We start from the raw sequence: 57,671 nt of genomic DNA on the forward strand, positions 1-57,671 counted from the left end.
TACCCACCCGAGCCACCACCGAAAAAGCCACCCGAACCCTCCCCTGAGCCCCTTCCCCCCGCTCCCCGCCTTCCCCGCCCCACACCCGCCCCCGCCGCCCTGCCCCCGCCCACCGTGCCGCGCCGGCACTCCGCACGTCTTCCCCTCCTCCGTCGATCATGGAGCTGTGGCCGACGTTCCGCCCACATTCACCCCTTTCGCCCTCGCCCCGAGTCCATGATCGACGGGGCAGTCAGGGCGAGGCGGGGCGAGCGGCGCGCGGCAGGTGTGGGGGGCGCGTTGATCAAGAGGTTTGCATCGGGGACGGGCGGGATTTGGACGCAAACCTCTTGATCAACGCGGCGGGGAGGGGCGGGCGGCGGGGAGGCGGGGGCGGCGGGGAGGGCGGGGAGGGCGGCGGCTGGGGTGGGGTGGGGTGGGGTGGGGTGGTTAGGGGGTGGGGCGGGATTGGGCGAGGGTGGCGAAGGCGGTCAGGGAGTCGGGGTTGGCCAGGGCGCCCTTGGCGGCGGCCTGGTCGACCGGGGTACCGGTGAGGATCTTCTTGACCGGTACCTCCAGCTTCTTCGCCGACAGGGTCCGGGGCACCGCGCGCACCTGGTGGATCTCGTCGGGGACGTGCCGGGGTGAGAGGGCGGTGCGCAGCTCGCGGCAGATCGTCGCGCGCAGATCGTCGTCGAGGGTGAGGCCGTCGGCGAGGACCACGAAGAGCAGCAGCTCACCGGCGCCGCCCTCGTCGTCCTCCAGGTGTACGACCACCGAGTCGACGACCTCGTCCAGCCCCTCCACCACGGAGTAGAACTCGGCGGTGCCCAGGCGTACGCCGCCCCGGTTCAGGGTGGCGTCGGATCGACCGGTGATCACGCAACCACCGCGCGCGTTGATGGTGATCCAGTCGCCGTGCCGCCAGACTCCGGGGTAGACGTCGAAGTACGCCTCCCGGTAGCGGGTCCCGTCGGGGTCGTTCCAGAAGCCCACCGGCATGCTCGGCATCGGCGCGGTGATGACCAGTTCGCCCAGTTCGCCGATGACCGGGGTGCCGTCGGCCGAGCGGGCCTCCACCCTGGCGCCGAGCGCCCGGCAGGTGATCTCACCGGCGTGCACCGGCAGCAGCGGCACGCCGCCGACGAAGCCGGTGCACACGTCGGTGCCACCGGACAGCGACTGGAGTTGCAGGTCGGTGCCGACCGTCTCGTACACCCAGGTGAAGCCCTCGGCGGGCAGCGGCGCACCGGTCGAACCCAGCCCGCGCAGCGCGGACAGGTCGGCGATCTCACGCGGGGCCAGGCCCGCCTTGCGACAGGCCAGCAGGTACGGCGCCGAGGTGCCGAAGTAGGTGGTGCCGGTCTCCTCGGCGAGCCGCCACAGCCCGCCCAGGTCCGGGTGGCCCGGGTTGCCGTCGAACAGCACGATCGTCGTGCCCACCGCCGGGCCGGAGACCAGGAAGTTCCACATCATCCAGCCGGTGGTGGTGAACCAGAAGAACCGGTCGGCGGGACCGAGGTCGTGGTGCAGGGCGAGCATCTTGAGGTGTTCCAGCAGGATGCCGCCGTGCCCGTGCACGATCGGCTTGGGCAACCCGGTGGTGCCCGAGGAGTAGAGCACGTACAGCGGATGGTCGAACGGGACCGGGGTGAACGTCGCCGGTTCGTCGGTCTCCGCCGCCAGCTCGGCCCAGGAGAGCGCGCCGGCCGGGGCCGGGGCCGCCGGGTCGAGGTAGGCGATGCTCACCGTGTGCCGCAGCGACGGCAGCGCGGCGCGGATCGCGGCCACCTCGGTACGCCGGTCCACCGGCTTGTCGCCGTAGCGGTAGCCGTCCACCGCGACCAGTACGGTCGGCTCGATCTGCTGCCAGCGGTCGGTGACACTGCGGGTGCCGAACTCCGGCGCGCACGAGGAGAAGATCGCCCCGAGGCTGGCCGTCGCCAGCAGCAGCACGTACGTCTCGGGGATGTTCGGTGCGTACGCGGCCACCCGGTCGCCGGTGCCCACGCCGAGCCGGCGCAGCCCGGCGGCCACCCGGCGGACCTGGTCGCGCAGTTCGGCGGCGGTCAGGGTGACCGGGGCACGGGTCTGCGAGTGCGCGATCACCACCGGGTCGTCGTCGGCGCGGCCGGGCATGCGCAGCACGTTCTCGGCGTAGTTGAGCGTGGCGTCGGGGAACCACCGGGCCCCCGGCATGTCGCGGGCGCCCAGGGTGGCGGTCGGCGGGGTGTGCGCGACGACCTCGAAGTGGTCCCAGATCGAGCGCCAGAAGGCGTCCAGGTCGGTGACCGACCACCGCCACAGCGCGTCGTAGTCGGCGAAATCGAGCCCCCGGTTCTCGGCGAGCCACCGCAGGTACGTCCCGATGCGTGAGCGCTGGAGCACGTCCGCCGGCGGCGTCCACAGCACGTCCGTCACTGGTCCACTCCTCCCCTGGCCCGGCACGACGCTGTGCGGTGGGCCGTGGCGTCATCCTGCCCTACCGTCGCGCATCCGCTGCCGTCACCGGTGCGCCCGGATGTAAGGAAGGGCACCTTGTTAACGCCTGCGGTAGTACCGGGGTCCCCTGCTAACGCAGCAGGCCACGACAACCGCTCAGCCGGACTCGCTCCGCGCGTGCTGGATGGCGCGGCGGCGGGCGAGCCGGTGCGCCCGGCGGATCTCCGCCTCACGCCAGCGACGGCTGTCCTCCGCCGTCTCCGGCAGCACCGGCCGCACCGCCCGTGGCGCGCCGCCCACCTCCACGCCGACGAAGACGAGGTACGCGGTGGCCACCCGCACCGGCTCCGCCTCGGCCGAGTCCCAGCGCTCGGCCATCACCCGTACGCCGACCTCCATCGACGTCGACCCGGTCCAGTTGATCTGGGCGTACGCGTGGATCAGGTCACCGACCCGGACCGGCTCGGAGAAGACGATCTCGTCGATCGCGGCGGTGACCGCCGTACCCCCGCTGTGCCGGGCCGCGGCGGCACCGGCGACGTCGTCCACGAACTTCATCAGCACCCCGCCGTGCACGGTGCCGTAGAGGTTCACGTCCACCGCCGTCATGATTCGGCTGAGGGTCACGCGGGAGTACGACGTCGGCTTGCCCGGTGGCGCGGCGGAGGGGTGCTCGGTCATGGCGGAAACGGTACGGTGCGCGGATGCGACATCTGTGGAGCTTCCTCGCCGGGCTGGTGGTGGCACCGGTCACCTGGGTGCTGGTCACCCTGGGGCAGGACGGGTCGGCCGGCACAGTCGACCGGTGGGTGGAGATCGGCACCTCGAACACGGCCAACCTGATCGAACCGGCCGTCTATCTCGCCGTCGGCGGCATCGTGTTGGGCCTGCTCGGCACACTGCGCATCTCACCGCTCGGCCCGCTGGTGGCCGGGCTGCTGCTGATCACCCCGTACGTCGGGCTGTTCGTCGCGCCCTTCCGGGTCCGCGAGCGCATCCCGGCCGACTGGGAGTTCCTCGGCGACCCGCTGCCGCTGCGGCTGCCGGTGCAGAACGGCACCCTGTTCCTGATCGGCCTGCTGCTGCTGATGGCGACGTTCAGCGGGCAGCGGTGGCGGCGCTGGCCGAGGCCCGCACCGGTGGTGCCGCCGCCGGCCGAGGCGACGACCCAGGACCTGCCGGTGACCGAGTGGCCGCCGCCGCAGTCGGCGGAACGGGACACCGAGCCGCTGAGCCTCGGCTACCCGGACCCGGACGACACGCCGACCGAGCCGCTGCCCCGGCGTACCAGTGGGACGTCGCCCTGGTCGGCACCGCCTGGCGGCCTGCCGCGACAGGACGACGCGCGCAACTGATCGAACGGAGAGAAGGGCTCCGCCCGGTGGCCGTGTGCCACCGGGCAGAGCCCTCCGTCGTCAGTCCTTGAGCAGCTGGCGGGCCATCACGATGCGCTGCACCTGGTTGGTGCCCTCGTAGATCTGCGTGATCTTGGCGTCCCGCATCATCCGCTCGACCGGGTAGTCCCGGGTGTAGCCGTAGCCGCCGAGCAACTGCACCGCGTCGGTGGTGATCTCCATCGCGGCGTCCGAGGCGAAGCACTTCGCCGCCGCACCGAAGTACGTCAGGTCGGCGTCACCCCGCTCCGACTTGCCGGCCGCCGCGTACGTGAGCTGCCGCGCCGCCTCCAGCTTCATGCCCATGTCGGCGAGCATGAACTGCACACCCTGGAACTCGGCGATCGCCTTGCCGAACTGCTTACGCTCGGCCACGTACCCCTTGGCGTAGTCCAGCGCACCCTGCGCGATGCCGAGCGCCTGCGCGGCGATGGTGACCCGGGTGTGGTCCAGGGTCTTCATCGCGGTGCCGAACCCGGTCCCCTCGGCGCCGATGATCCGGTCGGCCGGGATCCGGACGTTGTCCAGGTAGACCTCGCGGGTCGGCGAGCCCTTGATGCCCAACTTCTTCTCCGGAGCACCGAAACTGACCCCCGGATCGGACTTCTCGACCACGAAGGCGGAGATGCCCCGCGACCGCGCGGTCGGGTCGGTGACGGCGAAAACCGTGTAGAACTCGGACACCCCGGCATTGGTGATCCACCGCTTCACGCCGTTGAGCACCCAGGTGTCGCCGTCCCGCACCGCCCGGGTGGTCATCGACGCCGCGTCGCTGCCGGCCTCCGGCTCGGAGAGGCAGTACGAGAACATCGCCTCACCGGCGGCGACCGGGGTCAGGTAGCGGCGCTTGAGGTCGTCGGAGCCGGCCAGCAGCAGCGGCATGGTGCCGAGCTTGTTCACCGCCGGGATCAGCGACGACGAGGCGCAGGCCCGGGCGACCTCCTCGATCACGATCGCGGTGGCCAGCGCGTCGGCGCCCGCACCGCCGTACTCCTCGGGGATGTGCGGGGCGTGGAAGTCGGCAGCCCGTAACGCGTCGTACGAAGCCTTGGGGAACTCACCGGTCTCGTCGGCCTCGGCAGCCTGCGGCGCCACCTTCGCCGCACAGACCTCACGGACGGCTTCCCGGATCGCCTGGTGCTCCTCGGGCAACCGATACACATCGAACGAGTGCTCTGCGGGCATGCCGGCCCCTCCCCTTCACCGCTACTATGCGCAGTCTGTAGCGTCACCTGGACGGCCATCGCGCAGACTGAAGGATAGCCACCACCGTTCGAGCCATGTTACCGGCGCGTAGGCTGAGCCGGGACGGAGCATCGACGCCGGTCGGCGATGATGGAGTGCAGACAGCAGAATCACCCCCCTCCGGTGCCCCGCCGAGGCGCCGCAGCGGCCCGCGACGCGACCACGCGCCGCCAGTGCGAGCGGAGAGACAGGCGTGACCATCCCGTACCCGAACACCCAGCCGATGCCCGCCATCGCCTCGGTGACACCCCCCTCGGGTGCATCCCGACCTCGGGTGACCTTCCTGGGCACTGGCTACCTCGGCGCGACCTACGCCATCTGTTACGCCGAGCTCGGCTACGAGGTGCTGGGATTCGACGTCGACGCCGACAAGATCGCCAAGCTCAACGCGGGCGAGGTGCCGATCCACGAGCCCGGCCTGGACGAGCTGCTCCGGCGTAACCTGGCCGCCGGTCGGCTGCGGTTCAGCACCGACATCGCCGAGACCGCCGACTTCGGCGACGTGCACTTCATCTGCGTCGGCACCCCGCAGCGCGCCGACGGCATGGGCGCCGACCTGTCGTACGTCGAGGCGTCGGTCACCGGTCTGGCCCAGCACCTGACCCGCAAGGCCCTGATCGTCGGCAAGTCCACCGTCCCGGTCGGCACCGCCGAGTGGGTGGAACAGCTCGTGGGCAAGCACGCCTCCACGGACCTGGGTGTCGAGGTGGCCTGGAGCCCGGAGTTCCTCCAGGAGGGCTTCGCCGTCGACGACGTGCTCCGGCCGAACCGGATCGTGGTCGGCGTCAAGAGCGACTGGGCCAACGGCATGCTCTACGCCGCGCACAAGGGCGTCTTCGACCTGGCCGCCACGGAGGACCGCGAGGTACCCCTGGTGGTCACCGACTTCGCCACCGCCGAGCTGGTCAAGGTCGCCGCCAACGCCTTCCTGGCGACCAAGATCTCCTTCATCAACGCGATGGCCGAGGTGTGCGAGGCTGCCGGCGGCGACGTCACCCAGCTCGCCAAGGCCATCGGGTACGACCCTCGCATCGGCAACCGTTTCCTCCAGTCCGGGCTGGGCTTCGGCGGCGCCTGCCTGCCGAAGGACATCCGCGCCTTCCAGGCCCGGGCGCAGGAACTCGGCGCCGGTGAGGCGCTGCGCTTCCTGCACGAGGTCGACCTGATCAACCTGCGTCGCCGGACCCGCGTGCTCCACCTCGCCGCCGACCTGCTCGGTCGCCGGTCCGGCCCGGCCGGCCCGGACCTCTCCGGCACCCGCATCGCCGTCCTCGGGGCGACCTTCAAACCCAACACCGACGACGTACGCGACGCACCCGCTCTCGCCGTCGCCGCGCTGCTGCACAAGGCCGGCGCCGAGGTGCACGTCTTCGACCCGCAGGGCATGGAGAACGCCCGCCGGGCGGTGCCGGAACTGCGCTACGAGCCGGACGTCAACGCGGCGGTCACCGGCGCCGACCTGGTCTGCGTCCTCACCGAGTGGGCGGACTTCCGCAACGCCGACCCGAGCGCGCTCGGCGAACTGGTCACCGGGCGGCGCGTGGTCGACGCCCGCAACTGCCTCGACTCGGCACTGTGGACGCAGGCTGGCTGGGAGTATCGGGGGATGGGGCGGCCTTGATCTTGTTCTTCGGGGGTGGGTTTTCCGGGGGAACCCACCCGCTCCGGGCGGTCAGGCTTGATCCCTGCGCGGGTGGGCTCCCCCGGAAAACCTGACTTCCCGCAGCCTGCGTGAGATGGCCCATCCCCGGCGGGGGTGGGATCTGGATTCGCGGGAACCTGACGTCCCGCAGCCTGCGTGAGGCGGCCCATCCCCGGCGGGGGTGGGATCTGGATCCGCGGGAACCTGACGTCCCGCAGCCTGCGTGGGCGGTCCATCCCGGCGGGGGTGGGAGCTGGGCCTTCGCTTTGGTCGGCGGGTCGTCGGGGGGTACGGCGAGCTGACTCGGAGGGCTCGACTGGGCGGGATCGGTTCGGGGTTGCTGATCTTGGACGGGTGTGACCCGCCGACAACGGTCGAATTCCTGGGCCGCATTGGGCATGCTGCGACAGTGGGAATCCACACTGCGGGTGGAGGGGTGTCGTGGCGACCTTTCAGTGCTCCTCGTGCGGCCAGGAGATCAAGCCGGCCGTCCGCTGCCCGCGCTGCGGCGCCCACCAGCCACAATGGGCCGAGCACCTGGCGGACATCGAGCGGTCCATCGCGGAGATGAAGGCCCGCGAGGCTGCCATCGCCAGCGAACAACGGCAACTCGCATCCAAGATGCAGGCCGCGATCTTCCAGCGGGACATCCTCGCGCACGCCGGCAACTCGGGTGACGAACGTCTCAAGCAGTCCGGCCGGGGGCGCCGCGTACTCCGTCGCCGACCGCCGCGCACCCCTTCCGGCGACGGCACCGCCGCAACGGCCTCGACTCCCACGGCCGACCGCACCACCCCGCCGCCACGGCGACAACCCGCCGACGGCGACACCGGACCGACGCGGACGTCACCGGGCGACGGTGCCACCTCGACGGCCCGCATGCCCCCCGGCGACGGCACCACCGGCGCGACGCGCGTGCCCGTCGGCGACGACGCCACCGGGCCGACACGCTTCGGCGGCGGCGATGCCGACGGGCCGACACGCTTCGGTGGCGACGACGCCGACGGGCCGTCGCGGAGACCACCCGGCGGCGGAGCCACGTCGGCCCGCAAGCAACCCGTCGACGGCAGCGCACGGGCGGCGCACGGGCCGGGCGGCGGTGACGCGCCACCACGGGTACCCCGGCAGGGTGCCGGTTTCGGGGCGGGCGACCCGCCACCGGACGCGCCGGTCTGGCTGGACGCCGACGACCCGGAGCACCCGCCGGAAGCCTCCTCACGCGAGGTGCAGAACATCCCGCTCGGGCTCGGGGCGCTGCTGCTCGGGGTGGCCGCGGTGGTCTTCGCGGTGGTCGCGACCAGTTCGATGGACGCGCTGTCCCGGCTCGGCATCCTGCTGCTCGCCACCGTGCTCATGCTGCTCGCCCCGCCGGTGCTGGTCCGGCGTGGACTCACCTCCACCGCCGAGACCATCGCCGCGGTGGGCCTGCTCCTGGTGCCGCTGGCCGGGTACGCACTCTGGACCGTCGACGCCATCGGTGCCGGCGGTGCCTCCGGCGCGGTCTTCGCCGGAGTGATCTTCGCGGTCGCCGCCGCCGTCTCCGTCGGCTACGCCGGCTGGACCCGGCTGCGCGCCCCCCGCTTCGCGACCGTCCTGGCCGCGCAACCGGTGGTGCCGCTGCTGGCGTACGACCGGATCAGTGGACCGGTCGGCTGGGCGTTGGTGCTGACCGTGGTGGCCTTGCTCGACCTCTGGCTGGCCCGCTCCCCGGTCACCGTGGAGCAGTCGAACCCCGACGAGCCGACCCCGGTCCCGCTCGGCCGGACGAAGCCGCCCCGACAGCGACAGGCCGAGGGACGGCCCGAAGGAGCGCCGGAAGAGGCCGGTGAGCTGCTGGACCTCACCGGCACCGGGCGGGCCGCCCCGCCGACGCGACCGGTACCCGGGCTGCGGGAACTGACCTGGGCCCTGCACGGCGTCGCCGTCGCGGTCGCCGTCGCGTACGCGGTGACCGCCCTGGTGCGGGCCACCACCGTGCCGGGCGCCACCGTGGCCGGCCTGGTGCTGCTGCTGGCCGCCGCCGTCTGTCTGGCCGGGACGCTGGTGCTGCGGCGTCCGCCGCTACCCGACCTCGGCGCGGGCGTCCTCACCCTGGCCGTCATCGGCGCGCTCGGCCGGATCGCCTCGGTGGCCCTGCCGGGGCGCGCCCTGCTGGTGATCGCGGCCGTCATCACGGTCACCGGCCTGGCCGTCCGGGCGGTGCCGGAATCCGCGCGTCGTGGCCCGCAGCTCGCCTCCGCGATCGCGTTGACGGTCACCGGGGTGCTCGTCGCCGGCAGCGCCCTCCGGGCCGGACTCGCCCCCCTCCAGGCCGCCCTGCCGGCCTGGGCGGCGGACCTGGACCGGTACCCGGCCGAACTGGCGGCTGCGGTGGGACCGGCTTCCTGGCAGCTCGCCACCAGTGCCTTCCTGTTGACCGTGGCCGCCGTGCTCGCCCTGCCACCGGAGATCCGTCGTGAGTTCGCGGTGACCGGTGCCGCGTTGACCGCGCTCGCCGTACCCGCCTCCTTCGGGCTGTCCTGGGCGTTGGCACCCTGGCCGATGGTGGTGACCGCGATCGGGATCGGGGCGGTCGGCCTCTCCGCGCGTACCCCTCGGGCCGCCCTGGCGCACGCGATCGCCGCCACCGGCGTCGGTCTGGCCGGTGCCGGCGCGGCCCTGGCCCGCCCGGCGTCGACCGCCGCCGTGCTGCTCGCCCTCGTGCTGGCCGGCATCCTCGTCGCCGCCGCTCCCCGGATCCGGCTCGCCCCGGCGGCGGCCGACACCGTCTCCGCCTGGGCCGCCGGAGGGGCGGCCTTCGCCCTGCCCGGAGCGGTCGCCGCCTTCGTCGCGGCGATCCTGCCCACCGACCCGATCCTCACCCCGGCAGCGCTGCGGGAGGTGACCGTGCCGGTGCTGGCGGCCAGCTTCCTCGCCGTCTGCGTCACCCTCGGCTACGCGGCCATCGTGCAGGTGTCCCAGCGCCATCTCCCGGCGCCGTTGTCGGTGGGTACCGGTCTCGGCGCGCTGGTGGTCGCCGCCGCCGGCTTCGGCGCGCCGGGCGCCACCGTGGCCGACGCCTGGGTGGGTGCGCTGCTGCTGGTCTCCGCCGTGTTGCTCTTCCTGGCCCCGTCGATCGACAGCGGCCGTCGCGCCGACGCCCGGCTGGACGGCTCCGACCTGGCCGCCGCAGCGGTCACCGCAGCGCTGGTCGCCACCCTGCTGCGGATCGGCACGGTGCTGGCACCGGGCGGACAGCTCGCGGTCGCCGCCGCACTGGTCCTGGTGGTCTCCGTGGCCGCGCGGGCCATGCCCGAGCAGTGGCGGCGCGGGCCGGTGCTCGGTCTCGCCGTCGGTGGGGTGCTGATCGGGCTGCTGGCCGGATGGATGGCGCTGCGCGGCGGCGTGGGCGTGCTGGCCACCCCCGGGCCGATCTGGAACGGCGACCTCAGCGGCTGGCCCGCCGCACCGACCGGCGGTACGACGTGGCAGGGGCCGATCGCGCTGCTGCTGCTCGCGCTTGCCGCCGGCATCCTGCTGCCGCCGCCCTGGCGCTACGACGTCGCCAACGCGGCGGTGGTGCTCGCCACCATCGGCGCAGCCGCCGCGTTCACCCTGAGCTGGTGGTCGCCGGTGGTGCTCGGTGCGATGGTCGCCGCCGTCCTCGGCATGGCGGCGGTCGCCTCCGTCGACCCCCGGGCCGGGCTGTCCCGGATCACCGCCGCCGGGGTGGTGGCGCTGCACGCCACCGGCGCCGGTCTGGTCCGGCCGTGGACGACCGCGCTGGCGCTGGCCAGCGTGGTGCTGATCGGTGCGGCGGTGGCGACGCTCGCCCGGTCGATGGCGGAACCGCTGGTCGACGACATCCACGTCGAGGGGATGCCGCCGCACCTGGCGCAGATCGGCGGCGCGGGCACCGGTGCCGCGCTGCTGGCGTTGCCCGGCGCCACCGCCGCCCTGGCCGTCGAGTTCGGGCACCCGCCCGAGGTGGTGCTGACCGCCGGCCTGGCCGCGTCCAGTCTCGGACTGGCCGCGATCGCCGCCGTCCGCCGCCAGGTCCCGCAGTACCTGCCCTGGGCGAGCGCCGGAGTGGTCGGCGGGGCGAGCGTGACCGCGCTTGCCGCCGTTCCCGTGCACCTGCCGATCGGTGTGTACGCCGCCGCCGCAGCTTTGCTCGGGGTGCTCGCCGAACTGATCCGGGGCGCCACCGAGCCACCGGTCGGCGCGGCGCAGCCGGTCCGCCGGTGGACGGTCCTGCTGGACGGCGCCCTACGCCGGCTGCCCGACGACGGCGGACAGCGTCGGTGGCGGGTCAGCCCCGCCGCCGGGGCGCTGGCCGCCGCCACCCTGCCGGTCGTCCTGGCGCTGGTCTCGATCGCCCCCGCGCTGCTGGCCGCACTCGTCGACCCGCACCGCACGCTCAACCGCATCTGGCAGGGGCCACCACCGGAGCTGCTGAACCCGCCACCGGCCGCGGTGAACCCCACCCATGTGCTCACCGCGTTGCTGCTCACCGTGACCGCAGCGCTGGCCGCCACCGGATTCAGCGGCGGCCGGCGGACCCGGGCGGTGCCGGTCGTGCTGCCCGGTGCCGCGGTGACCCTGCTGATCGCACCGATCGCGCTGGGCAGCGGTTGGCCGGCGAGCACCCTCTCGGCGTTGACCGTGTTCGCCATCTCGATGCTGGGGCTGGCGCTGACCCCACCGCCCCCGCTGGAGGAGCGGGCCCGCTCGATCCGGCTGGCCCGGGTCCTGGTCTTCGTGATCGGACTGGCCGCCGGTGGGGCGGGGCTCGCCGGCAGCCTCGCCACCCGGGAACTCACCCTCTTCACGCTCGCCGGTGGGGTCGCCGTCGGGGTGGTCGCCGCCCTGTACGGCACCACCTCCCGGGCGCGCATCCTCGGGTGGCTGTTCGCCTCGCTGAAGGCACAACTCCTGGTGCTCACCGCCGGGCTGGTGGCCGGGCTCGCCCCGGTCTGGTCGGCGTTCGGCGTACTCGCGGTCGGCGCGGCCCTACAGGTCTTCGCCGCCGCCCTGCCCCGGTTCCGTCGCCCGGAGGCACGGCGCGAGGCGGCAACGGTGGAGTGGAGCGGGTACGCCGCCGCACTCATCGCGCTGGCGCTGGCCTTCGACTCGCCCCGGCACATCGCCGCCCTGCTGGCCGCCTGGGGTGCGGTCCTCGGGCTCGCCGCCACCCGACCGGGGCGCCGACCGGTGGAACGCCGCATCCTGTTCTGGGGCGTGGTGATCTGCGAGATCACCGCCTGGTGGATCCTGATGTGGGTCGCCGACGTGGCGCTGCCCGAGGCGTACACGCTGCCGTTCGCGGCCCTGGCGCTGCTGGTCGGTGTGCTGGAGTTGCGGCAGCGGGCCGATCTGAGCAGTTGGGTGGCGTACGGGCCGGCGCTGGTCGCCGCGTTCCTGCCCACCCTGGCGATCGTGCTGGCCACCGACTCCAGCACGCTGCGGCAGGTGCTGCTGCTGCTCGGCGCGGTGGCGGTGCTGGTCTTCGGCTCCATGACCCGTCAGCAGGCACCGGTGATCGTCGGCGCGGTGGTCACCGCCATCGCCGCCGTACACGCTCTGTTCAGCCTCGGGCCGTGGCTGGTGCTGATCCCGGTCGGTCTCCTGCTGCTCGTGCTCGGCGCCAGCAACGAACGGCGTCGCCGCGCCCAGGAGCGCCTCCAGACCGCGCTGCGCGGGATGCGCTGATCCGCTCTGGTGGGAGTTGTTAGGAGGGGTCCCCTGCTATGCACCAGGCGTTAGCAGGGGACCCCTCCTTACATGCGCCTACAGCGAAGCGCGCAGGGCCGCGTCCTTCTCGGCGACGAGCTGCTCCAGATCGGCCTGGTACGCCGACATCCGATCGAGCAACGCCGGCTCACCGGTGCCCAGGATGCGGACGGCGAGCAGCGCCGCGTTGCGCGCGTTGCCGATCGACACCGTGGCCACCGGCACGCCCGCCGGCATCTGCACGATGGACAGCAGCGAGTCCAGTCCGTCGAGGTGCTTCAACGGCACCGGTACGCCGATCACCGGCAACGGCGTGACCGAGGCGATCATGCCGGGCAGGTGGGCGGCACCACCGGCGCCCGCGATGATCACCTTCATGCCCCGTCCGGCGGCGGCCCGACCGTAGTCGATCATCTTCACCGGGGTGCGGTGGGCCGAGACCACCTCGACCTCGTACGACACCTCGAACTCGGCGAGCACGTCGGCAGCCGCCTTCATGGTCGGCCAGTCCGAGTCGCTACCCATGATCACACCGACCGTGCTCACGCTGTTCTCCCTCTCGTTCCCACCTGCGGGTCCCGCACGGTCACTCCACGCCGTCGCGGAGCCAGCGGGCGGCGCGGGCGGCCCGGGCGCGTACCTCGTCCAGGTCGTCGCCGAGCACCGTGACGTGCCCGATCTTGCGACCGGGACGGACCTGCTTGCCGTACAGGTGCACCCGGGCGGTCGGTACGGCGGCGAAGAGGTGGTGCAGCCGCTCGTCGATGGACATGCCGCCCGGCTCGCCACCGAGCACGTTCGCCATCACGACCACCGGCGCGGTCAGCCCGGTGTCGCCCATCGGGTAGTCGAGCACGGCCCGCAGGTGCTGCTCGAACTGCGACGTCCGGGCGCCCTCGATGGTCCAGTGCCCGGAGTTGTGCGGGCGCATCGCCAGCTCGTTGACCACGACGCGGCTACCGCCCGGGGCCGCCGGATCGGCCACCTCGAACAGCTCCACCGCGAGCAGGCCGACCACTCCGAGCGCGGTGGCCAGGTCGATGGCGAGCTGCTGGGCCGAGACCGCCAGCTCCTCGTCGAGGTCGGGCGCGGGTGCCAGCACCTCGACGCAGATGCCGTCCCGCTGCACCGTCTCCACCACCGGATAGACCGCGACCTGCCCGAACGGCGAGCGGGCCACCTGCACCGCCAACTCCCGGCGCAACGCCACCCGCTCCTCGACGATCAGCGTCGTCCCGCCGTCGAGCAGGGTCCGCACCAGGTCGTCGGCGACGGCGGCGTCGGCCACCGGCCACACGCCCCGGCCGTCGTACCCGCCCCGGGCCGCCTTGAGCATCACCGGCCAGCCCACCTCGTCGCCGAAGGCCACCACGTCGGCCGGGACGGTGACGGGTCGCCACGCCGGATTGGGCGCGCCGAGCCCGCCGAGCCGCTCCCGCATGACCTGCTTGTCCTGGGCGTGCACGAGTGCGTCGGCGGGCGGGAACAGCTTCACCCCCTCGGCGGTGAGGGTGCGGATGTGCTCGGTGGGCACGTGCTCGTGGTCGAAGGTGACCACGTCGCAGCTCTTGGCGAACATGCGCAGGGCGGCCAGGTCGGTGTGGTCGCCGTACTGGACGTCGGCGGCGACCAGCGCCGCGCCGTCGTCCGGGGTGAGGGCGAGCACGCGCAGCGACTGGCCGAGGGCGATCGCGGCCTGGTGGGTCATCCGGGCCAACTGGCCGCCACCCACCATGCCGACAACAGGCAGACCGGTACGGGAATCCATAGCGGCGCCAGCCTATCCGGGCCGACCGGAGTGCCGGTCGGCGGACACCGGTGTCACCGCAGTTGCGCCACCAGGTCGTCGACGCCGCTCACCGGCCGTTGGCAGACGAAACCCCGGCAGACGTACGCGGCAGGCCCGCCGTCGAGCAGCGGCCGGCCGGCCAGCAGCGGCACCCCCGGCTGGTCGGGCTGCCCGGCGACGATCACCGCACCGGGTGGGGCGTGCCGGTACGCCGCCGCGACCAGCGGATCGTTCGTCGGGTCCCCGGTCACCACCGCGATCTCGGAGGGGCCGGCGAGCAGCGCCTCGCCCACGGTGGCCGCGTACCCGGTGAACCGGGCGTGCCGCCCGACGATCGGCGCGACGGTGGCCAACGCCGCCTCGGCCGCCTCCCGGTACCGGTTCTCCCCGGTCAACGCCGCGTAGCTGACCAGGGCGGCGACGATGGCGGAACGGCCGGAGGGGGTGGCGTTGTCGGTCGGGTCGGCGGGCCGGGCCACCAGCCGCTCCGCGTCGTCGGCGGTGTCGTAGAACGCACCCCCGGGTGCGGCGAAGTGCGTCAGGGCGGCGTCGAGCAGTTCGCCGGCCAGCTCCAGCCACCGCCCCTCACCGGTGACCTGGTGCATGGCGCAGAACGCCTCGGCCACACAGCCGTAGTCCTCCAGTACGCCGGCCGGCTCCCCCACGCGGCCGTCCCGTGAGGCGCGGCGCAGTCGCCCGTCCACCACGTGCACCCGGGCCAGGTGCTCGGCGGTCTGCCGCATCGCGCCGTCGGCGACGATGACGACGCCGTCGAGCAGGTTCGCCTCCCCCTCGGTGCCGATCCGGCCGGAGGTCTCGACGAGCCGGACGAACTCGGCGAGCGCGGTGACGGCCAGCCCGTTCCAGGCGGCCACCACCTTGTCGTCGCGGGCCGGCTGCGGTCGGGTGTCGCGCACGGCCAGCAGCCGGCGGATCACGTCCTGCCAGCGGGCGCGGACCTCCGGGTCGGCGTCGTCGACGTCCCGGGCCAGCCGGAGCACGCTCTTGCCGTGTTCGAAGGTGCCGGTCTCGGTGACCGCGAAGAGGTCGGCGGCCCAGCGGCCGTCCTCCTCGCCGAGCGCCTCGAGCAGTTGGGCCGGGGTCCAGGCGTACGTGAGCCCTTCGACACCCTCGGTGTCCGCGTCCAGCGCCGAGGCGAAGCCCTGGCCGGGGCGGTGCAGCTCGTCGGCGAGGAACCGGGCGACGTCCCGGGCCACCCGCAGCGCCAACGCGTCACCGGTGAGCCGCCAGAGCTGCGTGTAGACCCGCAGCAGCAGGGCGTTGTCGTAGAGCATCTTCTCGAAGTGCGGCACGGTCCAGTGCTCGTCCACCGCGTACCGGGCGAAGCCGCCGGCGAGCTGGTCGTGGAGACCGCCCCGGGCCATCGCCTCGCAGGTGTGCCGGACGATCTCCAGGCTCCGCGCCGAGCCGGTGCGCTGGTGGTGCCGCAGCAGGAAGAGCAGGTTCATGTGCGGCGGGAACTTGGGGGCGCCGCCGAAGCCACCGTGCCGCTCGTCGTACTCGTCGGCCAGTTGGTCGGCGGCGGCGTCGAGCAGGTCGGCGGTGAGCGGGGCGGTGGGCCCGCCGACGGCCTGGGCGCCGCCGATCGCCTCCACCACCGCGGCACCCTGACGCAGTACGGCGTCGCGCTGGTCCCGCCAGGCGGTGCCGATCGACTCCAGCAACCGGACGAAGTTCGCGCGGGGGAAGTACGTCCCGCAGAAGAACGGGGTGCCGTCCGGGGTGGCGAAGACCGTCATCGGCCAGCCACCCTGGCCGGTCATCGCCTGGGTGGCGGTCATGTAGACGGCGTCGACGTCGGGCCGCTCCTCGCGGTCCACCTTGATCGACACGAAACCCTCGTTCAGCAGCGTGCCGACGCCCGCGTCCTCGAACGACTCGTGCGCCATGACGTGACACCAGTGACAGGCGGAGTAACCGACCGAGATGAGCACCGGCACGTCACGTCGCTTCGCCTCGGCGAACGCCTCCTCGCACCAGGGCCACCAGTCGACCGGGTTGTCCGCGTGCTGGAGGAGGTACGGGCTGGTGGCATCCGCGAGTCGGTTCACCCGACGACCATATCCAGCCGGGCGGCCGGGTCGGGGTCAGGAGGCGCCGTCGGCGCGCAGCGGCAGGACGTTGGTGGGGCTCTGTCGGGACAGCGAGCCGAGGACCGCACCGATCTTGTCGGCGGGCATCGGCTTGAAGAAGTGGTAGCCCTGGGCGGCGGTGCAGCCCAACTCGGCCAGGGCCGACCGCTGGGCGGCGGTCTCCACGCCCTCGGCCACCACCCGTAGCCCCAGCTCGTGGGCGAGCCCGACGGTACTGCGGACGATCGCCGCCGCCTCCGGCGAATCCGCCATCCGGAGCACGAACGACCGGTCCACCTTCAACTCGTCGACCGGGATCCGGGTGAGGAAGGCCAGCGAGGAGAAGCCGGTGCCGAAGTCGTCCACGGCCAGTTGCACGCCCATCGACCGCAGCGTGGTGAGCACCTGGTCGATGATCTCCAGCTCGCTCATCACCACGGTCTCGGTGATCTCCAGCACCAGCCGGTCGGCCGGGACCTGGTGCCGGCGTAGCGCGTCGGCGATCTCCGCCGGCAGGCGGTGGTCGAGCAGGCTGCGGGCGGAGAGGTTGACCGAGATCGGGATGTCCAGGCCCTCCCGGGCCCAGCCGGCCGCCACCCCGAGCGCCTTGTCCAGCACGTACCGGGTGAAGGTGCCCAACTGCTCGCTGTTCTCCACCGGCCGGATGAAGTCGGCCGGACCGAGCCAGCCCCGGCGCGGGTGCCGCCAGCGGATCAGTGCCTCCACCCCGGTCGGTGCGCCGGTGGCCAGGTCCACGGCCGGCTGCAACACCAGCACGAGCTGATCGTCGGTCAGCAACGCCTCACGCAGCTCGGCGAGCAGGGCGAGCTGGTCGGTGCTGGCCCCGTCCCGGGAGCTGTCGTACGCCGCCACGCTGCCGCCACCGGCCTTGGCCTGGTACATCGCTATGTCGGCCCGGCGCATCAGCTCGGTCAGGTCGGCGGCGCCGGCCGACGCCACCACCACGCCCACGGACACCTCGACCGACATCCGTACCCCGGCCACCTCGGTCGGCGCGGCCAGCCGCTCGGTGATCTCCCGGGCCTGGCGCAACGCGTACGCCATCGGGGCGGTGCGGTCGCCGAGCACCGGAACCGAGGTCAGCAGCAACGCGAACTCGTCGCCGCCGAGCCGGGCGAGCAGGTCGCCGCTGCGGGTCAGGGTGCACAGCCGGTTGGCGGTCAACCGCAGGAGCTGGTCGCCGGCGGCGTGCCCGAGCGTGTCGTTGACCTCCTTGAACTGGTCGATGTCGAGCAACAGCAGTGCCACCGGGTGGTCGTGCCCGAGTTTCCGCAGCGCATGGTCGCCCTGGCCCAGCATGGCCGTGCGGTTGGCCAGCCCGGTCAGCGGATCGTGCACCGCCTCGTACGAGGAACGCGCGGTGACCACCCGCAGCTCACGGTGGGTGGCCGCGTCGTGCAGGGCGGCGGACAGCGCCTCGGCGAAGGTGACCAGCGCGTACCGTTCCCGGCCGGAGGCCGGAGCCGTCCGGGGCAGCCGGAGCCGTAGTCGACCGACCCGGTGCTCGCCGACCGACAGCTCTCGGAGCAGTTCGTCCGGACCGGGCTCGTCGTCGCCGGGGGGCGCGATCTCCCGGTCGGTTACCTGACCGCTGGGATCGCCCCGGTAGCGGCGCCAGCGGCCGTCGCCCCGGACCACCTCCACGTCCACGAGTTCCGCCTCGAACACGGTGAGCGCACCGGTCACCCCGGCGGTCGCCACGCCGCGCTCGTCGAGCTGGTTGAGCGCCGCCGTCGCCTCCGCCAACGACCGCCACGTACGCCGTTCGCGCTCGTCGCGCAGCCGTTGCCGATAGGTCTGGTGGAGCAGCCACAGCGGGGCGGGCAGCAGCACCAGCCACCGTGGATCGAACTCGATCAGGGCCACCACGAGCAGAGCGGCCACCACGTTGCCGACGAACATCAGCAGCTTGCCCCGCAACGCGGCCAGCAGCGGGCGCCCGATCGACATGTCGTGCCGCAGCGCCAGCGTCACGCCGCCCAGCCCGGCACCGGCCAGCAGGTACGTGAGGGCGCCGGCGGCGAGGACGAGGGCGAGGGCCGGGGTCGGGGCGGCCAGCAGCGGCTCGCCCAGCGAGGTGGTGACCGACACGGCGAGGGCGACGGCGGCGGTCTGCGACGCGGCGATGCGCACGACGTCCCAGGTGGACCTGCCCTCGTCCACCACGGACAGGATCGTCCAGGCCAGCAGCATGCCGATCAGGGCCGCGCCCGGCAGCCATCCGGGCGGCACCAGATAGAGGCAGACGATCAGTGCGGCCTCGGCCCAGGTGAGGGAGACCACTCCGGCGGCGGCCCGGAACCGTAGCCGGGCCAACTGCGACAGTGCGAAGAGTGCGACCGCGATGCCGAAACGGGTCAGCCCGCCGTACGGCCCGAACGGGTCGTCGGCCGGCAGCCCGACCGGCACGCTGAGCCCCACCACGGCGGCCACCACGGCGGTGAGGACGACGGCGGCCGTCAGCAGGTGCACCCTGAGCGGGGTGCGACGGCCCTCGGGCCGATCGATCGGATGACCGGCCCTGCCGGAGGTCACCGACCCACTCCCGTCGGGCGGGAACAGGGCGCACGGAGGGTGTCAACGACTGCGATGGTCATCGGCGCCCCCTCCCGCGCACGGCATGAGGACGTCTGGTCCTCCCGGCGGAAGGCTAAGCCAAACCGGATGGTCGCAACAGGGGGCGACCATCCGGTTAAGCGTGAATCATGCCCCGATCAGCCGTCGCGACGCTGCTGGCGCCGGTTGGGAGCGTCACCGGATGAATCCAGCATCACGTTCTCATCTGTCGGATCACCGACCGTTCGCTGCGTGGTGCCCGACTCGGCGGCGGGCTCCTGACCGGGGAAATGGTCGGGCAACCGGCGCAGCCGGGCGTTCATGTTGCGGATCAGCAGCACGGTGGCGGTGCCCAGGACGAGGATGAGGAACAGGCCCATCGGACCGGCGAGGCCCCCCGTGCGGGTGTCCCCGAAATTGTTCTGGGCGAGCACCTGAGCAGCGGTCAACATGGGATTCCTCCGGAGTGCGATGTCCGACCAGCGTAGCCCGCCGCCGGATCAGCGGGCATGGGCCGTCTCCCGGATGCCCGCGAACAGGTCCGACTCGGGCAGCGGGGAGTCGACCAGCGAGCGTACGAGTTGGAAGTCCTCCGTCGGCCAGGCCCGCCGTTGCAGGTCCATCGGCACCTGGAACCAGAAGCCGTCCGGGTCGACCTGGGTGGCGTGGGCGCGCAGCGCGTCGTCGCGGACCGGGAAGTACTCGGCGCACTCCACCCGGGTGGTGATCCGGGGGCCCTTGTCCGGCCGGTCCTCCCAACGGTTGATCCACTCCGCGTACGGCGACTCGGCGACGCCGGTGGCCAGGATCGCCTCGTGCAGGGCGAGGATCTTGCCCTTGGAGAACCCGATGTCGTAGTAGAGCTTGAGCGGCTGCCACGGCTCGCCCAGCTCGGGGTAGCGCTCCGGGTCACCGGCCGCCTCGAAGGCCGCCACGCTGATCCGGTGGCACATGATGTGGTCCGGGTGCGGGTAGCCGCCCTCCTCGTCGTACGTGGTGACCACGTGCGGACGGAACTGCCGCATCAGGCGTACCAGCGGACCGGCGGCCACCTCGACGTCCTGGAGGGCGAAGCAGCCCTCGGGCAACGGCGGCAACGGGTCACCCTCGGGCAGGCCCGAGTCGACGAAGCCCAGCCAGGCCTGCTCGACGCCGAGGATGGCGCGGGCCGCGTCCATCTCCGCCCGACGGATGTCGGCGATGTTGGCCCACACCTCGGGCCGGTCCAACTTGGGGTTGAGCACGCTGCCCCGCTCGCCGCCGGTGCAGGTCACGACGAGCACGTCCACCCCCTCGGCGACGTACTTGGCCGTGGTCGCGGCGCCCTTGCTCGACTCGTCGTCTGGGTGCGCGTGCACGGCCATGAGCCGGAGTTGTTCTGCCACGGTCGGCGCTCCTCGTCTCTGCCCACCGGTGGGCCACCGGCCACACCGTTGACCTGCCGGAATCCTCCCCCGTCGCGGTCCCGGCCCGTGCCGGCCTGTCATATTTGACCCCAGGAACCAGCAGTGCCTCGGTCGGAGGCAGTGCCCCATGGACAAGCAGTGCCAGTTGCAGCAATGCCCAGTCGGACAGGAACGACGGCGCTCTGCCATTCTTGCCGATGGGCCCGACAACGACGCCAGGAGATACCCGCCGGTGACCGAGACGCACGCCACATCTGCATCGACCGCGCCGGTGTTCCCGCCCGGCCGGTACGGCCGCCGTCGTACGCCCGGCCGACGTCGGCGGCTGCTGACCACGCTGCTGGTGGTCACCGTGCTGGTGGCGCTCACCGCCGTCTCGTTCCGGCTCTACCGGCAGTACGGCGACCCGGCCTACGACGCCCAGGTGATCACCTACGGCGAGATCACCGACCAGCAGGTGGTGGTCAACTTCCGGGTGAACCTGCCGGCGGGCGGCTCGGCGGTCTGCGCCCTGCGGGCCCGGGACCACGCCGGGGCGGAGGTGGCCCGCGAGGAGGTCCCGGTGACCGCCGCCGACGGGCAGCGCAGCGTCACCGTCCGGCACTCTCTCGCCACCAGTGCCCGCCCCTTCATCGGCGAGGTCGTCCGCTGCCGCCCGGCGGCCTGAGCCCACCGGAAGTGGCACCGGACCCACCCGGAACGGCGGCCCGGACCCGCTCCTGACGACGGGCCGGACCCGGTCCGACGGCAGGCCGTACGCACCCGGCCTGCGGCGGGAAGGTCACCCGGCGACCCGGGGTCGCCGGCCGCACCAGCGTGATCACCGACACTCCTTGTCGTAGGGCACTGGTAACTTGGAGGTTCACCTGTCAGCCAGCCCGCACAACCGAGGAGGACCGCCTGTGTCCAATGGCAACGAGGCGCCCGCCACCTGGCTGTCCCAGGACGCCTACGACCGCCTGAAGGCCGAGCTCGACGAGTTGATCGCCAACCGGCCGGTCATCGCCGCCGAGATCAACGCGCGGCGCGAGGAAGGTGACCTACGCGAGAACGGCGGCTACCACGCCGCCCGTGAGGAGCAGGGCAAGGCCGAGGGGCGCATCCTCTACCTGAAGGAGCTGCTCCGCACGGCCCAGGTCGGTGAGGCACCGACCGTCGACGCCGTGGCTCCCGGGATGGTCGTGACGATCTACTTCGACGACGACGCCGACGACACAGAGACCTTCCTGCTCGGGTCCCGTGAGATCTCCTCGACCACCGATCTCACCGTCTACAGCCCCGAGTCGGCCCTCGGCCAGGCGATCCTGGGCGGCAAGGCGGGTCAGGCCTGCACCTACACCGCGCCCAGCGGCGCGGACATCAAGGTGACCGTGGTCAGCTTCGAGCCCTTCTCCGGCTGAGCCACCCGCCGACCGACAGAGGTCGGCCGTTCCACCAACCCAGAGGCGTGACACCTGGCGGTGTCACGCCTCTGGCGCGATCGAGACCTGGTAGCCGCTGGCCCGCAACGCACTGATCAGTGTGTCCGAGTGCTCCACACCCCGGGTCTCCACCGACAGCGCCACCTCGACCTCACCGAGGCGTAGGTGCGGGTGGGCCCGCTGGTGCTCCACGTCCACCACGTTGGCCCGGTGTTCGGCGATCTGCCGCAGCAGCGAGGCGAGCTGCCCTGGCCGGTCGGAGCAGCGGACCGTCACCCGCAGGTATCGTCCGGCCGCCGCCAGCCCGTGCTCGATCACCCGCAGCATCAGCAGCGGATCGATGTTGCCCCCGGAGAGGACCGCCACCACCGGCGGCTCCACCTCGACCGCACCGGCCAGCAACGCGGCCACCCCCACCGCGCCGGCCGGCTCCACCACCTGCTTGCCGCGCTCCAACAGCATCAGCAGCGCCCGGGAGATGTCCTCCTCGGTGACCGTGACGATCTCGTCGACGAGCTTGCGGACGTGGGTGAAGGTGACGTCACCGGGCCGACCGACCGCGATGCCGTCGGCGATGGTGGAGAAGTCGGGCAGGCGTACCGGCTCGCCGGCCACCAGTGACGGCGGGAAGGCCGCCGCGCCCGCCGCCTGGACCCCGATCACCCGGACGTCGGGGCGCAACGCCTTGGCGGCCACCGCCATCCCGGAGACCAGGCCGCCGCCGCCCACCCCGGTGACGATCGTCCTGACCTCGGGGCACTGCTCCAGGATCTCCAGTGCCACGGTGCCCTGGCCGGCGATCACGTCCCGATGGTCGAACGGGTGGATCAGCACCGCGCCGGTGCGCTCCGCGTACGTCTGCGCGGCCACCAGGGATTCGTCCACCGTGGCACCGACCAGCTCCACCCGGGCGCCGTACCCCTTGGTGGCCACCACCTTCGGCAGCGGCGCGTTGACCGGCATGAAGACGGTGGAGTGCGCGCCGACCAGGCCGGCGGCGAGAGCCACCCCCTGCGCGTGGTTGCCGGCGCTGGCCGCCACCACCCCCCGCTCCCGCTCCGCCGCCGACAGCCGGGAGATCCGCACGTACGCGCCACGCACCTTGTACGACCCCGCGCGCTGGAAGTTCTCGCACTTGAGCCAGACCGGCCCGCCGAGCGCCGCGCTAAGCGGGCGGAAGGGTTCCAGCGGGGTGGTGCGGGTGACCTCGGCGAGCAGTTCCCGCGCCGCCCGCACGTCGTCCAGGCTGACCAGTTCCGTCATGCCCCGATCGTGCCACCCGCCCCACCGGGGTTCCCCACGGCCCGGACGGCGCAGACGCAGACCAGGGCACGTCCGGTACGGCGGCGGCCGGCGTCCACCGGCCGCGCCGGCCACATCGACCGAGCCACCCGCGTCGGTACGCACGATCACGCGCTGGCCGGTGACCCCGTTCCGACGCGCGGGTAACCGGGAGCGTGCCGAGTCCACGGTGCCGCCATCTCGAACTGTCCGGCGACGCCGAGCAGCAGCAGTTCCGACCCGGGTGGCCCGACCAGTTGCACGGCCAGCGGCAACCCGTCCGGGCGACGGCCCACCGGGACCACCAGGGCGGGCAGGCCGGCGATGTTCCACGGCGCCGCGTACGGGGCGTACCTGATGTTCACCAGCATGTTGGCCCGCCAGGACCGGGCCGACCAGCTCGTGGCCGGCGGCGGGGCGCTGGCCAGCGCCGGGGTGAGCAGCAGGTCGACCGAGTGGTCGGCGAAGAAGCCGATGGAACGCTCACGCCAGGCCGTCCGGTCGGCCTCCCGGACGTACCCGCGCCGCCACGCCCAGTCCCCGAACGTGACGTGCCGACGGCTGCGCGGTTGCAGGTCGCGCCGGTCGATCCCGGCGGCCCGCACGTCAGCGGCGGCGGCGGCGAACCAGGTCGCGATGCCCTGTAGGCCGAGGGCGGTCGGATAGACCGGGTCGGCCGGGACGGCGTCGTGCCCGGCGGCGGCGAGCAGCCGACCGGCGGCGGTGACCGCGTCGCGGTTCGGCGCGTCCGGCGAGACCCCGCGCACCGGCGAGCGCAGCGACACCCCGACCCGCAGCCGCTGCGGCGGGACCAGCTTCTCCTGGGCCCGGCCGGCGAGCACCTGGAAGCCGACCGCCGCGTCGGCGACCGTGGTGGCGAGCATGCCGTGCTCGGTCAGCCCGAACCAGTCCTCCGCGCCGAGCTGGCAGGGCACCACGCCCCGGCCGGGCTTCAGGCCGACCAGGCCGCAACAGGCCGCCGGGATGCGGATCGAGCCGAGACCGTCGTTGCCGTGCGCGATCGGCACCAGCCCGGCGGCGACCGCCGCCGCCGCGCCGCCCGACGAGCCACCCGGGGTACGCCCCAGGTCCCAGGGGTTGCGGGTGACCGCGGTGCCGTCGTCGGTCACCCCCCAGAGGCCCAGCTCGGGCATCCGGGTGACGCCGAGGATCACCGCGCCCGCGCCGCGCAGCCGGCGGACCACCTCGTGGTCGGCCTCGGCCACCGGGGTACGCGCCGCAGCCGACCCGTTCCAGGTGGGCACCCCGGCCACCGGGGTGTTCTCCTTGACCGCCACCGGCACCCCGGCCAGCGGCAGGTTGCCCAGGTCCTCCTGCTCGTCGACCTTCTCCGCCTCGGCGACCGCCTCCCCGCCGCGTACCGTGCGGAACGCGGCGAGGTCGACGTCGGCCTTCGCGACGTGGTCGAGATGGTCGGCCAGAACCTGGGTGGCGGAGACGTCGCCCCGCCGTACGCCCCGGGCGATCTGTTTGGCGGTCGCCCCGACCCAGGTCGGCATGATGTCCTGCACGGCCACCCTCCCCAGCCAGCGGTCAGCCCAGCGCCTGCTCCAGATCGGCGAGCAGGTCTTCGACCGTCTCGATGCCGACAGACAGTCGCACGAGATCGGAGGGAACTTCAAGCGGCGAGCCGGCAGCGCTGGCGTGTGTCATCCGGCCCGGGTGCTCGATCAGGGATTCCACCCCGCCGAGGGACTCCGCGAGCACGAAGAGTCGGGCCCGGTTGCAGATCTCGACGGCGTGCTCCTCACCCCCGGCCGCCCGGAACGAGATCATGCCGCCGAACCGGCGCATCTGTTTGGCGGCCACCTCGTGACCGGGGTGCGACGGCAGACCCGGGTAGAGGATCTCGCGCACCTTGGCGTGCCCGTCCAGGTAGCCGACGATCCGTTCGGCGTTGTCGCAGTGCCGGTCCATCCGTACCCCGAGGGTCTTGATGCCGCGCAGCGTCAACCAGGCGTCGAACGGGCCGTTGACCGCGCCCATGGCGTTCTGGTGGTAGCGCAGTTCCTCGCCGAGCCCGGCGTCGGCCGCCACCAGTGCCCCACCGACCACGTCGGAGTGACCGCCGACGTACTTGGTGGTGGAGTGCACCACCACGTCCGCGCCGAGAGCGATCGGCTGTTGCAGGTACGGCGAGGCGAACGTGTTGTCCACCACCAGCAGCGCCCCGGCGTCGTGGGCGACGGCGGCGAGGGTGGCGATGTCCGCGATGCCGAGCAGCGGGTTGGTCGGCGTCTCCAACCAGACCACCTTGGTGGTGCCGGGCCGGATCGCGGCCCGGACGGCGTCCGGGTCGGAGACCTTCGCCGGGGTGTACGACAGCCCCCACCGCTGGGCCACCTTGGCGAACAGCCGGTACGTGCCGCCGTACGCGTCGTCCGGGATCACCACGTGGTCGCCGGGGCCGCAGACGGTCCGCAGCAGCGTGTCCTCGGCGGCCAGACCGCTGGCGAAGGCGAGACCGACCGGCCCGCCCTCCAGCGCGGCCAGGCACTCCTGGAGCGCGTCCCGGGTGGGGTTGCCGGAACGGCTGTACTCGTATCCGAGCCGGGGCGCACCGACGGCGTCCTGGGCGTACGTGCTGGTCTGGTATATCGGTGGGATCACCGCGCCGGTGCGGGCCTCCGGGTCCTGGCCGGCGTGGATCGCGAGCGTCTCGAAGCCGTGGGTCATGACGCAGACGTTAGTCCTCCCCCGCGTCCCAGCGTGTGGGAGCCGACTCACCGAGTCGCCAGGCCCACCATGTCGTCCTGTGAGCGATAATGGGCGGGTGAACTCGACCAAGACCCTGCCATCCCGCCTGATCGGCGCGGCCGAGCGCGTCCCGCCCTCGCTGTCGCTGCTGACCGGTCCGGCTGACGGCCACGTCGCCCTGCCGGTACGGCTGGCATGGTCCGGTCTGACCGAGTTCGATGTGAGCGACGCACGGCAGCGTCTGACGCTGTACCGCACGTTGTTGGACTGCGGCCAGCGCGAGGACGTTATTCGCTATGTCAACGCCACTCTGCTGCGCGCCGACTGGCCCCGGATCCGGCGGTTGACTTCCCGACGCCTGGTTGCCCTCTGGGAGCGACAGCTCCCAGAGTTGGCCACCTGATCAATGGACGAACTGCATCGGCAGTTGTTGCGCCTTGGCTTCGAAGCCGGCAATGATCTCGGCTTGGTTCTCGCAGGTGGTTACGCCCTGTCAGCGCACGAGCTGACCAACAGACCCTCACGAGACATCGATTTCGCCACCGCGACCGACATGTCGTTGTCGGCGGTGGCCGAGCGGCTCGCAGACGCCTACGTCACTGCCGGCTTCACCGCTCGCATAATCGAGGCCACCCCGCGAATGGCTCGACTTGTGGTGTCCGCAGAAGCGACAGCGTGCGAGGTAGATCTTCTGAAGGAGGCGATCGGGCCACCCGCGCAACTCACCATCGGCCCTGTCCTCGCCTTCGAGGACGCGGTCGGACTCAAGGTACGCGCACTGCACGACCGCGCAGCCCACCGGGACTACATCGACATCAGTGCCGCCAACGGCCGACTGAACTGGCACGAACTTGAGTCTCTGGGGGCGCGGCACACCGTCGCCTTCTCCTTGGAGGAGTTGGCCGACCGGCTTGGCGGCGTCCGCGAACTCGATGACGAGACGTTCATGGCCTACGGGCTCAGCGAGGACGACGTCAGGGCGCTGTGCGGGTGGGCGATCGCCTGGGAGACGGACATCCGGTCCCGGTTGGCGAACGGCGAGACCGGCCCGATCGGCGTTACTGAGGACGAGTGGGATACCTACCTCGATCCACCTGATGCTGTTGGTGGGCCAGCAGGCAGAGTTTCGCCGCCGGCCATAACCTGAGCCGATGGCGGGATGTGTGTTCTGCGGGATCGTGGCGGGCGAGGTGCCGGCGTTCCGGGTGGTCGACACCGCCGACGGCGTGGCGTTCCTGGACACCCGCCCGGTGTTCAAGGGGCACGTCCTGGTGGTGCCCCGTACGCATCTGGTCACCCTCGCCGACCTGCCGCCGGAGTCGCTGGCCGGCTATTTCGGGCTGGTCCGGCGACTCACCGTCGCGGTGGAGACCGGGCTGGGCGCGGGCGGCACGTTCGTGGCGATGAACAACAAGGTGTCCCAGTCGGTGCCGCACCTGCACACCCACGTGGTTCCCCGGACCAAGGGCGACGGTCTGCGGGGCTTCTTCTGGCCGCGTACCCGCTACGCCGACGACGCCGAGGCGACCGCGTACGCCGAGCGCGTGCGGGACGCCGTGCCGGGCGGCGCCTGACCGCGCGCGGGGCGGGTAAGGAAGTGGGGTCCGCCGGTGTTGCACGCGGGGAAGGACGAAAGGAGTTCCACCGTGTTCCTCCGCAGCATGAAGGCCGAGATGATCTCTCCTGACCGTGCCCTGCCCGGCCGCGCGATCGCGATGCCGGTCGCCGACCGGCACGAGGTGCTCGGGACCCCCCTCAAGGGGCCGTTTCCCGAGGGCTCGCAGGTCGCCGTCTTCGGCATGGGGTGTTTCTGGGGTGCCGAGCGGTTGTTCTGGACCCTCCCGGGCGTCTACACCACCTCCGTCGGATACGCGGGTGGGTACACCCCGAATCCGACCTACGAGGAGGTCTGCTCCGGCGGGACAGGGCACGCCGAGGTGGTCCAGGTCGTGTACGACCCCGCGACGATCAGTTTCGAGGACCTGCTGAAGGTCTTCTGGGAGAACCACGACCCGACCCAGGGCATGCGCCAGGGCAACGACGTCGGTACGCAGTACCGCTCGACGATCTACACCACCACCGACGAGCAGTTCGCCACCGCCGAGGCGTCCCGGGAGGCGTTCGCGCCGATCGTGGCCCGCGCCGGCAAGGGCGAGATCACCACGGAGATCAGCCGCCTCGGCGACTACTTCCTGGCCGAGGACTATCACCAGCAGTACTTGGCACCCACCAAGAACCCCAACGGCTACTGCAACCACGGCCCGAACGGGCTGAGCTGCCCGGTCGGCGTGGCGCGTACCGCCGGCTGACCGTCTCGCGTGCCGGCTCGCCCAACCGGGCGGGCCGGCAGGTGCCCGGAGATCGCCGATGATCCAAATTGCGGCGCTCGTCACAGTCGGGCAGGTAGGGCAAGTAGGACAAACTGCTACAGGCAGGCCCCGATCGCCCGCGCTCGCCGGGAGATGACACCCGGTTGATCGCGCGGGCGCGGATGATAGCAATGCTGTTACACGACCGTCATGGTCTCAACAGGCGAATCGCAACAACCTCTGGCAGCATTGGCTCGCATGTGCGGACTAGCTGGGGAGTTCCGACGGGACGCGTCGCGTGCCGACGTCGGGACGGTGGAGCGAATGGCCGCCACGATGTGCGACCGGGGGCCTGACGGTGGCGGTGTGTGGGCCCAGGGACCGGTCGCTCTCGGCCATCGTCGTCTGAAGATCATCGACCTGTCGGCCGCCAGCGGCCAACCCATCGTCGACTCGGCCGCCGGCCTGACCGGCGTCTTCAACGGCTGCATCTACAACTACCGCGAGTTGCGCGCCGAGTTGGCGGCCAAGGGCCACCACTTCTTCTCCAGCGGTGACAGCGAGGTCGTCATCAAGGCGTACGCCGAATGGGGGCTCGACTTCGTCGACCACCTGGTCGGCATGTTCGCCGTGGCGATCACCGAACGCGACACCGGCCGTCTGGTGCTCGCCCGGGACCGGCTCGGCATCAAGCCGCTCTACCTCGCCGAGACGCCCGGCGTGGTGCGCTTCGCCAGCACCCTGCCCGCCCTGGTGGCAGGTGGCGGCGTGGACACCACCATCGACCCGGTCGCGCTGGCCCACTACCTCAGCTTCCACAGCATCGTGCCGCCGCCGCGCACCATCCTGCGCGGCGTCACCAAGCTGCCCCCGGCCACCGTCCGGGTCTACGAGCCCGACGGCGCCACCCACGAGCGCGTCTACTGGGACCCGTCCTTCCTGCGTCGGGACGAGTACTCCGGCTGGTCGGAGAAGGACTGGCAGGACGCGCTGCTGGAGTCGCTGACCACCGCCGTACGGCGGCGCATGGTCGCCGACGTGCCGGTGGGCGTGCTGCTCTCCGGCGGCCTGGACTCCAGCCTGGTGGTGGCCCTGCTCGCCGGTGAGGGGCAGCGCGGGCTCGCCACCTTCTCGATCGGCTTCGACGCGGTCGGCGGCCGGGAGGGCGACGAGTTCCGCTACTCCGACGTGGTCGCCAAGACCTTCGACACCGACCACCACCAGCTCCGGGTCGCCGCCCAGGACCTGGTGCCGCCGCTGGAGGCCGCCGTGGCGGCCATGAGTGAACCCATGGTCAGCCACGACTGCGTCGCGTTCTACCTGCTCAGCCAGGAAGTCTCCCGACACGTCAAGGTGGTCCAGTCCGGCCAGGGCGCCGACGAGATCCTGGGCGGCTACCACTGGTACCCGCCGCTGGCGGAGGTCGGCCGCGAGCAGGCGCTCGACACGTACGCCAAGGCCTTCTTCGACCGCGACGCCAGCGGCCTGGCCCAGGTGCTCAACCGGGACTGGCTGACCGGCACCGACCCGGCGCGGGAGTTCGTCGCCGCGCACCTGGCGCGGGCCGGCGCGCAGACCGCGGTCGACGCCGGGCTGCGCCTCGACACGCAGATCATGCTCACCGACGACCCGGTCAAGCGGGTCGACAACATGACCATGGCGCACGGGCTGGAGGCCCGGGTGCCCTTCCTGGATCACGAGTTCGTCGAACTGGCCGCCGCCTGCCCCCCGGAGCTGAAGCTGGCTCAGGGTGGCAAGGGGGTGCTCAAGGAGATCGGCCGCCGGGTCCTGCCGCACGAGGTCATCGACCGGCCGAAGGGCTACTTCCCGGTCCCCGGCCTCACCCACCTGGAGGGCAAGCTCCTCGACCGGGTACGGGACGCGCTCTCCGCGCCCGAGGCCCGACGCCGCGACCTGTTCCGCACCGATTACGTCAACGCCCTGCTCGACGCTCCCAACGCCGAACTGACCCCGTTGAACGGAAACAAGCTGTGGCAACTCGGACTCCTGGAAATGTGGCTCCAGAGCCACGGAATCGACTGACCGTGACCGACACCCTGGCGACCGGGGTGGCCCGGACCGACCGAGGTCGAGGCGCGGGACGTCGCTACGAGCGGGTCGGGCCGGGCGGTGATCCGATCGCCGCGAGCCCCGGCGGGGACGCCACCGACGACGACCGTGCCGGCGGCGACGAGGGCGTCATCCTCGACTGCGGGTGGGGGCGGCTGGTCTTCGGCCAGACCTTCACCGACCAGGCCGCCGTCGCCGACGTGCTGCGCTCCGAGGCGGCCGGCGCGCGGGACATCTGCATCTATCTGCGGGACCCGCACGTGCTGGTCTCCCGGCTGCCCGACGAGTTGTTCATCGACCCGTCGCTGACCTTCCGGCTGCCGCTGGGCGGGGCCCGCTCGGGTCCGCGTCGGGCCGACGGCACGACCGAGGAGGCCGGCAACGCCGACACCCCGGCCGCCGTGAACGGGCGCGGCGAACTGCCCGGGGTACGCATCCGCCGGCTGCGCGACGCCGCCGACGCGGACGCCGTCAACCGGATCTACGCGGCCAACGGCATGGTCACCGCCCCGGTGGACATCCTGGTCGACAACGCCGCCACGGACCGTTTCCTGCACCTCGTGGCCGAGGCGGTGACCGGCGAGATCGTCGGCACCATCACCGGTGTCGACCACGTGGCGGTCTTCGACGACCCGGACAACGGGGCCAGCCTCTGGTGCCTGACGGTCGACTTCAACCAGGCGCCCCCCGGCACCGGCCAGGCGCTGATCACCGAGCTGGCCACCCGGCTGGTGGCGCGGGGCCGCGCGTACGTCGACCTCTCCGTGCTCGCCGAGAACGCCGGGGCGATCCGGCTGTACGAGCGGCTCGGCTTCTATCGCACCGCCACGCTCTGCGTGAAGCGGAAGAACCCGATCAACGAGCGGCTGTTCCTGCCGGCCATGCCGGCCGGTTACGACGAGCTCAACCCGTACGCGAAGATCGTTGCCGACGAGGCGATGCGCCGGGGCATCCGGGTGGAGGTGACCGACGCGGCCTGGGGTGAGCTGCGGCTGACCAGCGGCGGTCGGACCATCCTCACCCGGGAGTCGCTCTCCGAGCTGACCTCGGCGGTGGCCATGAGCCGCTGCGACGACAAGCGGGTCACCCGCCGCATCCTGACCGAGGCCGGCCTCTCGGTGCCGCGCGGGCGGACCGCCACCGGTGACGCCGCCGACGCGGAGTTCCTGGCCGAGGTAGGCCAACTGGTGGTCAAGCCGGCCCGGGGCGAACAGGGCAACGGCATCACCGTCGGCGTCCGCACCGACGAGGCGCTGGCCGCCGCCGTCGAACTGGCCGCCCGGTTCTGCCCCGAGGTGCTGCTGGAGGAGCTCTGCACCGGTGAGGACCTGCGGGTCGTCATGATCGACCACGAGGTGGTGGCCGCCGCCGTACGCCGCCCCGCCTCGATCACGGGTGACGGCGTGCACGACATCACCGAGCTGATCGCGCGGCAGAGTCGCCGTCGGGCCGCCGCCACCGGTGGCGAGTCCCGCATCCCGCTCGACGAGATGACCCGGGACGTGGTCACCGAGGCCGGGTACGCGCTCTCCGACATCCTGCCCGAGGGCCAGGTGCTGGCCGTACGGCGGACCGCGAACCTGCACACCGGCGGCACCATCCACGACGTCACCGGCGAGCTGCACCCGGTGATCGCGGAGGCGTGCGTGGCCGCCAGCCGGGCCCTCGACATCCCGGTCACCGGCCTCGACCTGTTGGTTCCCGCCCCGGACCGACCCGAGCACGTCTTCATCGAGGCCAACGAGCGGCCGGGGCTGGCCAACCACGAGCCCCAGCCCACCGCCGAACGCTTCGTGGATCTACTTTTCCCCGGGACTCGGGCACCGCAACGGTTGTGGACCCCGGCCGGTGCGGCACCATCTGGGGCATGACCGTACGCAAGACCACTCCGCTCCCCATCGACCTGGACTATCTGCGTCAGGTGATGGTGGAGTTGTTGGACATCCCGAGCCCGTCGGGGCGCACCGACCACGTGCAGCAGTACGTCGGTGAGCGCCTGTCGGCGCTCGGCATCCCGTCGACGCTGACCCGCCGGGGCGCGCTCAGCGCCTGCCTGCCCGGCCCTCGGGAAACCGGGGCAGACAGGGCGATCGTGGTACACACCGACACCATCGGCGGGATGGTCAAGCGCCTGAAGGAGAACGGTCGGCTGGAGTTGAACCCGATCGGCACGCACAGCGCGCGGTTCGCCGAGGGCGCCCACGTCCGGGTCTTCACCGACGACCTGGACCGGGTGGTCACCGGTCAGGTCCTGCCGCTCAAGGCCAGCGGGCACCGCTACAACGAGGCGGTGGACGAGCAGGGCATCGGCTGGGACCAGGTCGAGGTACGCATCGACGAGCCGGTAGAGGACATCGCCGGCCTGCGGGCGCTCGGCATCGACGCGGGCGACTTCGTGGCGTTCCTGCCCAACCCGACGGTCACGCCCAGCGGCTACGTCAAGTCCCGGCACCTGGACGACAAGGCCGGCGTGGCGGCGGTGCTGGCCGCGATGAAGGCGATGGTCGACGCGGGCGTGAAGCCCGCCGTCACCGCGCACCTGCTGGTCACCGTGACGGAGGAGATCGGCCACGGCGCGTCGCACGGGCTCGACCCGGACGTGGCCGAGATCGTCTCGGTGGACGCGGCGGTGGTCGCCCCCGGGCAGCAGTCCCGGGAGAACGCCGCCACGCTGGCGATGGGCGACGGGGTGGGACCGTTCGACTACCACCTGACCCGGAACCTCGCGGCGATCGCCCGCGAACACGACGTCGACCTGGTCCGCGACGTCTTCGACTACTACCGCTCGGACGTGGCGGCGGCGGTCGAGGCGGGCGCGCACGCCCGGGTGGCCCTGCTCGGCTTCGGGGTCGACGCCACGCACGGGCACGAACGCACCCACCTGGACGGGCTGCACCACCTGGCCCAGTTGCTCTGCCTCTATCTCCAGAGCGACCTGGTGTTCCCCGAGTGGGACGCCGAGCCGGAGGGCGACCTGGCCGACTTCCCGTCGCTGGCGGTGCAGCCGGCCAGCGCGGACGGCCCCCGCAAGGGCCCGATCGGCATCGCCCAGGACTGACCGGTACGCCCGGCACGGGCCGCCCCGACAGATGTGATCGAAATCCGTTGCCGGTGCGGCCGTCGCTGGATAACGTGGCGGTACACGTGAAAGGAGGTGGTCCAGACTTGTATAGCAATCGGACTCGTGAGGTGGCTGTCCGCTAGCCGCTGTCCTCGACAGTGACCGTCTGTTCCGCAGGCGGGCAGTAACAAGCGTCGAGACCGTGTGGCAGCGGTGCGGCGAATCCACGACAAGCCACCCGACCCCCGGGGTGCCGACTCAGTCCAGTCGGTCCGCGCCAGCGCGGAAACCCCGGGGGTCGCCCTTTGTCCGGGTCCCCCTGGAGGTCGTCGTGTCCATGCGCGAGCTGGTGGTGCTGGGAACGGCCAGCCAGACACCGACCCGGGCCCGCAACCACAACGGGTACGTGCTCCGCTGGGACGACGAGGTGATCCTCTTCGACCCGGGCGAGGGCAGCCAGCGGCAACTGCTGCACACCACGGTCACCGCCACCGACCTGACCCGGATCTGCGTCACCCACTTCCACGGCGACCACTGCCTCGGCCTGCCCGGCACCATCCAGCGCCTCTCGCTGGACCGGGTGCCGCGACCGGTGGCGGTGCACTTCCCGGCCGAGGGCGCCGAGTACTTCGCCCGGCTGCGGCACGCCAGCTCCTTCCACGAGACCGCCGAGCTGGCCGTCACACCGATCGAGGCGGACGGCCAGCGCATCGCGCTGCGTTGCGGCACGCTGGAGGCACGTCGACTACGGCACCCCGTCGACACGTACGGCTATCGGCTGGTGGAGCCGGACGGCTACCGGATGCTGCCGGAGAAGCTGGCCGCGTACGGCGTCGACGGGCCGGCGGTCGGCGAGCTGCAGCGCGTCGGCCACCTCGACCGGGACGGGCGGCGCGTCACCCGGGAGGAGGTGAGCGTGCCCCGCCCCGGGCAGCGGTTCGCCTTCGTGATGGACACCGGCCTCTGCGACGGGGTGTACGCGCTGGCCGAGCAGGCCGACCTGCTGGTCATCGAGTCGACGTTCCTGGAGTCGGAGGCGGCACTCGCCGCCGAGGTCGGGCACCTGACCGCCGGCCAGGCCGCGCGGGTGGCGGCCGAGTCGGGGGTGCGCCGACTCGTGCTGACCCACTTCTCCCAGCGCTACGCCGACCCGTTCCGCTTCGCCGAGGAGGCCCGCCGGCACTACGACGGGGACCTGGTGATCGCCGAGGATCTGACCACGATTCAGGTGCCGCCCCGCCGGGTACCCTCGGCGGAGTGAGTGTCACGCTGCGTGCCGCAACCGCCGAGGACCTGATGGCGGTGGGCCGGCTCCACCAGAGCTCGCGCGTCGCCGCCTACTCGTCGTTCCTGCCGCCGGAGGCGTTGGCCGACCCGAGCCCGGAGGCCATGGGTGAGTACTGGGCCGAGCGATGGATCTGGGAGCGTGACAGCCACCGGATGATCCTGGCCATGCGGGGTGACGCCCTCGCCGGCTTCAGCTACTCCGGCCCGGACGACGAGGACGACCCGGACACCGGGCTGCTGTGCGCGATCCACCTCGCTCCCGCCGAGCGCGGTAGGGGCGTCGGTCGGGCGCTGATGGTCGACGCCCTGGCGAGCATGCGGACGCGGGGCTGGCGCCGCGCGGCGCTCTGGGTGCTGCGCGAGAACGAGTCCGCCCGCCGCTTCTACGAGCGTGGCGGCTGGTCCCCCACCGGAGTCGAACGCGTCGAGCTGATCGGTACGACGCAGACCCCCCAACTGCGCTACACCCGTGCGGTGTAAGGAAGGGCACCTTCTTAACGCCTGCGGTAGAGCAGGGGTCCCCTGCTAACAGTCGATCTCACAGCTCCACGACATCGGATCACGCGCCGTCCTGGTCGGAGTCGACGGCAAAGTTGATCACTCCGAGGTAGCCGTCGCCGTCCTCGGTCACCCGCAACAACATGCTGTCGGCGTAGATGGAGTCGTCGTCGTTGAAAGTGTCCCGCCCGGTGTGCGCCGCGTACGGCTGGCTGGCAAAAACCCTGCTGTTCAGCGCCTCGTCGAACATCACCTGGGTGGTCAGCACCCGCGAGTTGTCGACGTGCACCATCGCGTGGATGTGCACGGTGCGACCGCGGTACCAGCCGGGCCAGATCGTGACGAACTCGACGATGCCGTCGGCGTTGGTGACCTGCGCCCCGCGCAGGTAACGCTGGTCGTCGGTCGGGGTCAGATCGGCCGTGTCCCCGCCACCGGAGTCGCCCCCGGGAGGGCCGACACCAGGACCTCCACCCCCGGGTGCGCCACTCGGCGGGGTGCCTGCGGGGCCACCATCGGGCGGGGTGCCGCCGCCGGAGGCACCGTTCGCGCCCGAGGACTGGGCCTCCGCGCCCGAGTAGAGACCGGCCGCGTCGCAGTGCCAGATCTCCACCACCGCATTCGGCAGCGGCCCGCACTGCTCGCTGTCCTGCACCCGGATGGCCAGTCGGAGCCGTACGCCGTCGCGGTCCTCCCGGATGTCGCTGCGGATCTTGTCCGCGTCGAAGTAGTACGGCCCCTGGGTGGTGCTCGCCGTCAGCGTGCAGGTGTTCGCGCCGTCGAAGAGCGCGGTGAGATCGTTCGCGGTGGTCGCCAGTGGGGCGACGGTCTCACCGGTCGAGGTGGTGACGGTGCCACCGTCCCGGCCGCACGCCGCCAGCAGGCCGGCCAGCCCGACCGACCCGATGCCGGCGATGATGCGACGCCGACTGACCCGTTGCCCCTCATGGTGGTCGTAGCCCATCTGTTCCTCCCGATCGTTGCCCTGGCAGCGACGATAGAAACGGGAAGTAGGCATCCGCTTTGGCCCGCTTGTGCAACTGCTGTGCGTCGGCGGGCCGCCGGACAGAGGGAGTCAGACGCCGGGCTGTTAACCGACGTCCAGCGGGCCGTTCTGCGCGTTAGTAGGGGACCCCTGCTATGCACGAGGCGTTAATAAGGTGCCCTTCCTTACACCTCAGCGGGCGCCGAGGTGGGCGAGCAGGTCCTGGCGGGTGAGGACGCCCTTGGGCTTGCCGTCGATCAGCACCAGCGCGGCGTCGGACTTCTCCAGCAGGTTGACCGCCTCGCTGACCGGCTGGCCACCACCGATCATCGGCAGCGCCGGCCCCATGTGCCGCTCGATCGTGTCGTGCAGCTGGGCCTGGCCGGTGAAGAGCGCGTCCAGCAGGTCCCTCTCGGCGATCGAGCCGGCCACCTCGCCGGTCACCACCGGCGGCTCGGCCTTGAGCACCGGGAGCTGCGAGACGCCGTACTCGCGCATGTAGTCGACCGCGTCGCGGACCGTCTCGGTGGGGTGCACGTGGACCAGCTCGGGGAGCTGGCCCGGCTTGGCGGCCAGCGCCTGTGCCACCGTCGGCTCGGAGCCGGAGTTGTCCAGGAAGCCGTACCGGGCCATCCAGGCGTCGTTGAAGATCTTGGACAGGTAGCCCCGGCCGCCGTCCGGCAGCAGCACCACGATCACGTCGTCCGGCCCGGCGGCGCGGGCCACCTCCAGTGCCGCCACCGCCGCCATCCCGCAGGAGCCGCCGACCAGTAGCCCCTCCTCGCGGGCCAGCCGCCGGGTCATCTCGAAGGACTGCTTGTCCGACACCTCGATGATCTCGTCGGCCACGTCCCGGTCGTAGGTCTCCGGCCAGAAGTCCTCACCGACCCCCTCGACCAGGTACGGCCGGCCGGTGCCGCCGGAGTAGACCGAGCCCTCCGGGTCCGCGCCGATGACCTTGACCTTGCCGCCGGACGCCTCCTTCAGGTAGCGCCCGATCCCGGAGATGGTGCCGCCGGTGCCCACGCCCGCGACGAAGTGCGTGATCCGGCCCTCGGTCTGCTTCCACAGCTCCGGACCGGTGGTCTCGTAGTGCGAGCGGGGGTTGGCCGGGTTGGCGTACTGGTTGGGCTTCCAGGCGCCGGGGATCTCCCGGGCCAGCCGGTCGGAGACGTTGTAGTAGGAGCGCGGGTCCTCGGGCGCGACGGCGGTCGGGCAGACGACCACCTCGGCGCCGTACGCCCGCAGCACGTCCTGCTTGTCCTGGCTGACCTTGTCGGGGCAGACGAACACGCACCGGTAGCCCTTGAGCTGCGCCACCAGGGCCAGCCCGACACCGGTGTTGCCGCTGGTCGGCTCGACGATGGTGCCACCGGGCCGGAGGATGCCGGCGGCCTCGGCATCCTCGACCATCCGCACCGCGATCCGGTCCTTGACCGAGCCGCCGGGGTTGAGGTACTCCACCTTCGCCAGCACGGTCGCCTGGATGCCCTCGGCGACGGTACGCAGTCGTACCAGCGGGGTGTTGCCGATCATCTCGACGACGTTGTCGTAGTACTGCACCTCGTTGTGCCCTTTCCTCCGGCGCCGGCGCCGGAGGCCGGGCGGGTGACTCGCGTGATTCCCGCGCCCAGGGTACGTCGGGTCAGGGCACCACGTGCCCCGGGATCACGGAGCCGCCCCGCGCCTCCCACTCCAGGAAACGCTCGGTCTCGGCCAGCACGGCACCGGCCAACCAGGTCACCATCACCGCGTCGTCGATCAGCCCGAACACCGTCAGGAACATCTCCGGCACGGCGTCGATCGGCGAGACGATGTAGGCCGTGGCCGCCGTCATCATCGCCAGCCGCAGGCCGCCGTCGTACTGTCCACGGGCGGTGGCCCCGATCATCCTGGGCAGCGCCCCGACCCGTGCGCCGATCGACGGACCGCCCCGGGCACCGGCCGTCAGCGCCCGGGCCAGGGCGACGAACGCCGCACCCCGTTTCAACGTCTTAGCCATCGTCGTGCTCCTCTCCACCGTGCAGCGTGACGACCCGGCGCAACCTCCACGATCCGTCACACGACGCCACAGCGCCAAGTACCCGGATCGGTCGTTTTCCAGGCATCAGCGCAGAGTGCTCGACGACAGCGAGCCGTCGTACCCGCGCGCTAGTGTCGCTTCATGGGGGTGGTTGATTCCGTCGTCTCGGATCGTCCGCGCTGGCAGCACGCGCGGCGGGCGGCCCTTGCCGCCGCGATCGGCACGGGTGCCACGGTGGCCGCCGCGGCGGCCACCACCGGGGTGCTGTTCGGCCAGGCCCGGCAGGCCCGACGGACCATCCCGATGGCCGAGGCACCACCGCCGCGCTGCGACGGGGTCTACGGTGCGAAGTTCCCGGGTACGCCGATCACCGTGGTCGTGCTCGGCGACTCCTCGGCCGCCGGCTACGGCGTGCACCGCCGCCGCGAGACGCCTGGTGCCCTGTTGGCGACCGGTCTGTCCCGGCGGCTGCGACGGCCGGTCCGGCTGCACCGCTTCGCCGTGGTCGGCGCCATCTCGGCGGGCCTGCGCTTCCAGGTCGAGGCGGCCGTGGACTGCGATCCCGACGTCGCGGTCATCCTGATCGGCGCCAACGACGTGACCAACCGGACGCCACCCGCCCTGGCCATCCGCCATCTCGCCGAGGGGGTTCGCGCGTTGCGGGCGGCCGGGGCCGAGGTCGTCGTCGGCACCTGTCCCGACCTGGGAGCGATCCGGCCGATCCAGCCGCCGCTGCGCTGGCTGGCCCGTCGGTGGAGTAGGCAGCTCGCCGCCGCCCAGACCGTCGCCGTCGTGTCGGCGGGCGGTTGGACGGTCTCCCTCGGTGACCTGCTCGGTCCCCGGTTCGACGCCGAGCCGGGACGGATGTTCGCCTGGGACCGGTTCCATCCGTCCGCCGAGGGCTATGCGGCAGCCGCCGCCGCCCTGTTGCCCACGGTGGTCTCCGCGCTCGGGCAGGGAGCCGAACGCGGGCCTTCGCGCATGCGCCCGGAAGGCGTACGGTCATTGCCGAGGGCCGCTCAGGAAGCGGCCCAGCACCCGGGGACGGAGGTCAGCGGAACGCAGGTCCGTGGCAGCGAGAGCGGGCCGGCCGGCCGGTGGGCACAGCTTCGCCGCCGGGGATTCTTCGGGGGCGGCACGACGCCACAGCCGACCTCCGCGATCGACTCACCCGCAGTGGAGGGACTCAGATGACTGAGCGGATCAGGCAGCAGCACGGGCCACGGTGTACCGGCACGCGCCTGGGAGCGACACGATGACCGGGCGGTCGCCCGGCGCTCGGGTCGCCCGCACGGCCGCCGTCTCCCTGCTCGCCAGCACGCTCGGCGGTGCCGCCGTCCTGGCCGGTCAGGCCGTGGCGGCACGCAACCGCCGGTACGCCCAGCCGGAGCTGGGGCTGGCGCTGCGGGCCACGGTCGGTCGCAGCGACGCGCCGGTGCTGCGTCTGGTGCTGCTCGGCGACTCCTCGGCGCTCGGCGTCGGGGTCGACCGTCTGGGCGACACCATCGGCGGTCAACTGGCCGAGCTGCTCGCCGAGGGACCCGCCGGGCGGCAGGTGCAGCTGTCCAGCGTCGGCGTCTCCGGTTCCCGCTCGACCGACCTGGCCACCCAGGTGGCGCGGGCACTGCTCGGCGAGCGGCCGGACGTCGCGGTCATCCTGGTCGGCGCGAACGACGTGACCAGCATGCGCCGCCCGGCCGACGCCGCCGCCTACCTCGGTGCCGCCGTGCACCGGCTCCGCCAGGCGGGCGTCGAGGTCGTCGTCGGCACCTGCCCGGACCTGGGGGCGGTCCGCGCGATCGCCCCGCCCCTGCGTCAGGTCGTCGGCCTGGTGGGGCGCTGGGTGGCGCGGGCGCAGACCGGCGCGGTCCTGGACGCCGGTGGCACGGTCGTCGACCTGGGCACCGAGACCGGTCCGGTGTTCCGGGCCGACGCGGGCACGTTCTGCCACGACGGCTACCACCCCTCCGCCGACGGCTACCGGGTCTGGGCGCACGCCCTGCTGCCGGCCGTAGTCGCCGCAGCGGCGGTCACGCCTCGTCGCTGACCTGGGTCGATCAGGCCGACGTGGCGGGGTGACATTTCCCGACGGCGGAAAACTTCCGCTGCAAGTTACCGCCGAGTTAGCGTGGGCGCATGCCGATTGAGTCGTCCCGCGACGCCGTGATCGTCGCCACCGCCCGCTCCCCCATCGGCCGGGCCCACAAGGGTTCGCTCCGCGATGTCCGGCCGGACGACCTCGCCGCCACCATCGTGCAGGCCGCCCTGGACAAGATCCCCCAACTCGACCCACGCGAGATCGACGACCTCTACCTGGGGTGCGGTCTGCCCGGTGGTGAGCAGGGCTTCAACATGGCCCGGGTGGTCGCCGTCCTGATGGGCCTGGACGGCCTGCCCGGTGCCACGACCACCCGCTACTGCGCCTCGTCCCTGCAGACCACCCGGATGGCGATGCACGCGATCCGCGCCGGTGAGGGGGACGTCTTCGTCTCCGCCGGGGTCGAGACCGTCTCCCGCTATGCCCGGGGCAACTCCGACGTCCTGCCCCCGGAGGCACAGGCCCTGCTGGGACGCTGGGAGAACCCCCGGTTCGCCGAGGCGCGGGACCGCTCCAGGAGCCGCACGGAAGCCGGTGCTCCGGTCTGGACCGACCCGCGCGAGCAGGGCACGCTGCCCGACGTCTACCTGGCCATGGGGCAGACCGCCGAGAACCTGGCCCAGGTGCACGACGTCAGCCGTGCCGACATGGACGCCTTCGGCGTCCGCAGCCAGAACCTGGCGGAGAAGGCGATCGCCGACGGCTTCTGGGCCCGCGAGATCACCCCGGTCACCACGCCGGACGGCACCGTGGTCACCGCCGACGACGGCCCGCGTGCCGGGGTGACGCTGGAGGCGGTCTCCGCGCTCAAGCCGGTGTTCCGACCGGACGGGCGGATCACCGCCGGCAACTGCTGCCCGCTCAACGACGGCGCCGCCGCCGTGGTCGTGATGAGTGCCCAGCGGGCCGAGGAGTTGGGGGTCACCCCGCTGGCCCGGATCGTCTCGACCGGCGTCACCGCGCTGTCGCCGGAGATCATGGGGCTCGGTCCGGTCGAGGCCAGCCGGCAGGCGCTGGCACGTGCCGGTATGACCATCGACGACGTCGACCTGGTGGAAATCAACGAGGCGTTCGCGGCGCAGGTGATCCCGTCGTACCGGCAGCTCGGCATCCCCGAGGAGAAGCTGAACGTGGCCGGCGGCGCGATCGCGGTCGGTCACCCGTTCGGGATGACCGGCGCCCGGATCACGGGCACCCTGCTCAACGCGTTGCAGTGGCACGACGGGACCATCGGCCTGGAGACCATGTGCGTCGGCGGCGGGCAGGGCATGGCGATGGTCCTCGAACGCCTGAACTGAGGCGGTTCCTAGAGCGCGGTGCGGGTCGCGGCCACCTCGGCGGCGGCCCGCGCCAGCGCTTGCTCGGTGGGGCCGGCGGCCAGCAGGTCGGCGGCGACCACCCGGAGCTGGTCGGGCAGGACGAGGTCGTTGCCGAGCCGGGGCACGGTACGCCGGGGTTGCCCCTCCGCGTCGGCGGCCAGGTCGGCGATCTCCTGCACCAACCGGTGCACCAGGTCCGCCCGGGACACGTCGCCCCGGGAGGCGGTGGCCGCCCAGCGGGGGTGCTGCCAGTGCCCGACCTGCCGCACCAGCAGTTCGACTCCTCGCCCCACCTCGTCCCGCCCCGGCGAATCACCCATCCCCGCACTGTACGCACCGCCCGGGAACCGGCGATCATGCCCGCCGCCGACGGGTCCGACTACGAACGACGGCGCCCGCCCCACGGTGGGGCGGGCGCCGGTCGGTCGCTGGGCGGCGATGATCAGTCGTCGCCCTGGAAGTAGCTCAGCAGGCGCAGCATCTCGATGTAGAGCCAGATCAGGCTGACCAGGATGCCGAAGGCGGCGACCCAGGAGTAGCGCTGCGGCAGGCCCATCCGGACGCCGTCCTCGACCTCCTTGAAGCTGAGGATGAAGCTCAGCGAGGCGACCACGATGCAGACGATGCTGAACCCGATGGCCAGCGGGCTGCCGTCACGCAGACCGGTGTTCACACCGAACATCGCCAGCACCAGGTTGATCAGCATGACGGCGAAGAGACCCGCCATCACGGCGACCATGCCCTTGACGAACTTCGGCGTCGCCCGGATGACCTTCGCCCGGTAGAGCATGGTCATCACGAAGAAGACACCGAAGGTGGCGGTCACCGCCTGGACCACGATGCCGTCGTACAGCGACTCGAAGAACTTGCTCACCGCGCCGACGAGCACGCCCTGGACCACCGCGTACGCGATGACCAGAGCCGGGTTCGCCATCTTGGAGAACGAGATGATCATGCCGAGCACAAGGCCCACGACGGCGGCACCGATCCAGGCGACGCCGAGCAGCGCGTCGGGCACCATCACCCAGGCCGCCGCGCCGGTCACACCGACGATGGCCAGGAGCATGACGGTCTTGACCACCACGTCGTCGATCGACATGGGGGTGACCGCCGGCGGCGCGGACGGGTAACCCGGCGCACCGGGGTAACCGGCCTGCGGCGGGTACTGCTGCTGGGGGTATCCGGGCTGTCCGTACGGCCCGGTCGGGGCGTACCCGGCGGCACGCTCCCGCTCGGCCGCCTGGCCGAGCCGGGCGAGCACCGGGTTCGAAGTCTTCACTCTCTGGCCTCCCTAAGGGGGTCGTGGCACGTCAACGCGCGCTACAAGAGTAGACGGCCGGAGCAGCGCGATGTCGATCGGAATGCTGAGGGAACCCTGAGAGTGCCCGGGGCGGGGGTCGAACCCGCACGCCTTGCGGCAGCCGCTTTTAAGGCGGCCGTGTCTGCCGTTCCACCACCCGGGCGGGTGACCCCGACGCGACGACACGCGTGGTGCAGTGCCACGGTAGCGGGTTCCCGCCCGCTGCGGCGTCCCGCGCGGAGCACCCGCACTAGGGTCGAGGCCGTGAGCAGCGCCGCACCCACCGCACGCGAAAACGGCGTGTCCGAGCGGGCGATCCGCACCACCGATCGGGTACGCCTGCCACGCCGGGCCCGACTGGTGGCGGCCGTCTCACGGCACCGGGCCGACCTGCTGGTGGGGCTGGTGTTCGTGATGCTGGCGGGCTGGCTCACACACGGGCTCTGGCCCGACCCGACGGGGCGGGTGCTCGCCCTCAACCCCGAGGACCAGGTCCTCTACGAGTGGTTCCTGACCGTGGACGCGCGGGCCCTGCTGGGCGATTTCGGGCTGCACACCGACCGGATGAACGCCCCGGACGGGGTGAACCTGATGGCCAACACCTCGGTCGTCGCCCTCGGCCTGCTGTTCGCACCGGTCACCCTGGTGTTCGGCGCGCCGGTCACCTTCGCCCTGCTCGCCGCCGGCAACCTGGCCGCCACCGCGACCGCCTGGTACCTGCTGTTCGCCCGGTTGCTGCGCGTGCACCGCCTGGCCGCCGTCCTGGGCGGCGCGCTGTGCGGCTTCGGCCCCGGGATGGTCTCGCAGACCAACAGCCACCTGCACATGACCGCCCAGTGGCTGCTGCCGGTCGTGGTCTGGCTGGTGGTGCGCCTGCTCCGGGCCGCCGACACCGAGCGGGCCGGACCGGACCGGCGGCGGCTGGTGACCTCCGCCGTGGGGCTCGCCGCCGTGGTCTGCGCCCAGGTGTTCGTCGGCGAGGAGGTGCTCTTCCTCGCCGCCGTCACCCTGCTGGTGATGGCCGCGACCATGGCGGTCGTGGACCGGGACCTGACCCGCCGCGCGCTGCCCGCCTTCGTCGGCGGGATGGCGCTCGCCACCGGGCTGGCCCTGCTGGTGCTCGCCCGGCCGCTGTGGCTCCAGTTCGCCGGGCCGCTCGGCGTCGCCGACGGCATGTTCAGCCCGCACTACTTCTCGGCCGACCTGCGCAGCTGGTGGGCCGTCTCGCCGCTGACCCTGCTCGGTGACGAACGCTCGGCCGCGCTGACCACCGGGCCGGCGGAGTACAACACCTTCCTGGGCTGGCCCCTGCTGGTGGTCACCGCGGGGTGTGCGCTCTGGCTGCGGCGGCGCCCGCTGGCGCTGGCCTGCCTCGCCGGCATCCTGGTGATGGGGACGCTCTCGCTCGGCCCCGAGGTGGTCCACCGGGGCGAGGGCACCGGCCTTCCCGGACCGTACGCGCTGCTGGCCGGGCTGCCGGTGGTGGACGGTGCGTTGCCGATGCGCTTCGCCCTGGCGGTGCCGCCGCTGGCGGCGACGATCCTGGTGCTCGCGCTGGACCGGGCGCTGCGCGCGGGCCGGCGCGCCCGACGACTGGCGCTGGTGACGGCCGGTGTGGTGCTCCTGCCACTGGTGCCGACGCCGCTGCCCACCGCCGCGCGCACGCCGGTGCCCGAGTTCGTCACCGCCGGGCACTGGCGGACCTGCGTCGAACCGGGCGGGGTGCTGATGCCGGTGCCGTTGGCGACGCCGAAGGACCCCTGGCCGATGCGGTGGTCGACGGCCGCCGACGCCGCCTTCGGCATGCCGGAGGGGTTCTTCATCGGCCCGCACGGCCGGGGCGGCAGCGCCGCGATGGGAGTGGCCCCACGGCCCACCTCCACGCTGCTCGCCGAGGTGGCCCGGAGCGGTCTACGGCCGGTGGTCGGTGCGAACCAGCGCCGCCGGGCCGCCGAGGACGTGCGGCACTGGGGTGTCTCCTGCGTGGTGCTGGCGGTCGCCACGGCGCACGCGGACAGCCTGCGGCTGACCCTGGAGGCGCTCTACGGGCCGTCCAGCCGGGTGGCCGACGCCTGGATCTGGCGGGTCTGAGCCCGCGCGGCCGGTGGGCCGCGCGGGCTCGGACCACTACGCCTTGGAGCCCGGGTAGGACGCCTCGGCGAACTCCTCGCGCGGGTCGTGCAACTGACCGAGGGCGACCACCTCACGCTTGAGGAAGAACGCCAACGTCCAGTCGACCACCACCCGGACCTTGCGGTTGAACGAGGGGATCCGGCTCATGTGGTACGTCCGGTGCATGAACCACGCCGGCCAGCCGGTCATCTTGATGCCGTAGACCTGGGCCACGCCCTTGTGCAGGCCGAGGCTCGCCACGCTGCCGGCGTGCTTGTGCTTGTAGTCGACCGGCTGCTCGCCACGGACCACGGCGACGATGTTGTCGGCCATCCGCTGGGCCTGGCGTACCGCGTGCTGGGCGCTGGGCGAGCAGAAGTTGCCCGGCGGCTTGGTCAGGTCCGGTACGGCGGCGCAGTCACCGGCGCTCCAGGCGCCATCGAGGACCCGGTCCCCGTCGACCACCTGGAGGGTGGGTCGGCAGGTGACCCGACGCCGCTCGTCGCGGGGGAAGTCGGTGGCGTCCAGCATCGGTGCCGGCTTCACGCCCGCCGTCCACACGATGGTGTCCGAGGGGAAGCTGTCCCCGTCGGAGAGCGTGACCACCCCGTCGACGCAGGACTCCAGGCGGGTGTCCAGCCGGATGTCCATGTCCCGCTTCAGCAACTGCTGCACGGTGTAGGCACCCATGTCCCGGTCGACCTCGGGAAGCACCCGTTGGGTGGCCTCGACCAGCACCCACCGCATGTCCGACGCCGTCAGCTCCGGGTAGTACTTCAGCGCGTGCCGGGCCATGTCCTCCATCTCGGCGAGCGCCTCGATGCCGGCGTACCCGCCACCGACGAAGACGAAGGTGAGGGCGCGGCGCCGTACCTCCGGGTCGGTCGTCGCGGCCGCCACGTCCAACTGCTCCAACACGTGGTTGCGCAGATAGATGGCCTCACCGATGGTCTTGAACCCGATGCCGTGCTCGTGCAGGCCCGGGATGGGCAGGGTCCGGGAGACCGAACCCGGTGCGACCACGACGTGGTCGTACGCGATCTCGCGCGGCGGGCCGATGATCGGCTGCACGGTGGCGGTCTTGCGGTCGTGCTCGATACGGGTCACCGCACCGGCCACCACCGTGCACTTGCGCAACTCGCGACGCAGCGGCACCACGGAGTGCCGCGGAGAGATGTTCCCTCCCGACGCCTCGGGGAGGAACGGCTGGTAGGTCATGTGCGGCTGCGGGTCGACGACGATGACCTCGGCCTCACGAGAGCTGAGCTTCTTCGACAGGCGCAGGGCCGCGTAGAGCCCGACGTGCCCGGCACCCACCACAAGGATCCGCTTCGGATTCACACTTACATCTTTCCCGCGCCAGCCCCGGTAACCCCGCTCGCGGCACCCTTCTGTGACCGAGCACAACCTGAGTGTGACCCGCGCTACCGCAGGGACGAAACCGGACGCATCCCTGCGGCCCCGCAGGCCCCGGCGGCCCCGGCAGAACCGCCGTTCACCTGCGTCGCAGCAGCCAGGCCAGCATCGCGGTCAACCCGGTTACCACCAGCAGACCGGCGATGGTGACGGGAATCCGGCCGGTGCCGTCGCCGCCGACCCGGGCCAATTCGACGAGCAGCACCCCGAGGACCGACGTGGCGAGCACCACTACGCCCGCCCGTGTGAGCCAACGCACGATCAGGTCCGGGTCCACTGCGGCGTCGTACGGCAGCAGCGCCGCCAGGGCGGTCACCGTGTGCGCGAGGTAGAGCAGCGCCGCCACGGTCAGCAGCCGCCACAACGCGATCGGTCGCTCGTGCAGGTCGGTGGCGAGCACCCAGCCGGCGACCGTGACCAGCGCGGCGAAACTCGGCCAGAACCGGTGCGGCGAGAGCGCGGGCGCCACCGCGACCACGGCCAACGCACCGAGCGTCGGCCCCTGGAGCATCTGGACGGGGTATGACAGCAGCAGTCCGGCGAAGGTGACGAGGAAGACGCCGAGACGCACCAGGACGGGGGCCAGGGTGATCCGGACGGCCGCCGTTCGTACCGCCTTGAGCCGTGCGATCACCGGCCACCCACCCGGGGTGCGGTGGCCAGCCGGGCCACGTCCCGCAGCACCTGGTCGAGGCTGCCCGCACCGGCCCAGGGCACCACCGGCACCCCGTGCTCGCGAAGCTGGGCGATCATCGTGTCCCGGTCCAGCCGCCACAGCCGGTACGCCACCTCGGCCCAGCCCCGGTCGGTCGGCGGGGTGAGGTCGGACGGCAGGGTGTCCACCGCGACCACGAACCGGCCCGAGCGGGCCAGCCGGGCCAGCATCTGCGCCGACCGCTCCTCCAGCAGCGGCGTGAGCACCACCACCAGTGCGTCGGCGGAGAGCACCTGCGGCCCGAACACCTGGTCGTAGGGCTCGTGCGGAGAGGACTGCGCCTTCACGTCCAGCAGCCACTCCAGGACCGTCAGGTACTGGCGGCGTCCGGTGGCCGGACGCAGGCGCCGGGCGCTCGGGCCGTACTCCAGCAACGCCACCCGGTCGCCCCGGTGCAGGTAGTGCTCGGCGATGGCGGCGGCGGCCCGCACCGTCGTGTCCAGCACCGAGGCGGTGCCGGCGACCCCGCCGGAACGTCCCGCCTCGGCGAGCACGTCGAGCAGCACGACCACCTCGGCGTCCCGGTCGGAGAGGGTGGACGCCACGTGCAGTTGCCGGGCCCGCAGCGACACCCGCCAGTCGATGCGACGCAGCCGGTCACCGGGGGCGAACACACGGACACCGGCCAGCTCGCCGCCCTCGCCGGGCCGGCGCGAATGGTGCGCGCCGACCAGGCCTGCGGCCCGGGGCATCGCCTCGACGGCGTCGAACGGCTCGGTCTTCGGGTACACCCTGGACCTGATCGGCTCGGCGTACACCGCGCGGGACGTCAGCAGACCCTGCCCGGCGGCGACCCGGGCACCGGCCGGCCCGATCCGGTGCCGCCCCCACCGCAGCGCGGTGCCGGAGAGTTCCAGGTCGACTGCGGTGTCCGGGCTGACCGAGGTGACGAAGGGCCGGTCGGTCGGCGAGGCGCGGCGGCCGGTGGGCGCGTCGCCACCGGCGAGGGCCGCGCGGGTCACCCGCAACCACGGCGAGACGCGGGTACGCAGCACCGCCACGTCGTACGGCACGGTGCCCGGGTTGCCGACGCTGACCGTGCCGCTCACCTCACCGCCCTCCACCAGGTGCGCCTCGTCGGCACTGATCCACACCTGCGGCAGCTCGGTCGGTCGGCGGCGCAACGCGTACGCGGTGCCGAGCGCGAACGGCACCGCCAGCACGACCAGGTCGACCCGGCCCAACAACACTGCGGCGGCCAGCAGCAGGCCGGTGAGCAGCACCGCTCGGCCGAGCGCCGCGGTGGGCGTCCAGGCGGGCGGGGCCGGTCGGTCCGGAGCGGTCACGACGGGTCAGTGTCCCGGTCCACCGGCGGCGTAGCTGGGCAGCGCACCACTGGCCGGGGCGGGGGTGGCGTCCAGGACCTCGCCGACCACGAAGGACGGGTCGACCCGCCGCAGCCACATCTCCGGCCGCAACGTGATCCGGTGCGAGAGCGCCGGTGCCGCGACGTCCTTGACGTCCTCCGGCACCACGTAGTCCCGGCCGGAGAGCACGGCCCGTACCCGGGCCAGCAGCAGCAGTGCCAACGAACCACGCGGCGAGGCACCGACCAGCACCGACGGGTGTTCCCGGGTGGCCGCCGTCAGCGACACGATGTACCGGCCGACCGAGTCCTCCACCACCACGTCCTCCAACGCCGCCTGCATGGAGCGCAGGGTGGCGGCGTCCACGACCGGTTTGATCTCGGCCTCCTCGCGGCGGCGGGCCATCCGCCGACGCAGCACCTCCCACTCCTCCTCGTGATCGGGATACCCGAACGACACGCGCAGCAGGAAACGGTCCAGCTGCGCCTCCGGCAGCGGGTAGGTGCCCTCGTACTCGATCGGGTTGGCGGTGGCGAGCACGTGGAAGGGCTCGTCCAGACGGTAGGTGACCCCCTCCACCGAGACCTGCTTCTCCTGCATCGCCTCCAGCAGGGCGGACTGGGTCTTCGGCGGCGTCCGGTTGATCTCGTCGGCCAGCAGCAGGTTGGTGAAGACCGGGCCGGCCCGGAAGGTGAAGTCGCCGCTGCGCTGGTCGTAGAGGAAAGAGCCGGTGACGTCGGCGGGCAGCAGGTCCGGGGTGAACTGGAGACGACGGAAGTCCAGCCCGAGCGCCTGGGCGAAGGACCGCGCGGTGAGCGTCTTGCCCAGGCCGGGCAGATCCTCCAGCAGCACGTGTCCACCGGCGAGGATGCCGGCGAGGACGAGTTCCAGCGAATCCCGCTTGCCGACGACGACCTGGCCCACCGCGTCCAGCACCGCCCGGGCGAGGCGGCCGACCTCGGCAGGGGGCATCGTCTGGCCGGCGTCGTTCATCAGATCTTCTCCAGTTCGGCGACGATCGCCGCGAGATCGCGCGGCGAAGGGGTACGGCGGGGCGGGGTGTCCAGGAACGTCGACAGTCGCTCACCCAGCAGGGCCCGGGCCCGGCCCGGATCCGACTCGCGGGTCATGCCGTGCTTGAGCCGGAGCCGCTCGTCGGCCAGCTCGGCGAGGCGGGGCAGGATCATGTGGGAGAAGCGTTCCGGCTGGCCCTTGGACCACTCCAGCGGAATCTCCCAACCGTTGATCGCGGTCCGCAACGCGTCCCGGGCGTCCCAGTTGTACATCCCGTCCTCCTCCCCGTGCTGCTGCGGTCGCGCCCCCGTCTGTCCGGAGCGCGACGGCGGGGCGAGCGTGGCGACGATACGGCGTACCGCGAACACGGTGACGACTCCGGCGACCAGCACCACCAGGGACACCCGCAACCCGACCGCCCGTAGCCCGGCGATCAGGACCACGGTCGCGGCGGCGGTGACGGCGAGGAACCCGACGACGCTCCGCAGCCGCCCACCCCGGGGCGCCTCCTGCTGGACCGGCCGTTCCTCCTCGAAACTGAGCAGGTCGTCGATACTGGTCTTGCTCATGCCATCACGTCCCGCTCGACGGTGGCCGCGAGTTCGCCGCGCAACCGGCGCAGGGCGGCGCGGGCCTGGTCGCGGGTGCGCTCGTCGACCGGGCGGGTCGCGTACCGCGCCTCGCGGTAGACGTGTGCCAACTCGGCCAGCACGTCGGCGCTGACGATAGCCGGCACCCCGTTCGCGGAGTCGCCGCGTAGCAGCCGGGTGACCAGGTCGGTCGGGGTGTCGCCGGCCAGCCGGGGCACCCCGACACCGGCGGCGGCCTCTTCGAGGCGGACCCAACAGGCGATCACCGCGGTCCTCGGGTCGGTGGCGCGGTCGTCCAGGTCGACCAGGCCGGCGTCGACTGCGGCGACCACCTCGCGGGCGGTGCCTGCGGCGCTGCGGCGAGCCGGACGGGCGGGCAGTCGCCGGGTTACCCGGCGCGCCATGCCACGGATCACCGTCCAGGCGAGATAGCCGATGACCACGAGCAGGACGACGCCGAGCAGCGCCAACGCCACCGTGCCGAGCCAGGGCGGGATCTCGGTCCGGGTCTGCTCGGCGGCCTCGCGCGGCTCGGCCGGGATCGAGGGACGCGGATCGTCGGTCGGGTACTCCAGGACGAACGGGGCGTCCTGCACGGCCGGCGGGACCCGGCTCGCGCCGATCGACGAGTGCGCGGCGGCCAGCGTGACGAGGGCGAGCAGGCCGATCACCGCGGTGACGGGCCACCACTTGCGCAGCAGGTCCACTCCGACCTACCTTCGCTCCACCAGGGCGTACGGCGGGCTCGTCTGCGTCACGTCCGCCATCTCCACCACCCCGCAGCGTCAGTCCAGCCCGGCCAGTTGTCTCGCCCGGGCGAACACATCGTCAAGCATTCCTGGTGTCAGCCGTCCGGTGAAGGTGTTCTGCTGGCTGACGTGGTAGCAACCGAGCAGTTCCGGTACGGCCGTGCCGGACCAGTGTGCCCCATGGCCGAACGACGGTCGCGGGCTGGGCGGACGGACGCCGTACACGTGGCGCAACATCGGCCACCACGCGGCCCAGGCGAAGGCACCCAACGCGACCACCACCCGCAGCGTCGGCCGGATCAGGTCGACCTCCCGGTACGACCAGGGCGCGCAGGTGTCCCGCTCGGCCGGGCTCGGCTTGTTCTCCGGCGGGGCGCACCGCACCGCCGCGAAGATCCGGGTGTCCCGCAGGGTCAGTCCGTCGTCGGCGGACACGCTGGTCGGCTGGTTGGCCAGGCCGGCGCGGTGCAGCGCGGCGAAGAGCACTTCGCCGGAGCGGTCGCCGGTGAAGACCCGGCCGGTGCGGTTGCCGCCGTGCGCCGCCGGCGCGAGCCCGAGCACGGCGATCCGGGCCTCGGGGGCGCCGAAACCGGGCACCGGTCGACCCCAGTACTCCTGGTCGCGGAAGGCGGCACGTCTGGTCCGCGCCACCTCCTCCCGCCAGTCGACCAGCCGGGGGCAGGCGAAGCAGTCGGCGACGGCCGCGTCGAGGTCGGCGAGATCGGTCGCCCGCGCGGCGCGGGCGACCACGTCGGCCGGGGTACGCGACTCAGCCAAGCTTGGCCCGGAACAGTTCGAGGGTGCGGGCCCAGGCGCTGGTGGCGGCACGCAGGTCGAACTTCTCCGGCCGGTCCTCGTTGAAGAAGGCGTGCGCGGTGCCCGGGTAGTCGTGCAACTGGCAGGTGCCACCGGCGTTCTCGATCGCCCGGCGTACCGTCTGGACCCCCGGGTCGGTGGAGGTGCCGTCCGCCTCGGAGCAGTGCACGAGGGCGTCCTTGCCGGCGTAGTCGGTCCACTCCGGACGCATGCCCTCCCAGGGCAGCCGGGGATAGAACGCGGCGGCGGCGACGATCCGCTCGGAGTGGCTGGCCGCCCAGAGCGCCAGGCTCGCCCCGGCGCAGAAACCCGCGCAGCCGACCTTCCCGGTCACCTCGGAACGCCCGGCGAGGTACTCGGCGGCCACCGCGATCTCGCGTGCCGCCTCGTCCATCTGCGGGCCGTTCAACAGCCGTCGGGGCTCGCTCGGCTTGCCCGCCGGCTCGCCGTGCCGGAAGTCCGGCGCCAGCGCGACGAAACCCGCCTCGGCGAAGCGGTCCACCACCGACCGGATCTGCGGCACCAGGCCCCACCAGTCCTGGATGACGATGACCGCAGGGCTGGCCGTGCCACTGGCGGGCACCGCGAGGTACCCCTCGCCGGTACCTCCGTCGCCACGATAAGTAACCATCTCGCCCATCGGCCCATCCTCCTAGCGGTCAGTCAACGCTGGCTGGTCGCCCAGTGGTCGTACGTGTCGGTAGCCTGCCACGCGGTGACCGTCGCTAGGAAGATGCGGGAGCAGTGGTGTTCACCTCCCGTTCGCGTGCCTCAGGTCGTGGGCTGCGCCAGGCTCCACGCGATGCCGTCGAGGATGTCGTGCTCGGAGGCGACGACCGAGTCCATGCCGGCCCGTTCCATGATCACTCGGAGGACGAGCGCGCCCGCACCGATCACGTCGGCCCGGCCCGGATGCATCACCGGGATCGCCAACCGCTGCTCCCGATCCGCCGCCAGCAGCTCGGCGGTCACCTGCGCCACCCGGTCGTAGGACACCCGGGCGTGGTGGATGCGGGTCGGGTCGTACCCGGTGAGGCCCTGGGCGATCGCGACCACGGTGGTGACCGACCCGGCGAGCCCGACCAGCGTGGCCGCCCCACGTCCCGGCACCACCGTCAGCGCGCGGTCGACCGCCACCGCGATGTCGGCCTGCGCGGCGGCGATCTCGTCCAGCCCGGGCGGGTCACCGTGCAGGTGCCGCTCGGTCATCCGGACGCAGCCGATGTCCATCGAGATCGCCGCGTCGACGCCGCCCTCCCGGCTGCCCACCACGAACTCGGTGGAGCCGCCGCCGATGTCCACCACGAGGAACGGCGACCGGGCGTCGGAGGGCAGGCCGCGTACCGCGCCGGTGAAGGAGAGCCGGGCCTCCTCGTCGCCGCTGACCACCTCCGGCGCCACGCCCAGCGTCTGCTGCACCATGTCCCGGAACTCGGCGGCGTTCTCCGCGTCCCGACTGGCCGAGGTGGCGCACATCCGCACCCGCTCCACACCGAGCTTCTCGATCTCGGCGGCGTAGTCGGCGAGCGCGACCCGGGTCCGCTCGATCGCCTCGGGGGCGAGCCGGCCGGTGGCGTCGACACCCTGACCCAGCCGGACGATCTCCATCCGCCGGGACACGTCGCGCAGCGGCGCGGACGACCCGTCCGACGGGTCGGGCAGGTCGGCGACCAGCAACCGGATCGAGTTGGTGCCACAGTCGATGGCGGCCACACGCGTCGTCACGACGGTCACCCTACAGTGGCGTGCCGACCGGGCACCCGGCCTCAGAGGCGCAGCAGCATCCGGGTGTTGCCCAGCGTGTTCGGCTTGACCCGTTCCAGGTCGAGGAACTCGGCGACCCCCTCGTCGTACGAGCGCAGCAACTGCTCGTAGACCGGGTTCGGCACCGGGGCGCCGTCGATCTCGGTGAAGCCGAACGAGCCGAAGAACCGGGTCTCGAAGGTGAGGACGAAGATCCGGGCGATGCCCAGGTCCCGCGCCGCCTCGATCAGCTCGGCCACGATCCGGTGCCCGATCCGGCGGCCCCGACAGGTCGGGTCGACCGCCACCGTCCGGATCTCGGCCAGGTCCTCCCACATCACGTGCAGCGCGCCGCAGCCCACCACCGCGCCGTCGGCGACCCGGCTGGCGACCCGGAACTCCTGCACGTGTTCGTAGAGCGTGACGGTGGCCTTGCTGAGCAGCCGCCGGTCGTCGGTGTAGGTGTCCACCAGCCGGCGGATGGCGCGTACGTCGGCGGTGCGGGCGGGCCGGACCAGGATGTCGTCGGACCCGTCCGGAGCGGGCGCGCCGCTCACTCGGCGTCCGGCACGTCGACGCACCGGCCGGCCGCCCACCAGGGCTCGACCAGGTCCAGCGTCTCGTCACCGAACGGGTTCACGCCGGACCCGGCGCCGAGCGCGTGACCGAGATGGACGTGCAGGCACTTCACCCGGCCGGGCATCCCGCCGGCCGAGATGCCGGCAATCTCGGGGACCTGGCCGATCGACTCCCGCCGGGCGAGGTAGTCCTCGTGCGCGGCCCGGTAGCGGTCGGCCAGCTCCGGGTCGTCGGCCAGCCGGTCGGCCATCTCCCGCATCAACCCGGCCGACTCCAGCCGGCTGCACGCTGCGGTCGCGCGGGGGCAGGTGAGGTAGTACAGCGTCGGGAAGGGAGTGCCGTCGGCCAGTCGGGGCGTCGTCTCCACCACGTCGGGCAGGCCGCACGGGCAGCGGTGCGCCACCGCCCGGGTGCCGCGCGGCGGGCGTCCGAGCTGCGCGGCCACCGCGGCGAGGTCGGCCTCCGTGGCCGGTTCCCGCTTCGGTGGGGGTACGGAGGCCGCCGCCGGCTCCTGCGGTGGTACGACAGTCACGGGTGCCATCTCTCGTTCGTGCGGGGTGGGTCGGTGCTCAGTCGGCGGTCGGGGTCGCGTCGGCGGCGCGCACACTCGACCAGAGTGTGTCGTACCAGCGGTCCGGCACGGACGGGGTGCCGGGCTCGGCGGTGCCGGCGTCCCGGGCGGCGCCGGCCGGGTCGTCGAGCAGCACCACCAACTTCTCACCGGGCCGGGTCATGAAGAACCGCTCCCGCGCCTTGGCCTCGATGAACGCGTCGTCCTGCCACTTCTCGGCCTCCTCGGTCAGCTCGGCGATCAGCTTGCGCTGGGCGTCCTGCGAGGACTCCATCCGCTCGATGTCGGCCTGCTGGTCGAGGTAGACCCGGACCGGATACGTGTAGGCGAGGGCGAGCGCGATCAGCACCGCGACGAGCACGGTGGCCCGGCCGGTGAGACCTCGGGATCGGGGTGCGGAGAGCCGGGTGACGCCGCCTGCGGCGGTACGCCGGGCGGCGGCGGGCCGCTTCGCGGAGCGTACGCCCTCGGCACCGCGGGCAGCCGACGGCGACCGGCCGGCGGTGGTACGCGACTCGGCGCGGACTCCTCCGCCCTCCCGGCCGACGCCGGGCCGACCGGTGCGTCCCGGCCGGCGGGCCGGACGTTGACCACCCGGCGTGCGGCGCTGCTGCATCACACCCCTCCCCCGAGGTTCACCACCCGTCAGGCGGAACGGTAACGCGGGAAGGCGCCCGCACCGGCGTACCGCGCCGCGTCGCCCAGCTCCTCCTCGATGCGCAGGAGCTGGTTGTACTTGGCCACCCGGTCGGAGCGGGCCGGGGCACCGGTCTTGATCTGGCCGCAGCCGGTGGCCACCGCGAGGTCGGCGATGGTGGTGTCCTCGGTCTCGCCGGACCGGTGGCTCATCATGCACATGAAGCCAGCCCGGTGGGCCAGGTCGACCGCGTCCAGGGTCTCGGTCAGCGAGCCGATCTGGTTGACCTTCACCAGCACCGCGTTCGCCGCCCGCTCGGCGATGCCCCGGGCGATGCGCTGCGGGTTGGTGACGAACAGGTCGTCGCCGACGATCTGGACCCGGTCACCGATCGCGGTGGTCAGCGTCTGCCAGCCGGTCCAGTCGTCCTCGGCCAGCGGGTCCTCGATCGACACGATCGGGTACGCGTCGGCGAGCTTGGTGTAGTACTCGCTCATCTCCTCGGCGCTCTTGGCGACACCCTCGAACGTGTACCGCCCGTCGGAGAAGAACTCGGTGGCGGCCACGTCCAGGGCGAAGACGATGTCGGTGCCGAGCGTGTAGCCGGCCTTCTCCACCGCCTCGGCGATCAGGTCGAGCGCGGCGGCGTTGGTGGGCAGGTTCGGGGCGAAGCCGCCCTCGTCACCGAGCCCGGTCGACAGGTCCTTCTTCTTCAGCACGGTCTTGAGCGCGTGGTAGACCTCGGCACCCGAGCGCAGCGCCTCCCGGAAGCTCGGCGCGCCGATCGGCGCGATCATGAACTCCTGGATGTCGACGTTGCTGTCGGCGTGCGCCCCGCCGTTGAGGATGTTCATCATCGGCACCGGGAGCAGGTGCGCGTTCGGCCCACCCAGGTAACGGAAGAGGCTCAGCCCGGCACTGCCGGCCGCCGCCTTGGCCACCGCCAGCGAGACACCGAGGATGGCGTTCGCGCCCAGCTCGCCCTTGTTGTCGGAGCCGTCGATGTCCAGCATCTTCTGGTCGATCACCCGCTGCTCGCTGGCGTCGTACCCGATGAGCTGGTCGACGATGCGGTCCTCGATGTTGGCGACCGCCTTCTCCACTCCCTTGCCCAGGTAGCGGCCCTTGTCACCGTCGCGCAGCTCGACCGCCTCGAAGGCGCCGGTGGAGGCGCCGGAGGGCACCGCCGCTCGGGAGATCGTGCCGTCGTCCAGCCCGACCTCGACCTCGACCGTCGGGTTACCCCGCGAGTCCAGGATCTCCCGAGCCTCGATTACCTCGATGGTTGCCACTGAGTCGCTCCTCGTTCGTGTCGTCTCGTGCGGTATGGGCCGCGACGGTGCGGCTGAGGCAGGTGTTGAACGCAGCGTATCGGTCCCCGTTCCGCCGCACCGCGACCGGGCGGGCCGCGACCCGCTCCGTGAGCGCCGACGGGTCGGACATTCCCGAATTCTCGTGCGTCAACCGGCAACGGGTTTGCACGAGCGGGACCTGATCGATCAGGCTTGGCGCCATGCCCGCCGCTTCGACCACCCTCCGTACGCTCGCCGTGTCGGTCATTGCGTTGCTCACCGTCACCGGCTGTCAGGCTCTGGACGACGCCGGACGGGCCATGGGACGGGCCGACGTGGTCAACGACCTCGCCGCCCGGATCGACCGGGCGCTGGAGTTGACCTACTCGGCGCAGTACCAACTCGCGGGCGGACGCACCGCGTCGATCAACCAGTCCCAGGACCCGGCCCGGTCCGCGTACGAGTGGCCGGACGGCAAGCTGACCGCCACCGCCGAGGCGACCACCCGCTGCGAGGCCGACGACGGGCGCACGGTCTGCACGCTCGAAGCGCCGCCCGCCCCGAACAGCAAACCGCCGGTGGTCGTCTTCGCCGCCGCCGAACGCGAGGGCCTGGTCACGCCGCCGCTGGTGATGGGCCTGCTGACCAGTGCCGCGCTGGACCCCGGAGCGGTCATCACCCAGAGCGAGACCACCGTCGCCGGACACCATGCCACCTGCGTCGACGTCCGCCAGACGGCCGGGAGCTTCAACGCCTGCGTGACCGGAGAGGGCGTGCTCGGCAGCTTCACCGGCCAGATCGACGGCGTACCGGTGGAGCTGGCGTTGAGCCGCTACCAGGAGCAGGTCGACGGCGCGGCGTTCGAGCTGCCGCCGGGCGCCGGCGTGGTGGACCGCCGACCGAGCGATTCCTAAGCATTTCGCACTTCTCACCCCAGAAGCGCGCCTGAGTAGTGCTACTCACGCGCCGACCGGCCCGCGGTGGTCACAGTGACACCATGACCGAAACTCAGCGTCCGGCCCCCGGCCAGCTCCGCAGCCGCCGCGACCGGGTCGTCGCGATCGTCACCGTGCCAGCGTGGTACGCGGTGCTCTACATCGCCTTCGTCGGCTGGGTCGCCTGGCAGTCCCGAACCGGCGTGGACGGTTGGGAAGACCTGATCCTCTTCGCCGCCATCGCTTTCGGGGCGCTCGTGTTCGTCCTGAGCAGCGCGATCGGCATGGCGACCATGGCGATCCGGGTACGCAGCGCCGCGTGGACCGCCGGCCCGATCCTCTCCGGTACCGTCGCCGCGGTGATCGGGCTGGCCGGCTGCGCCCTGGTCGCCCTGGCCATCCGGCTCCTGGATCGATGATCCGCCGGGTGGGCTGCTGCGGATGGGCTGAGCGGTGACAGCTCGGCTGGTCCCACCACGGCGGCCTCACACCCCCAGGAGGGTACGCAGGTGGCGCGGCGGCGGGCAGTTGTGCGCCAGCATCTCG

General features: G+C 72.4%; 51 protein-coding genes, 1 tRNA gene and 2 pseudogenes (2 of these 54 running past the window's edge). 22 read left to right on the top strand and 32 right to left on the bottom strand.

Annotated elements, in window-relative coordinates; genetic code table 11:
• Positions 1-47, top strand: partial view of a TIGR03089 family protein gene (locus tag ACFYTT_RS06760; RefSeq protein ID WP_176092704.1) — the end only. It extends 643 nt beyond the left edge of the window; 47 of the gene's 690 nt are visible here — the last part of the coding sequence; the start codon falls outside the window, past its left edge; its stop codon occupies positions 45-47.
• 382 nt (positions 48-429) lie between these two features.
• Here the strand turns inward: ACFYTT_RS06760 and ACFYTT_RS06765 are convergent, their stop codons facing one another.
• Together ACFYTT_RS06765 and ACFYTT_RS06770 are read right to left on the bottom strand one after the other, a co-directional pair.
• Positions 430-2,400 (bottom strand): acetoacetate--CoA ligase, encoded by a 1,971-nt coding sequence (locus ACFYTT_RS06765; RefSeq protein WP_176092703.1) that lies wholly within the window; start codon positions 2,398-2,400, stop codon positions 430-432.
• Between the two features lie 177 nt (positions 2,401-2,577).
• Positions 2,578-3,102 carry an acyl-CoA thioesterase gene (locus ACFYTT_RS06770; protein ID WP_131057119.1) on the bottom strand — a complete coding sequence of 175 codons (525 nt, stop codon included), beginning with the start codon at positions 3,100-3,102 and terminating at the stop codon, positions 2,578-2,580.
• Between the two features lie 23 nt (positions 3,103-3,125).
• Between ACFYTT_RS06770 and ACFYTT_RS06775 the strand changes: the two genes are divergently transcribed.
• The gene (locus ACFYTT_RS06775) at positions 3,126-3,776 is read left to right on the top strand and encodes a hypothetical protein (RefSeq protein WP_176092701.1); all 651 of its coding nucleotides are present in this window, start codon (positions 3,126-3,128) and stop codon (positions 3,774-3,776) included.
• Positions 3,777-3,836: 60 nt separating this feature from the next.
• Here ACFYTT_RS06775 and ACFYTT_RS06780 read toward each other — a convergent pair whose 3' ends face one another.
• The gene (locus ACFYTT_RS06780) at positions 3,837-5,000 is read right to left on the bottom strand and encodes an acyl-CoA dehydrogenase family protein (protein ID WP_387258008.1); all 1,164 of its coding nucleotides are present in this window, start codon (positions 4,998-5,000) and stop codon (positions 3,837-3,839) included.
• Between the two features lie 253 nt (positions 5,001-5,253).
• On the opposite strand from ACFYTT_RS06780, the gene ACFYTT_RS06785 reads away from it, so the two are divergent.
• From ACFYTT_RS06785 to ACFYTT_RS06795, 3 genes and pseudogenes are all read left to right on the top strand, one after another.
• A complete protein-coding gene (locus ACFYTT_RS06785; RefSeq protein ID WP_131057222.1) occupies positions 5,254-6,681 on the top strand; it encodes a UDP-glucose/GDP-mannose dehydrogenase family protein in 1,428 nt (475 codons plus the stop codon).
• 462 nt (positions 6,682-7,143) lie between these two features.
• A pseudogene (locus tag ACFYTT_RS06790) lies at positions 7,144-8,418 on the top strand (hypothetical protein); the annotation flags it as partial.
• 54 nt (positions 8,419-8,472) lie between these two features.
• Positions 8,473-12,393 (top strand): annotated as a pseudogene (locus tag ACFYTT_RS06795) (SCO7613 C-terminal domain-containing membrane protein); the annotation flags it as partial.
• A 78-nt stretch (positions 12,394-12,471) separates the two neighbouring features.
• Here ACFYTT_RS06795 and purE read toward each other — a convergent pair.
• From purE to mca, 6 genes are all read right to left on the bottom strand, one after another.
• Positions 12,472-12,960 carry a 5-(carboxyamino)imidazole ribonucleotide mutase gene (purE, locus tag ACFYTT_RS06800; RefSeq protein WP_131053394.1) on the bottom strand — a complete coding sequence of 163 codons (489 nt, stop codon included), beginning with the start codon at positions 12,958-12,960 and terminating at the stop codon, positions 12,472-12,474.
• A gap of 40 nt (positions 12,961-13,000) precedes the next feature.
• Positions 13,001-14,182: a 5-(carboxyamino)imidazole ribonucleotide synthase gene (locus ACFYTT_RS06805; protein ID WP_131053393.1), complete on the bottom strand. Its 1,182-nt coding sequence runs from the start codon at positions 14,180-14,182 to the stop codon at positions 13,001-13,003.
• A gap of 53 nt (positions 14,183-14,235) precedes the next feature.
• Positions 14,236-16,275, bottom strand: coding sequence for a thioredoxin domain-containing protein (locus tag ACFYTT_RS06810; RefSeq protein ID WP_387258009.1), 2,040 nt, complete (start codon positions 16,273-16,275; stop codon positions 14,236-14,238).
• Between the two features lie 36 nt (positions 16,276-16,311).
• On the bottom strand, positions 16,312-18,852 hold the full coding sequence (locus ACFYTT_RS06815; protein WP_387258010.1) for a putative bifunctional diguanylate cyclase/phosphodiesterase: 2,541 nt from the start codon (positions 18,850-18,852) through the stop codon (positions 16,312-16,314).
• A 179-nt stretch (positions 18,853-19,031) separates the two neighbouring features.
• Positions 19,032-19,325, bottom strand: coding sequence for a hypothetical protein (locus ACFYTT_RS06820; protein ID WP_131053390.1), 294 nt, complete (start codon positions 19,323-19,325; stop codon positions 19,032-19,034).
• 48 nt (positions 19,326-19,373) lie between these two features.
• Positions 19,374-20,258 (bottom strand): mycothiol conjugate amidase Mca, encoded by an 885-nt coding sequence (gene mca / locus ACFYTT_RS06825; RefSeq protein ID WP_131053389.1) that lies wholly within the window; start codon positions 20,256-20,258, stop codon positions 19,374-19,376.
• Positions 20,259-20,511: 253 nt separating this feature from the next.
• Between mca and ACFYTT_RS06830 the strand changes: the two genes are divergently transcribed.
• Both ACFYTT_RS06830 and greA read left to right on the top strand, forming a co-directional pair.
• A complete protein-coding gene (locus ACFYTT_RS06830) occupies positions 20,512-20,946 on the top strand; it encodes a DUF4307 domain-containing protein (protein ID WP_131053388.1) in 435 nt (144 codons plus the stop codon).
• A 235-nt stretch (positions 20,947-21,181) separates the two neighbouring features.
• Entirely contained in the window at positions 21,182-21,679 is a 498-nt protein-coding gene (gene greA / locus ACFYTT_RS06835) for a transcription elongation factor GreA (RefSeq protein ID WP_131053387.1), read from the top strand.
• Between the two features lie 63 nt (positions 21,680-21,742).
• Here greA and ilvA read toward each other — a convergent pair whose 3' ends face one another.
• The 3 genes from ilvA to ACFYTT_RS06850 all read right to left on the bottom strand — a co-directional run bounded on the left by ilvA (position 21,743) and on the right by ACFYTT_RS06850 (position 25,678).
• Positions 21,743-22,963, bottom strand: coding sequence for a threonine ammonia-lyase (gene ilvA, locus ACFYTT_RS06840; protein WP_131053386.1), 1,221 nt, complete (start codon positions 22,961-22,963; stop codon positions 21,743-21,745).
• A gap of 146 nt (positions 22,964-23,109) precedes the next feature.
• Positions 23,110-24,519 (bottom strand): amidase, encoded by a 1,410-nt coding sequence (locus ACFYTT_RS06845; RefSeq protein WP_176092597.1) that lies wholly within the window; start codon positions 24,517-24,519, stop codon positions 23,110-23,112.
• A 16-nt stretch (positions 24,520-24,535) separates the two neighbouring features.
• Positions 24,536-25,678, bottom strand: a complete 1,143-nt coding sequence (locus tag ACFYTT_RS06850; RefSeq protein ID WP_387258011.1) for a cystathionine gamma-synthase — start codon at positions 25,676-25,678, stop codon at positions 24,536-24,538.
• A gap of 97 nt (positions 25,679-25,775) precedes the next feature.
• On the opposite strand from ACFYTT_RS06850, the gene ACFYTT_RS06855 reads away from it, so the two are divergent.
• From ACFYTT_RS06855 to ACFYTT_RS06895, 9 genes are all read left to right on the top strand, one after another.
• On the top strand, positions 25,776-26,102 hold the full coding sequence (locus ACFYTT_RS06855) for a hypothetical protein (protein ID WP_387258012.1): 327 nt from the start codon (positions 25,776-25,778) through the stop codon (positions 26,100-26,102).
• 3 nt (positions 26,103-26,105) lie between these two features.
• On the top strand, positions 26,106-26,846 hold the full coding sequence (locus ACFYTT_RS06860; protein ID WP_176092594.1) for a nucleotidyl transferase AbiEii/AbiGii toxin family protein: 741 nt from the start codon (positions 26,106-26,108) through the stop codon (positions 26,844-26,846).
• 4 nt (positions 26,847-26,850) lie between these two features.
• Positions 26,851-27,273, top strand: a complete 423-nt coding sequence (locus ACFYTT_RS06865) for an HIT family protein (RefSeq protein WP_131053548.1) — start codon at positions 26,851-26,853, stop codon at positions 27,271-27,273.
• Positions 27,274-27,345: 72 nt separating this feature from the next.
• Positions 27,346-28,008, top strand: a complete 663-nt coding sequence (msrA, locus tag ACFYTT_RS06870) for a peptide-methionine (S)-S-oxide reductase MsrA (RefSeq protein ID WP_387258013.1) — start codon at positions 27,346-27,348, stop codon at positions 28,006-28,008.
• A gap of 258 nt (positions 28,009-28,266) precedes the next feature.
• Entirely contained in the window at positions 28,267-30,051 is a 1,785-nt protein-coding gene (locus ACFYTT_RS06875; protein ID WP_131053546.1) for an N-acetylglutaminylglutamine amidotransferase, read from the top strand.
• 2 nt (positions 30,052-30,053) lie between these two features.
• Positions 30,054-31,949 (top strand): N-acetylglutaminylglutamine synthetase, encoded by a 1,896-nt coding sequence (gene ngg / locus ACFYTT_RS06880; protein ID WP_131053545.1) that lies wholly within the window; start codon positions 30,054-30,056, stop codon positions 31,947-31,949.
• Positions 31,946-33,136 (top strand): osmoprotectant NAGGN system M42 family peptidase, encoded by a 1,191-nt coding sequence (locus ACFYTT_RS06885; RefSeq protein ID WP_131053544.1) that lies wholly within the window; start codon positions 31,946-31,948, stop codon positions 33,134-33,136. Before ngg ends, ACFYTT_RS06885 begins: the two co-directional genes overlap by 4 nt.
• 334 nt (positions 33,137-33,470) lie before the next feature.
• The gene (locus ACFYTT_RS06890) at positions 33,471-34,400 is read left to right on the top strand and encodes a ribonuclease Z (protein ID WP_176092591.1); all 930 of its coding nucleotides are present in this window, start codon (positions 33,471-33,473) and stop codon (positions 34,398-34,400) included.
• Positions 34,397-34,906: a GNAT family N-acetyltransferase gene (locus tag ACFYTT_RS06895; RefSeq protein WP_176092590.1), complete on the top strand. Its 510-nt coding sequence runs from the start codon at positions 34,397-34,399 to the stop codon at positions 34,904-34,906. Before ACFYTT_RS06890 ends, ACFYTT_RS06895 begins: the two co-directional genes overlap by 4 nt.
• A gap of 79 nt (positions 34,907-34,985) precedes the next feature.
• Here the strand turns inward: ACFYTT_RS06895 and ACFYTT_RS06900 are convergent, their stop codons facing one another.
• The 3 genes from ACFYTT_RS06900 to ACFYTT_RS06910 form a co-directional block, all read right to left on the bottom strand.
• A complete protein-coding gene (locus ACFYTT_RS06900) occupies positions 34,986-35,942 on the bottom strand; it encodes an intradiol ring-cleavage dioxygenase (RefSeq protein ID WP_387258014.1) in 957 nt (318 codons plus the stop codon).
• Positions 35,943-36,101: 159 nt separating this feature from the next.
• Positions 36,102-37,472: a cystathionine beta-synthase gene (locus ACFYTT_RS06905; RefSeq protein ID WP_131053541.1), complete on the bottom strand. Its 1,371-nt coding sequence runs from the start codon at positions 37,470-37,472 to the stop codon at positions 36,102-36,104.
• Between the two features lie 82 nt (positions 37,473-37,554).
• Positions 37,555-37,911: a YkvA family protein gene (locus tag ACFYTT_RS06910; protein ID WP_131053540.1), complete on the bottom strand. Its 357-nt coding sequence runs from the start codon at positions 37,909-37,911 to the stop codon at positions 37,555-37,557.
• 162 nt (positions 37,912-38,073) lie between these two features.
• Here ACFYTT_RS06910 and ACFYTT_RS06915 point away from each other — a divergent pair, with 162 nt between their 5' ends.
• The 3 genes from ACFYTT_RS06915 to ACFYTT_RS06925 all read left to right on the top strand — a co-directional run bounded on the left by ACFYTT_RS06915 (position 38,074) and on the right by ACFYTT_RS06925 (position 41,328).
• Positions 38,074-39,126 carry an SGNH/GDSL hydrolase family protein gene (locus ACFYTT_RS06915; RefSeq protein WP_387258015.1) on the top strand — a complete coding sequence of 351 codons (1,053 nt, stop codon included), beginning with the start codon at positions 38,074-38,076 and terminating at the stop codon, positions 39,124-39,126.
• 61 nt (positions 39,127-39,187) lie between these two features.
• Entirely contained in the window at positions 39,188-39,979 is a 792-nt protein-coding gene (locus ACFYTT_RS06920) for an SGNH/GDSL hydrolase family protein (protein ID WP_131055979.1), read from the top strand.
• Positions 39,980-40,068: 89 nt separating this feature from the next.
• The gene (locus tag ACFYTT_RS06925) at positions 40,069-41,328 is read left to right on the top strand and encodes an acetyl-CoA C-acetyltransferase (RefSeq protein WP_387258016.1); all 1,260 of its coding nucleotides are present in this window, start codon (positions 40,069-40,071) and stop codon (positions 41,326-41,328) included.
• Between the two features lie 8 nt (positions 41,329-41,336).
• Here the strand turns inward: ACFYTT_RS06925 and ACFYTT_RS06930 are convergent, their stop codons facing one another.
• From ACFYTT_RS06930 to ACFYTT_RS06940, 3 genes are all read right to left on the bottom strand, one after another.
• The gene (locus ACFYTT_RS06930) at positions 41,337-41,669 is read right to left on the bottom strand and encodes a hypothetical protein (RefSeq protein ID WP_357211738.1); all 333 of its coding nucleotides are present in this window, start codon (positions 41,667-41,669) and stop codon (positions 41,337-41,339) included.
• A 122-nt stretch (positions 41,670-41,791) separates the two neighbouring features.
• The gene (locus tag ACFYTT_RS06935; protein WP_176092587.1) at positions 41,792-42,628 is read right to left on the bottom strand and encodes a Bax inhibitor-1/YccA family protein; all 837 of its coding nucleotides are present in this window, start codon (positions 42,626-42,628) and stop codon (positions 41,792-41,794) included.
• A 103-nt stretch (positions 42,629-42,731) separates the two neighbouring features.
• Positions 42,732-42,812, bottom strand: a tRNA-Leu gene (locus ACFYTT_RS06940).
• Positions 42,813-42,913: 101 nt separating this feature from the next.
• Between ACFYTT_RS06940 and ACFYTT_RS06945 the strand changes: the two genes are divergently transcribed.
• Entirely contained in the window at positions 42,914-44,740 is a 1,827-nt protein-coding gene (locus ACFYTT_RS06945) for a hypothetical protein (protein ID WP_387258017.1), read from the top strand.
• A 36-nt stretch (positions 44,741-44,776) separates the two neighbouring features.
• Here ACFYTT_RS06945 and ACFYTT_RS06950 read toward each other — a convergent pair whose 3' ends face one another.
• The 13 genes from ACFYTT_RS06950 to eno all read right to left on the bottom strand — a co-directional run bounded on the left by ACFYTT_RS06950 (position 44,777) and on the right by eno (position 56,190).
• Entirely contained in the window at positions 44,777-46,102 is a 1,326-nt protein-coding gene (locus ACFYTT_RS06950; RefSeq protein WP_131056744.1) for an NAD(P)/FAD-dependent oxidoreductase, read from the bottom strand.
• A 154-nt stretch (positions 46,103-46,256) separates the two neighbouring features.
• Positions 46,257-46,811, bottom strand: a complete 555-nt coding sequence (locus ACFYTT_RS06955; RefSeq protein WP_131056743.1) for a hypothetical protein — start codon at positions 46,809-46,811, stop codon at positions 46,257-46,259.
• Positions 46,808-48,178 (bottom strand): DUF58 domain-containing protein, encoded by a 1,371-nt coding sequence (locus tag ACFYTT_RS06960; protein ID WP_387258018.1) that lies wholly within the window; start codon positions 48,176-48,178, stop codon positions 46,808-46,810. The genes ACFYTT_RS06955 and ACFYTT_RS06960 overlap by 4 nt, the downstream gene beginning before the upstream one ends.
• A 6-nt stretch (positions 48,179-48,184) precedes the next feature.
• Positions 48,185-49,192: a MoxR family ATPase gene (locus tag ACFYTT_RS06965; protein ID WP_131055442.1), complete on the bottom strand. Its 1,008-nt coding sequence runs from the start codon at positions 49,190-49,192 to the stop codon at positions 48,185-48,187.
• Positions 49,192-49,782, bottom strand: a complete 591-nt coding sequence (locus ACFYTT_RS06970; protein ID WP_131055440.1) for a hypothetical protein — start codon at positions 49,780-49,782, stop codon at positions 49,192-49,194. Before ACFYTT_RS06970 ends, ACFYTT_RS06965 begins: the two co-directional genes overlap by 1 nt.
• Positions 49,779-50,504, bottom strand: a complete 726-nt coding sequence (locus ACFYTT_RS06975; RefSeq protein WP_176095652.1) for a DUF4129 domain-containing protein — start codon at positions 50,502-50,504, stop codon at positions 49,779-49,781. Before ACFYTT_RS06975 ends, ACFYTT_RS06970 begins: the two co-directional genes overlap by 4 nt.
• Positions 50,505-50,588: 84 nt before the next feature.
• Positions 50,589-51,329 (bottom strand): uracil-DNA glycosylase, encoded by a 741-nt coding sequence (locus tag ACFYTT_RS06980; RefSeq protein WP_387258019.1) that lies wholly within the window; start codon positions 51,327-51,329, stop codon positions 50,589-50,591.
• A complete protein-coding gene (locus ACFYTT_RS06985) occupies positions 51,322-52,008 on the bottom strand; it encodes a dienelactone hydrolase family protein (protein WP_131055438.1) in 687 nt (228 codons plus the stop codon). Before ACFYTT_RS06985 ends, ACFYTT_RS06980 begins: the two co-directional genes overlap by 8 nt.
• A gap of 131 nt (positions 52,009-52,139) precedes the next feature.
• Positions 52,140-53,081: an exopolyphosphatase gene (locus tag ACFYTT_RS06990; protein ID WP_387258639.1), complete on the bottom strand. Its 942-nt coding sequence runs from the start codon at positions 53,079-53,081 to the stop codon at positions 52,140-52,142.
• A gap of 53 nt (positions 53,082-53,134) precedes the next feature.
• Complete coding sequence (locus tag ACFYTT_RS06995) at positions 53,135-53,668, bottom strand: amino-acid N-acetyltransferase (protein ID WP_176092583.1); 534 nt, start codon at positions 53,666-53,668, stop codon at positions 53,135-53,137.
• Positions 53,665-54,222, bottom strand: a complete 558-nt coding sequence (locus ACFYTT_RS07000) for a DUF501 domain-containing protein (RefSeq protein ID WP_176092582.1) — start codon at positions 54,220-54,222, stop codon at positions 53,665-53,667. The genes ACFYTT_RS06995 and ACFYTT_RS07000 overlap by 4 nt, the downstream gene beginning before the upstream one ends.
• Before the next feature lie 37 nt (positions 54,223-54,259).
• The gene (locus tag ACFYTT_RS07005; RefSeq protein ID WP_176092581.1) at positions 54,260-54,877 is read right to left on the bottom strand and encodes a septum formation initiator family protein; all 618 of its coding nucleotides are present in this window, start codon (positions 54,875-54,877) and stop codon (positions 54,260-54,262) included.
• Between the two features lie 29 nt (positions 54,878-54,906).
• Complete coding sequence (gene eno / locus ACFYTT_RS07010; protein ID WP_131056616.1) at positions 54,907-56,190, bottom strand: phosphopyruvate hydratase; 1,284 nt, start codon at positions 56,188-56,190, stop codon at positions 54,907-54,909.
• Positions 56,191-56,411: 221 nt separating this feature from the next.
• On the opposite strand from eno, the gene ACFYTT_RS07015 reads away from it, so the two are divergent.
• Together ACFYTT_RS07015 and ACFYTT_RS07020 are read left to right on the top strand one after the other, a co-directional pair.
• Entirely contained in the window at positions 56,412-57,104 is a 693-nt protein-coding gene (locus tag ACFYTT_RS07015; RefSeq protein WP_131056618.1) for a hypothetical protein, read from the top strand.
• An 83-nt stretch (positions 57,105-57,187) separates the two neighbouring features.
• On the top strand, positions 57,188-57,544 hold the full coding sequence (locus tag ACFYTT_RS07020; RefSeq protein WP_387258020.1) for a hypothetical protein: 357 nt from the start codon (positions 57,188-57,190) through the stop codon (positions 57,542-57,544).
• A 66-nt stretch (positions 57,545-57,610) separates the two neighbouring features.
• On the opposite strand, the gene ACFYTT_RS07025 is transcribed toward ACFYTT_RS07020, so the two are convergent.
• Positions 57,611-57,671 carry the 3' portion of a DUF885 domain-containing protein gene (locus ACFYTT_RS07025; protein WP_387258021.1) on the bottom strand. 1,559 nt of this gene lie beyond the right edge of the window, so only the last 61 of its 1,620 coding nucleotides appear in the window; the start codon falls outside the window, past its right edge; it ends in the stop codon at positions 57,611-57,613.

The organism is Micromonospora sp. NPDC003816, from assembly GCF_042874705.1.
Classification (GTDB): Bacteria; Actinomycetota; Actinomycetes; order Mycobacteriales; family Micromonosporaceae; genus Micromonospora.

Excerpts from the sequence above, each read along its gene's own strand:
- ACFYTT_RS06850 (WP_387258011.1), bottom strand. The coding sequence starts at position 25,678 with ATGACCCACGGCTTCGAGACGCTCGCGATCCACGCCGGCCAGGACCCG.
- ACFYTT_RS06915 (WP_387258015.1), top strand. The coding sequence starts at position 38,074 with ATGGGGGTGGTTGATTCCGTCGTCTCGGATCGTCCGCGCTGGCAGCAC.
- ACFYTT_RS06920 (WP_131055979.1), top strand. The coding sequence starts at position 39,188 with ATGACCGGGCGGTCGCCCGGCGCTCGGGTCGCCCGCACGGCCGCCGTC.
- ACFYTT_RS06860 (WP_176092594.1), top strand. The coding sequence starts at position 26,106 with ATGGACGAACTGCATCGGCAGTTGTTGCGCCTTGGCTTCGAAGCCGGC.
- ACFYTT_RS06885 (WP_131053544.1), top strand. The coding sequence starts at position 31,946 with ATGACCGTACGCAAGACCACTCCGCTCCCCATCGACCTGGACTATCTG.
- ACFYTT_RS07020 (WP_387258020.1), top strand. The coding sequence starts at position 57,188 with ATGACCGAAACTCAGCGTCCGGCCCCCGGCCAGCTCCGCAGCCGCCGC.
- ilvA (WP_131053386.1), bottom strand. The coding sequence starts at position 22,963 with ATGACGGAACTGGTCAGCCTGGACGACGTGCGGGCGGCGCGGGAACTG.
- ACFYTT_RS06770 (WP_131057119.1), bottom strand. The coding sequence starts at position 3,102 with ATGACCGAGCACCCCTCCGCCGCGCCACCGGGCAAGCCGACGTCGTAC.
- ACFYTT_RS06805 (WP_131053393.1), bottom strand. The coding sequence starts at position 14,182 with ATGGATTCCCGTACCGGTCTGCCTGTTGTCGGCATGGTGGGTGGCGGC.
- ACFYTT_RS06925 (WP_387258016.1), top strand. The coding sequence starts at position 40,069 with ATGCCGATTGAGTCGTCCCGCGACGCCGTGATCGTCGCCACCGCCCGC.
- ACFYTT_RS06970 (WP_131055440.1), bottom strand. The coding sequence starts at position 49,782 with ATGAGCAAGACCAGTATCGACGACCTGCTCAGTTTCGAGGAGGAACGG.
- ACFYTT_RS06985 (WP_131055438.1), bottom strand. The coding sequence starts at position 52,008 with ATGGGCGAGATGGTTACTTATCGTGGCGACGGAGGTACCGGCGAGGGG.
- ACFYTT_RS06865 (WP_131053548.1), top strand. The coding sequence starts at position 26,851 with ATGGCGGGATGTGTGTTCTGCGGGATCGTGGCGGGCGAGGTGCCGGCG.
- ACFYTT_RS06775 (WP_176092701.1), top strand. The coding sequence starts at position 3,126 with ATGCGACATCTGTGGAGCTTCCTCGCCGGGCTGGTGGTGGCACCGGTC.
- ACFYTT_RS06820 (WP_131053390.1), bottom strand. The coding sequence starts at position 19,325 with ATGTTGACCGCTGCTCAGGTGCTCGCCCAGAACAATTTCGGGGACACC.
- ACFYTT_RS06780 (WP_387258008.1), bottom strand. The coding sequence starts at position 5,000 with ATGCCCGCAGAGCACTCGTTCGATGTGTATCGGTTGCCCGAGGAGCAC.
- ACFYTT_RS06930 (WP_357211738.1), bottom strand. The coding sequence starts at position 41,669 with ATGGGTGATTCGCCGGGGCGGGACGAGGTGGGGCGAGGAGTCGAACTG.
- ACFYTT_RS06910 (WP_131053540.1), bottom strand. The coding sequence starts at position 37,911 with ATGGCTAAGACGTTGAAACGGGGTGCGGCGTTCGTCGCCCTGGCCCGG.
- ACFYTT_RS06965 (WP_131055442.1), bottom strand. The coding sequence starts at position 49,192 with ATGAACGACGCCGGCCAGACGATGCCCCCTGCCGAGGTCGGCCGCCTC.
- ACFYTT_RS06900 (WP_387258014.1), bottom strand. The coding sequence starts at position 35,942 with ATGCCTACTTCCCGTTTCTATCGTCGCTGCCAGGGCAACGATCGGGAG.
- ACFYTT_RS07015 (WP_131056618.1), top strand. The coding sequence starts at position 56,412 with ATGCCCGCCGCTTCGACCACCCTCCGTACGCTCGCCGTGTCGGTCATT.
- ACFYTT_RS06875 (WP_131053546.1), top strand. The coding sequence starts at position 28,267 with ATGTGCGGACTAGCTGGGGAGTTCCGACGGGACGCGTCGCGTGCCGAC.
- ACFYTT_RS07005 (WP_176092581.1), bottom strand. The coding sequence starts at position 54,877 with ATGCAGCAGCGCCGCACGCCGGGTGGTCAACGTCCGGCCCGCCGGCCG.